Consider the following 56,314-nt stretch of genomic DNA (forward strand, 5'->3'; position numbering starts at 1 on the left):
TGGACGTCAACGATGACGAGGGCTGCCTGAATGCACGCGGCGCCCTCAGGTCCATCGCGAGCAAGCTCGCTCCTACAAGGGATTGTTGTGTCAGTCCTGGGATTATTTCCCGCCACTGCCCGCCACGCTTTCGCCGCCACGCGTCAGGTAATACGCGCCGAGGATCGGCAGCATGGTCACCATCATCACCAGCATCGCGACGACGTTGGTCACCGGCACGTCCCGTGGGCGGCTGAGCTGGTTGAGCAGCCACAGCGGCAAGGTGCGTTCGTGGCCAGCGGTAAAGGTGGTCACGATGATTTCGTCGAACGACAGGGCAAACGCGAGCATGCCGCCAGCCAGCAATGCCGAGCCCAGGTTCGGCAGGACGATGTAGCGGAAGGTTTGCCAGCCATCGGCGCCGAGGTCCATCGAGGCTTCGATCAGGCTGTGGGAGGTACGGCGCAAGCGGGCGATGACGTTGTTGTAGACGATCACCACGCAGAAGGTCGCGTGGCCGACGATGATGGTGAACATCCCCGGCTCGATCCCCAGCGTCTTGAACGTCGCCAGCAAGGCAATCCCGGTGATGATTCCCGGCAATGCGATCGGCAGGATCAGCATCAGCGAGATGCCTTGCTTGCCGAAGAAATCCCGCCGGTACAGCGCTGCGGATGCCAGGGTGCCGAGCACCATCGCAATCAACGTCGCAATTGAGGCAATCTGCAGTGACAGCTTGATCGCTTCCAGCACGTCAGGGCGCGAGAACGCCACGCCGATCCACCTCAGGGTGAAGCCCTTGGGCGGAAAACTGAACGCTGCTTCTTCGGTGTTGAAGGCGTAGAGGAAGATGATCAGGATCGGGAAGTGCAGGAAAACCAACCCGCCCCAGGCTGCGATTCTTAAGCCTAATGAAGCTTTCTCCCCCTGCTTGTCTGAATTAGAGTGCATCGAAGGCCCTCAGGCGTTTGACGATAGACAGGTAAATGGCGATCAGCACGATCGGTACCAGGGTGAAGGCGGCGGCCATCGGCATGTTGCCGATCGCCCCTTGCTGGGCGTACACCATGCTGCCGACGAAGTAACCAGGCGGCCCCACCAGCTGCGGCACGATGAAGTCGCCCAGGGTCAGGGAGAAGGTGAAGATTGAACCGGCGGCAATGCCCGGGATCGACAACGGCAGAATCACCTGCATGAACGTCTGGCGCGGCTTGGCCCCGAGGTCGGCGGAGGCTTGCAGCAGCGAAGGCGGCAGCCTTTCCAGGGACGCCTGGATCGGCAGGATCATGAACGGCAGCCAGATGTAGACGAACACCATGAAGCGGCCCAGGTGCGAGGTCGACAAGGTGCTGCCGCCGACGCCGGGAATACCCAGCACGAACTGCAGCACCGGCTCCAGTCCCAGGTGCTGGACGAACCATTGCGCCACCCCGCCCTTGGCTAGCAACAGCGTCCAGGCGTAGGCCTTGACGATGTAGCTGGCCCACATCGGCATCATCACCGCGATGTAGAAAAACGCCTTGGTCTTGCCCGTGGTATAGCGCGCCATGTAGTAGGCGATCGGGAAGGCCACGACGGCGCTGGCAATCGACACCACGATGGCCATGCCCAGGGTGCGCATGATGATGTCGAAGTTCGACGGCTGGAACAGCGCAGCGAAGTTCGCCAGGGTCAGGTCGGGGGTGACCGCCATGGTGAAGTCGTCGAAGGTGTAGAAGCCTTGCCACAGCAGGGTCAGCAACGAGCCGAGGTAAATCGCGCCGAACCAGATCAGCGGCGGCACCAGCAACATCGACAGATACAGGTTGGGTCGGCGGTACAGCAGGTTGGCAAACTTGCGCAACGGCGAGCCACCCGACGGGGTTTGGGAGATAGCCAAGGTGTTCATCTCACACCCCGCCGACTGCATGGTCTTGCAGCGGGATCATTGCTTCCCTGGCCCAGCGCGCGATGATTCGCTGGCCGGTCTGGTGTTGGGCGCTGGTGTCCAGCCATTGGTTGTTGGCCTGGCTGATATTCAGGGTCTGGCCGTTTTCCAGCTTCAGTTCGTAACGCGTGGCGCTGCCCTGATATTGAATGTCGTGGAGCAGGCCACTGACTTCGATTTCGTGGCTGGCCAGCGGCCCTTCGGCGAAACGCACGTGTTCCGGGCGAATGGAAAATGGTTGTGGATGGCCGCTCAACTGTTGCGCCAGATCGCCGCGAATCACGTTCGAGGTGCCGACAAACTCGGCAACGAAAGTGGTCGCCGGCTTCATGTACAGGTTGCGCGGGGTGTCGACCTGTTCGATGCGTCCTTTATTGAACACCGCAACACGGTCGGACATCGACAGGGCTTCGGTCTGGTCATGGGTGACGAAGATGAACGTAATGCCGAGTTGGCGTTGCAGCTTCTTCAGCTCGCTTTGCATTTGCTCGCGTAACTTCAGATCGAGGGCACCCAGGGGTTCGTCGAGCAGCAACACTCGAGGTCGATTGACCAAGGCGCGCGCCAGGGCCACGCGCTGGCGCTGGCCGCCAGACAGTTGCACCGGCTTGCGTTCGCCATAGCCGCCGAGGGCGACCATGTCGAGGGCTTCTTCAGCACGTTTGAGGCGCTCGGCCTTGCCCACGCCCTTGACCTTGAGGCCGTAGGCGACGTTGTCTCGCACATTCATGTGGGGGAACAGCGCGTAGTCCTGAAATACGGTGTTGACGTCACGTTGATACGGCGGCAGCCCGGCGGCTTCTTCGCCATGAATACGAATGGAGCCTGCGCTCGGTTGTTCGAAACCGGCGATCAGGCGCAGACAGGTGGTTTTGCCCGAGCCGGAAGGGCCCAGCATGGAGAAGAACTCGCCGTCCTGGATGTCGATGGAAACCCGGTCTACGGCTTTCACTTCGCCGAATAGACGGGAAACGTTGGTGAACTGGACTGCAAGCGTCATGGTGCGGTGCTCCGAAAAGGCGCGCTTTCTATAAAAATTGAATCGGTGGTGTTATCGAAAAAACCGTCCGAACGCGGCTCGCGCCTGCGGCAGCTCCTACGGGACTTGCAGAAGACGCCATATTTGTAGTGCCTGCGGTCGGCGTGGGAGCTGCCGCAGGCTCGGGCCGCGTTCGGACGATCTATTGATCGTGAGAGAGTGTTATCTGCCGCCCATGATCGCGATGTAATCCTGGGTCCAGCGGCTGTACGGCACGAACTTGCCGCCTTCAGCCTGCGGGGTTTTCCAGAAAGCGATCTTCTCGAACTGGTCGAAACCGTTGGTCTTGCAACCTTCGGCGCCCAGCAGCTCGCTGCCCTGGCAAGCGGCAGGTACGGCTGGCAACGAACCGAACCAGGCGGCTACATCGCCCTGGACCTTCGGTTGCAGCGACCAGTCCATCCATTTGTAGGCGCAGTTGGGGTGCTTGGCTTCGGCGTGCAACATGGTGGTGTCGGCCCATCCCGTGGCGCCTTCTTGCGGGATGGTGGAGGCGATAGGCTGTTTTTCGTTCATCAAGCCGTTGACCTGATAGGGCCAGGCGCTGGACGCGACCACGCCTTCGTTCTTGAAGTCACTCATCTGCACGGTGGTGTCGTGCCAGTAGCGGTGGATCAATGGCTGCTGGGCGCGGAGCAGATCGAGCACTGCCTTGTACTGGGTTTCGGTGAGTTCGTAGGGGCTCTGGATGCCGAGTTCCGGCTTGGCGGTTTTCAGGTACAGCGCCGCATCGGCGATGTAGATCGGACCGTCATAGGCCTGCACGCGACCCTTGTTGGGCTTGCCGTCCGGCAGGTTTTGCGCGTCGAACACCACGTTCCAGCTGGTAGGCGCGGTCTTGAATACGTTGGTGTTGTACATCAATACGTTCGGGCCCCACTGATACGGGGTGCCGTAGGTCTGCTTGTTGACCACGTACCACGGCGCATCCTTGAGGCGCGGGTCGAGGCTTTTCCAGTTCGGGATCAGGTCGGTGTTGATTGGCTGCACGCGCTTGCCCACGATCAGGCGCAGCGACGCATCACCCGACGCCGTCACCAGGTCGTAACCGCCCTTGGCCATCAGGCTGACCATTTCATCGGAGGTTGCGGCGGTTTTCACGTTGACCTTGCAGCCGGTTTCCTTCTCGAAACCGGTCACCCAGTCATAAGCCTTGTCGCTTTCGCCCCGTTCGATGTAGCCGGGCCAGGCCACGATGTCCAGCTGGCCTTCGCCGGCACCCACGGCTTTCAGCGGTTCGGCGGCCTGGATGGAGGCACTGGCCAGCAACGCGGTGGTGATTGCACTGAGCAGTGCGGTCTTGTGCACGAACATGGGGTTTCCCTCTTCTTTAATTATGGTCGGGGCAGTTTTAACGGGGTCAAGCCAATGCCTTTACGGCTAATTGTTAGCGTAGTGCGCTTTTATAAATGCTGTCCGTGGCGGGCCATGATGTGCCGTACCACGCTGTAGTCCTGAAGCGAATCGCTGGACAGGTCCTTGCCGTAGCCCGAACGCTTCAGGCCGCCATGGGGCATTTCGCTGACCAGCATGAAATGACTGTTGATCCAGGTGCAGCCGTATTGCAGGCGTGCGGCGACCTGCATGGCCTTGTCGAGATTTTGCGTCCACACCGAAGAGGCGAGGCCGTATTCCGAGTCGTTGGCCCAATCCACCGCTTGTTCCAGCTCCTCGAAGCGGGTCACGGTCACGACCGGGCCGAATACCTCGCGCTGGACGATTTCATCGCTCTGTTTGCAGCCGGCCAGCAGGGTTGGCTGGTAATAGAAGCCGGCACCGGAATGCACGGCCGCGCCGGTGACGCGTTCGATATGCGGTTGGCCGAGGGCTCGTTCGACAAAACTGGCCACGCGATCACGCTGGCGGGTGCTGATCAGCGGCCCAATCTCGTTATCGGCATCGCGCTTGCCGGCGAAGCGCAGGCTGCTGACGGCGGCGCCGAGTTCGGCCACCAGGCGGTCGTGAATGCCGGCCTGTGCATAGATGCGGCAAGCTGCGGTGCAATCCTGCCCGGCGTTGTAGTAGCCATAGGTGCGCACACCTTCGACCACGGCCTGGATATCGGCGTCGTTGCAGACGATCACCGGTGCCTTGCCGCCGAGTTCCAGGTGTGTGCGTTTCAGGGTTTTCGAAGCGGCCTGGAGTATTTTCTGCCCGGTGACAATATCGCCGGTCAGCGACACCATGCGCACTTTGGGGTGGCTGACCAGGTGACTGCCAACGCCTTCGCCCCCACCGCATACGATGTTGATCACGCCGCGCGGCAGGATCTCGGCCAGGGCAGGGGCCAGGGCCAGGATCGACAGCGGCGTGTGTTCGGAAGGCTTGAATACCAGGGTGTTGCCGGCGGCTAGGGCAGGGGCGATTTTCCACGCGGCCATCATGATCGGGTAGTTCCAGGGCGCAATCGACGCCACGACGCCGATCGGATCGCGTCGCACCATGCTGGTGTAGCCCGGCAGGTATTCGCCGCTGAGTTGGCCGGTCTGGCAACGCACGGCGCCAGCGAAGAAGCGGAACACATCAACCGTCGCGCTGAGGTCATCCTGGCGGGCCAGGTGCAGTGGCTTGCCGCAGTTCAGCGATTCCAGGCGGGCCAGCAGGTCGGCGTTTTTTTCGATGGCGTTGGCGATATCAAGGAGCAGCACCGAGCGCTGTTGCGGGGTGGTACGCGACCAGGTGCCAAAGGCGCGATGGGCCGCAAGGATGGCGGCTTCGACCTGCTCGGTGCTGGCTTCGGCAATGTGGGTCAGCACTCCGCCGGTAGCCGGGTTGAGAATCGGCTCGACAAAGCCTTCGCCCGCGACCAGTTCGCCGTCGATCAATAACGCGGTGAAGATCGGAGTCTGCGCGCCAGCCATTTTTCGGGTTCTCTTTTCTTGTGTGGCCATGGTGCTCCCAGCGACTGGGGCCCGGCCGTCTTATATAGATGTAACAAGACTAGTCTGAGGCCCCGAGGTCGACAAATACTAAATACTGAAGGTGGCGTTCGATTAAATAGATGGCTTGCGCCCGCCGTGGGGTTGTTCGCGGGCGACAGTCAGAAACGGGTCGACCAATGGAGGGCGGGCCGTACCGCGCCGCCAGGCCAGGCCGACGTCCAGGGTCTGGCTGAGATCGGCGATGGGGCGGGCTTCAATGATGTCGCCCTCCAGCGACCATGGGCGATAAGTCATGTCCGGCTGGATCGAAACCCCCAATCCGGCGGCGACCAGGCTACGCACCGCCTCGGTCGAGGCGGTTTTCAGGGTGATCCGCGGTTGCAGGCCGGCGCTGCACCACAGGCGCTGGGCGTTACGGTCCATTTCGTCAACGTTGAGCTGGATCAGCGGCTCGCGTGCGACGTCGGCCAGGTTGATGCTGTCGTGTTCCAGCAGTGGATGCTGGGCCGGTAACCAAAGGCGGTGGGGCGAATGGGTCAGGACCTCGGTCTGCAAGGCGTGGCGATCCTCCAGGTTGGAGAGAATCAAAACGCCGACATCAATCTCGCCGCTGACCAGCAGATGCTCGATATAGGGCCGTTCGTCTTCCATCACGCGCAGTTCCACGTTGGGGTAGGCGCGCTGGAAGCGAGTGAGCAAATCAGCCAGGTAGTAGCCGGCGACGAGGCTGGTCACGCCAATGATCAACTGCCCGGCGACCTGGTCGGTGCTCTGTTGCAGGCTGCGCTTGGCGTTGTCCACGGTTGCCAGGATCAGGTGCGCCTGGCGCAGGAACTGGTGCCCCTGATGGGTCAGCGTCATGCCCTTGGCATGGCGGTTGAATAGGCCGACGCCAATCTCCTGCTCCAATTGCTGGATGGCCAGGGTCAGCGTTGACTGGGAAATGAACGCAGTTTGCGCGGCGGCCGAGATCGAGCCGGTTTCGGCCACTGCAATGAAATGACGGATCTGACGCAAGGTCATCATGAAGAATTACCCGGTGGGCGTTATTTTTAGATGAGCTGGAGTGTATATCTTTTTTTCTGATGGTCAGCAGGACGCTTTGTGTAAGCACGCAACATTCCGAAGCACTCTCTCTGGCGGTCTTCGGGCACTTTCGCTCTAGGCTGATGGCCTTATTTGTCCATAGACCGAATGTTTGGAGGCACACATGATTACCCGTGGCTTACTCGATCAATTGCTCAAGTCCGGGCAGGACCTGCTGCAAAACAAGGCCGGAGGTTCCCACAACAAGTCATCCAGCGGCGGGCTGGGCGGTTTGCTCGGTGGTTCCGGCAAGTCGTCCGGCCTCGGCGGGCTGCTGTCCGGCGCCGGTGGTGGCGCTCTGGCAGCGGGCGCCATGGGTCTGTTGATGGGTAACAAGAAGGTGCGCAAGGTTGGCGGCAAGGTCGCCATCTACGGCGGCCTCGCGGCGCTCGGTGTTATTGCCTACAAGGCTTATGGCAACTGGCAGGCCCAGCAGGGCACGGCACCGAAGCAGGAACCGCAAACCGTGGACCGGGTGCCGCCCGCCCAGGTTGAGGAACACAGCCAGGCGATCCTCAAGGCGCTGGTGGCGGCGGCCAAGGCGGATGGTCATGTCGATGAGCGCGAACGTGAGCTGATCGAAGGCGAATTCACCAAGCTCGACAACGATCAGGAATTGCAGCACTGGTTGCACGCCGAGCTCAACAAGCCGCTGGACCCTGCAGACGTTGCCCGCGCCGCCAGAACCCCGGAGATGGCGGCCGAGATGTACATCGCCAGCGTGATGCTCGTGGATGAGGAAAGCTATATGGAGAAATCCTACCTGGAAGAACTGGCTCGCCAGCTCAAACTCGAACCGGGTTTGAAGGTTGAACTGGAAAAGCAGGTGCGCCAGGCTGTCGTGTAGGGTCTGGCTCGCTGGCGTGGTCATTTGCAGCCACGCCGCCTTCCTCATTCATCGGGATGAGAATTGGTCTGCATCTGTCTTATAAATGAAACAGCGCCCTCAGCTATACTCGGCAGCATTTGATATGGCTCCGAGGACTGACTGTGAAGAACTGGACGTTGCGCCAACGCATTTTGGCGAGCTTTGCGGTAATCATCGCCATCATGCTGCTGATGGTCATTGTCTCCTATTCCCGTCTGCTCAAGATCGAGGAAAGTGAGGCCAGCGTTCGTGAAGATGCGTTGCCGGGGGTGTATTACAGCTCGATGATTCGCGGCGCCTGGTCCGACAGTTACCTGCATATCCAGCACATGCTCGGACTCAAGGAGGGGCAGGGTGTCAGTGCTGCGGACGAGGCCGAGTTCAATGCCTTCGAGGCCCGTTTGCTGGAGCAGATGAGCAACTACCAGGGCACTTTCACCACGGATGAGGACAAGATCGAGTACGCCACCTTCGAAAAACTGCACCAGGACTACAAGAAAACCCTTGCCGCAGTGCTCGACTTGCACAAGCGCAATCAGGAAGTCGAGGCGATCCGTCTGTTCGACGAGCAATTGACCCCGGCCTGGAAAGCCGGGCGGGTCAAGCTCAATGACATCATTCGCCAGAACAAGGCAGTGGCCGACCAGGACATCATCGCCATCGATAACGCGGTACTCACGGCCAAGATCATCATGGGCATCTCGCTGCTGATCGCAGTACTGGCCGCCGGCCTGTGCGGCCTGCTGTTGATGCGCGCCATCATGGCGCCGATGAACCGCATTGTGAACATCCTCGAAATCATGCGTACCGGTGACCTCAGCGGCCGTCTCAACCTGGATCGCAAGGATGAGTTTGGCGCCGTCGAAACCGGCTTCAACGACATGATGACTGAACTCACTGCGCTGGTGTCGCAAGCCCAGCGCTCGTCGGTACAGGTGACGACTTCGGTGACCGAGATCGCCGCCACGTCCAGGCAGCAGCAGGCCACGGCCACCGAAACGGCGGCCACCACCACCGAGATCGGCGCGACTTCCCGGGAAATCGCCGCGACCTCGCGGGACCTGGTGCGCACCATGACTGAAGTCTCCTCCGCCGCCGACCAGGCCTCGGTGGCGGCGGGTTCTGGCCAGCAAGGCCTGGCGCGCATGGAAGACACCATGCATTCGGTGATGGGGGCTGCCGACCTGGTCAACGCCAAGCTGGCGATCCTCAATGAGAAAGCCGGCAACATCAATCAGGTGGTGGTGACCATCGTCAAGGTGGCCGACCAGACCAACCTGCTGTCGCTCAACGCCGCCATCGAAGCGGAGAAAGCCGGGGAATACGGCCGCGGGTTTGCCGTGGTTGCCACCGAAGTCCGGCGCCTGGCGGACCAGACTGCCGTGGCCACTTACGACATCGAGCAAATGGTGCGCGAGATCCAGTCGGCGGTGTCGGCGGGTGTCATGGGCATGGACAAATTCTCCGAGGAAGTGCGCCGCGGCATGTCCGAGGTCCAGCAGGTAGGCGAACAGCTGTCGCAGATCATCCATCAGGTCCAGGCGCTGGCGCCGCGGGTGCTGATGGTCAACGAAGGCATGCAGGCTCAGGCCACCGGCGCGGAACAGATCAACCATGCGCTGGTACAGCTGGGTGATGCCAGCAGCCAGACAGTCGAGTCTCTGCGCCAGGCCAGTTTCGCCATTGACGAACTTAGCCAGGTGGCTGTGGGCTTGCGTGGCGGCGTGTCGCGATTCAAAGTCTGATGAGCGAACTCGCAGGCAGACGCGCCGCCGTGGCGCCGGCAAAGCAGTCCTTGTTTCTGGTGTTTCGCATCGGCGACGAGCGCTATGCCTTACAAGCGATCGACGTGGCGGAAGTACTGCCGCGCGTGCCGCTAAAGCCAATTGCCAAGGCGCCGGCCTGGGTGGCCGGAGTGTTTGCCTATCGTGGCGCGGTCGTGCCGGTGATCGATCTCAGCGCGCTGACCTTCGGCCGACCGGCACAGCTACGTACCAGCACGCGGCTGGTGCTGGTGCACTACCGTGCTGATGAGACCGCGCCGGCGCAACTGCTCGGGCTGATCCTCGAGCAGGCCACCGACACCCTGCGCTGCCATCCTTCGCAGTTCCAGCCATATGGCCTGGACAATCGCCAGGCGCCGTACCTCGGGCCGGTGCGCGAAGATGCCCAGGGTTTGCTGCAATGGGTACGGATCGCCGACCTGCTGGACGACTCGGTGCGCGCGCTGCTGTTTCCGGCCCAGCCTCTGGACCCGGCGCTGCATGAGGAGCGGTCATGAGCAGCGATCAGCGGTTTTTCGACTTCCTCAAGGAACGCATCGGCCTCGACGTTACATCGGTGGGGCCAGCCATCATCGAGCGCGCCGTGCGCCAACGCAGCACCGCCAATCATGCGCTGACCGCCGACGACTACTGGCACCGCCTGCAGGGCTCGCGGGACGAGCAGCAGGCGCTGATCGAAGCCGTGATCGTGCCCGAGACCTGGTTCTTCCGTTACCCGGAATCCTTCGCCACCCTGGCGAAGCTGGCGGCCACGCGCCTGGCGCAAATCAACAACCTGCGCGCCCTGCGGATTCTCAGCCTGCCTTGCTCAACTGGCGAGGAGCCGTACTCGATTGCCATGGCGCTGCTCGACGCCGGCCTCAAGCCGCATCAGTTCAAGGTCGAGGGCATGGATGTCAGCCCACTGTCGTTGGAAAAAGCCCGGCGCGCGGTGTATGGCAACAATTCGTTTCGCGGCCAGGACATCGAATTTCGCGAGCGCTATTTCACCGCTGAAGACGAGGGCTATCGCCTCGACGAGCGAGTCCTGGACCAGGTGCGGCTGCAGGTCGGCAATCTGCTCGATCCGACCCTGCTGGCCAACGAGCCCGCCTACGATTTCGTGTTCTGCCGCAACCTGCTGATCTATTTCGACCTGCCGACCCAGCAGCAGGTCTTTGAAGTGCTCAAGCGCCTGACCCACGTCGACGGCGTGCTGTTCATTGGCCCCGCCGAAGGCAGTCTGCTGGGACGTTTTGGCATGCGCTCGATCGGCATCCCGCAGTCCTTTGCGTTCAGTCGCCAGGCGGCACCCGAGCCAGTTGCGGCTTTCCTGCCAACCGTCCTGCCAACCCCGCAGGCCCAGCGCCAGCCGGTGAGCTACGTGGCGCCAGCGCGTCCCCGACCCTTTGCAACCGTGGCTCCCGCGCCGCGGGCGGTAAAAACACCGCCGTCGGACGCCGCCGCTTTGTTGGTGAACATCGCCGCGCTGGCCAACGAGGGCAAGAGCGCCGAGGCCCGCGCTGCATGCGAGAGCTACCTGCGCAGCCACGAACCGGTGGCGCAGGTGTTCTACTGGCTGGGTTTGCTCAGTGACATTGCCGGCAGCGCCCTCGAAGCCCAGGGTTTCTATCGCAAGGCGTTGTACCTTGAACCGCAACATCCCGACGCGTTGATGCACCTGGCGGTCTTGCTGCAATCCCAGGGCGATACGGCGGGTGCCAGACGATTGCAGGACCGCGCCGCGCGCAGCGAGCGCGCCGCTGACAGTGAGCGTAAACGATGAACGCCTCCGACACCTTGAGCTTCACTCATGCAGATGCCCAGGCCATCGACGACTGCTGGAACCGCATCGGGGTCCACGGTGACAGGTCCTGCCCGCTGCTGAGCGAGCATATACATTGCCGCAATTGTGCGGTGTATTCCGCTGCCGCTACGCGCTTGCTCGACCGCTACGCGCTGCAGCAGGAAGATCGCGGACAGGTTTCCAGTAGCGTCGAGAGCGACGTCAAAACACGTTCGCTGCTGATGTTTCGCCTCGGCGAAGAATGGCTGGGGCTGGCCACTCGCACGCTGGTGGAGGTGGCTCCGATGCAGGCGATTCACTCATTGCCGCATCAGCGTTCCCGGGCTTTGCTGGGCGTGGCGAATGTACGCGGCGCGCTGGTGGCGTGCCTGTCGCTGGTGGAGTTGCTCGGGCTCGACACTGCCGCTGTTGCGGTCCCCGGCGCGCGCACCATGCCGCGCATGTTGATCATCGCCGCGCACGGTGGGCCGGTGGTGGTGCCGGTGGACGAAGTGGACGGCATCCATGCCATCGACGAACGGGTCCTGGAAGCGGCGTCCCGTTCCGGCACCCAGGCCAGCAGCAAATACACCCATGGTGTCTTGCAGTTCAAGGGTCGCAGCCTGCGTTGGCTGGATGAAGAACAATTGCTGTCTGCGGTGACCCGGAGCCTGACATGACCCCCGAACAGATGCGCGATGCCTCGCTGCTGGAACTGTTCAGCCTGGAGGCCGAAGCCCAGACCCAGGTACTGAGCACCGGCCTGCTGGCACTTGAACGCGACCCGACCCAGGCTGATCACCTGGAGTCGTGCATGCGCGCCGCCCACTCGCTCAAGGGCGCGGCGCGGATCGTCGGCGTCGATGCCGGGGTCAGCGTGGCGCACGTGATGGAAGACTGCCTGGTCAGCGCCCAGGAAGGCCGCCTGTACTTGCGTCCCGAGCACATCGACGCCTTGCTGCAAGGCACTGACCTGTTGATGCGCATCGCCACGCCCGATAACGCACCGGGCATTGCGGACATCCAAGCTTACGTCGCGCTGATGGGGCTGTTGCTCGATCCCATGGCGCTCGCGTCCCCGATCAGCACGCCCATTGCGCCGTTCATGGCCGAGCCGGAACCCGAAGCGCTGGCGCCGGTGATCGAGGTCCCGGTTCCGGTGATCGAGCCACTGCCTGTTGCTCCCGCCGAACCCCCGGTGAAAAACCGCCGCACCACCGATACCGGCGAGCGGGTCCTGCGGGTCACGGCGGAACGCTTGAACAGCCTGCTCGACCTGTCGAGCAAGTCCCTGGTGGAAACCCTGCGCCTGAAGCCGCACCTGGCCACCATGCAGCGCCTCAAGCGCGTGCAGGGCAACGGCTTGCGCGCCCTGGAAAACCTCAATGCGCTTCTCAAGGATCAGGGCTTGAGCCTGGAAGCCCAGGAAGCCCTCGACGATGCTCGTCGGCTCCTGGCCGAATCCCAGCAACTGCTGGTGGAGAAAAACGCCGAACTGGACGAGTTTGCCTGGCAGGCCAGCCAGCGCGCCCAGGTGTTGTACGACACCGCGCTGGCCTGTCGCATGCGCCCGTTCGCCGATGTACTGGCCGGACAGGCGCGGATGGTCCGCGACCTTGGTCGCAGCCTGGGCAAACAGGTGCGTCTGGAGATCGAAGGGGAGAAGACCCAGGTCGACCGTGATGTGCTGGAAAAGCTCGAAGCGCCGCTGACGCACCTGTTGCGCAACGCTGTCGACCATGGCATCGAAACCCCCGAGCAGCGCGTGCTGGCGGGTAAGCCCGCTGAAGGTTTGATCCGCCTGCGCGCCTCGCACCAGGCCGGCCTGCTGGTGCTGGAGCTCGGCGATGACGGTAACGGCGTGGATCTGGAGAAAGTCCGGCGCAGCATCATCGAGCGCCATCTGTCCCCGGCCGAGACCGCCGCGCAGTTGAGCGAAGAGGAGCTGCTGACGTTCCTGTTCCTGCCGGGCTTCAGCCTGCGCGACAAGGTTACCGAAGTCTCCGGTCGCGGTGTCGGCCTGGACGCGGTGCAGCACATGGTCCGCCAGTTACACGGCGCGGTGGTGCTGGAGCAGACGGCGGGCGAGGGCAGTCATTTCCATCTTGAAGTGCCGCTGACGTTGTCCGTGGTGCGTAGCCTGGTGGTGGAAGTCGGTGACGAGGCGTATGCCTTTCCGCTGGCGCACATCGAGCGCATGTGCGACCTCGAGCCCGCGGACATCGTACAGGTCGAGGGTCGCCAGCACTTCTGGTACGAAGGCCGGCACGTCGGCCTGGTGGCGGCCAGCCAACTGTTGCAGCGCCCCGCCAGCCAGGGCGGCCAGGAGACGCTAAAGGTCGTGGTGATCCGTGAGCGCGAGGCCATTTATGGGGTGGCCGTGGAGCGGTTCATCGGCGAGCGGACGCTGGTAGTCTTGCCGCTGGATGAACGCCTGGGAAAAGTGCAGGATATTTCCGCCGGAGCCCTGCTCGATGACGGTTCGGTAGTACTGATCGTCGACGTCGAAGACATGCTTCGATCCGTGGACAAACTGCTCAATACCGGGCGCCTGGAGCGGATCGCGCGCCAGGGTAATCAGGTCGTGGAGGCCGCTCGCAAGCGTATCCTGGTGGTCGACGACTCCCTGACCGTGCGCGAATTGCAGCGCAAGTTGTTGCTCAATCGTGGTTACGATGTCGCCGTCGCGGTCGATGGCATGGATGGCTGGAATGCCCTGCGCTCGGAGGATTTCGATCTGCTGATTACTGACATTGACATGCCGCGCATGGACGGCATCGAGCTGGTGTCTTTGTTGCGGCGCGACAACCGCCTGCAATCGCTGCCGGTGATGGTGGTTTCCTACAAGGATCGCGAAGAGGATCGCCGTCGTGGACTGGACGCTGGCGCCGACTATTATCTAGCCAAAGCCAGTTTTCATGACGATGCCCTGCTTGATGCAGTGGTTGAGCTCATCGGAGGAGCACGGGCATGAAAATCGCAATCGTCAACGACATGCCCATGGCGGTAGAGGCCCTGCGCCGCGCCGTGGCCTTCGATCCGACGCACCAGGTGATCTGGGTCGCCAGCAATGGCGCCGAGGCAGTGCAGCGCTGTGCCGAGCAGACGCCGGACCTGATCATGCCGGTCATGGATGGCGTCGAGGCCACTCGCCGGATCATGGCCGAGACTCCCTGCGCCATCGTGATCGTCACCGTCGACCGCCAGCAGAATGTGCATCGGGTGTTCGAGGCCATGGGACACGGCGCGCTTGACGTCGTCGACACCCCGGCGCTCGGGGCCGGCAACGCCCAGGAGGCCGCTGCGCCGTTGCTGCGCAAGATCATCAACATCGGCTGGCTGATTGGCGACAAGGGCAACCGCGAGCGCCCGGCCCCCAATACGTTACGCACCTCCGGCTCGCGCCAGCGGCTGATCGCCATAGGTTCTTCCGCTGGCGGGCCTGCGGCGCTGGAAGTGCTGCTCAAGGGCCTGCCGCGGGATTTTTCGGCGGCCATCGTGCTGGTCCAGCATGTCGACCAGGTGTTCGCCGCCGGCATGGCCGAGTGGCTCAGCAGTGCCAGCGGCCTCAATGTGCGCCTGGCCCAGGAGGGCGAGCCACCGCAAAGCGGCACGGTGCTGTTGGCCGGCACCAACCATCATATTCGCTTGTTGAAGAACGGCACCCTGGCGTATACCGCCGAACCGGTCAACGAGATCTATCGGCCCTCGATCGATGTGTTTTTCGAAAGCGTGGCCAGTCACTGGAATGGCGATGCGGTCGGGGTTTTGCTTACAGGCATGGGGCGCGATGGCGCACAGGGGCTTAAACTCATGCGTCAGCAGGGCTACCTGACGATCGCGCAGGACCAGCAAAGCAGTGCGGTGTACGGCATGCCCAAGGCGGCTGCAGCCATCGACGCGGCGGTAGAAATTCGTTCGCTGGAAAAGATAGCGCCCCGATTGCTGGAGATTTTCACAAAATGAAGACCTTCATCCGCATTCCGGGCCCAGGTAGTACTCAGGTGATCGCACATGAATGATTTACAGCTCGACGACTTCAAGACCGATGAAAACGCCGCCATGGTGTTGCTGGTGGATGATCAGGCGATGATCGGAGAGGCCGTGCGACGCGGCTTGTCGCACGAAGAAAACATCGACTTCCACTTTTGTGCCGACCCGCACCAGGCCATTGCCCAGGCGATGCGCATCAAACCGACCGTCATCCTGCAGGACCTGGTGATGCCCGGCCTCGATGGCCTGAGCCTGGTGCGTGAGTACCGAAATCACCCGGCGACCAAGGACATTCCGATCATCGTCCTGTCGACCAAGGAAGACCCGTTGATCAAGAGCGCGGCGTTTGCCGCCGGCGCCAATGATTATCTGGTCAAGCTGCCGGACAATATCGAGCTGGTGGCGCGCATTCGTTACCACTCGCGGTCCTACATGACCCTGCTGCAGCGGGACGCGGCTTATCGGGCATTGCGCGTGAGCCAGCAGCAGTTGCTCGACACCAATCTGGTGCTGCAACGCCTGATGAACTCCGATGGCCTGACGGGGCTTTCCAACCGCCGGCATTTCGATGAGTACCTGGAGCTGGAATGGAGAAGGTCGGTGCGTGACCAGACCCAGTTGTCGTTGCTGATGATCGACGTCGACTACTTCAAGTCCTACAACGACAACTTCGGCCACCTCGAAGGCGACGAGGCCCTGCGCAAGGTCGCCCTGGCGATCCGCGATGCAAGCTCCCGGCCGTCCGACCTGCCGGCCCGCTACGGTGGCGAGGAGTTCGCCCTGGTGCTGCCCAACACCTCCCCCGGCGGTGCCCGGCTGGTCGCGGAAAAACTGCGCCAGACCGTTGCGGCGCTGAAAATCCCGCACATCGCACCGGCCGAAGGCTCCAGCCTGACCATCAGCATCGGCTTGTCGACCATCACGCCGGAGCACGGCAGCGACTGCCGGCAACTGATCCTGGCGGCGGACAAGGGGCTGTACCAGGCCAAGCACAATGGGCGCAATCAGGTGGGTATCTCGTAATGTGGGACCAAGCCCCGCTCCTACTGGGACAAGCAGGGCAAATCATTCACCCCTAAAGCCGCCAGGCGGGCTGCCGTGACAGCCTGATTACGGTATACTCGCCGGCTTTCAAAAGTTCGCCAACGAGTGCTGCCCGCCATGGAAATCAACCCGATCCTTAACAGCATCAAGGACCTGTCCGAGCGCTCCGAAACTATTCGGGGGTATCTTTGACTACGATCAAAAGCATGAGCGTCTGACCGAAGTCAATCGCGAGCTTGAAGATCCGAGTGTCTGGAACAACCCTGCCTACGCCCAGGAACTGGGGCGCGAGCGCTCCCTGCTGGCGCAGATCGTAGAAACCCTCGACGAGATGCACTCGGGCCTGGCTGATGCCAAGGACCTGTTGCTGATGTCCGCCGAGGAAGAAGACCAGGCCGCCGTCGATGACGTTGCCGCCGAAGTCGAGCGCCTGCGCGAGTCCCTGGAAAAACTCGAATTCCGCCGCATGTTCAGCGGTGAGATGGATGCCAACAACGCCTACCTGGACATCCAGGCCGGCTCGGGTGGTACCGAGGCCCAGGACTGGGCCAACATCCTGCTGCGCATGTACCTGCGTTGGGCTGACAAACGCGGTTTCGACGCGACCATCATGGAGCTGTCCGCCGGTGAAGTCGCCGGGATCAAGGGCGCAACCGTGCATATCAAGGGCGAATACGCCTTTGGCTGGCTGCGTACTGAAATCGGCGTGCATCGCCTGGTGCGCAAGAGTCCTTTCGACTCCGGCAACCGTCGCCACACCTCGTTCTCGGCCGTTTTCGTTTCGCCGGAAATCGATGACAACATCGAAATCGACATCAACCCGTCGGACCTGCGCATCGATACCTACCGCTCCTCCGGTGCCGGTGGTCAGCACGTAAACACCACCGACTCGGCCGTACGTATTACCCACGTACCGTCCAACACCGTGGTCAGCTGCCAGAACGAGCGTTCCCAGCACGCGAACAAAGACACCGCGATGAAAATGCTGCGGGCGCGCTTATACGAGCAGGAAGTGCAGAAACGCAACGCTGCCTCGCAAGCCCTGGAAGACACCAAGTCGGACATCGGCTGGGGTCACCAGATTCGCTCCTACGTTCTGGATGCGTCGCGAATCAAGGATTTGCGCACTAACATCGAGCGCAGCGACTGCGACAAGGTGCTCGACGGCGACATCGACGAATACCTGGTAGCGAGCCTGAAACAAGGCCTGTAACACGTGCAATACGGGATCGCCTGAAAAAACGCGGCTCCTCCGGGAGCGGCGGTGCGGCGATCCGACTTGCCCGCGATCCCCAGCCGCAGGCTGTGGACAATGAACCTGATGGAATACTTAAAGACATGAGCGACCTAGAACTCGACCCGCAAGCCCTGCAACAGGAAGAAAACTCCCTGATCGCCCTGCGCAAGGAAAAGCTGGCTGCCGAGCGCGCCAAGGGCAATGCCTTCCCGAATGACTTCCGCCGCGACAACTACTGCGAAGACTTGCAGAAACAGTACGCGGACAAGACCAAGGAAGAGCTCGCAGAGGCTGCAATTCCGGTCAAGGTTGCCGGTCGCATCATGCTCAACCGTGGCTCGTTCATGGTGATCCAGGACATGTCCGGGCGCATCCAGGTCTACGTCAACCGCAAAACCTTGTCTGAAGACACCCTGGCCGCGGTCAAGACCTGGGATCTGGGCGACATCATTGCCGCCGAAGGCACCCTGGCGCGTTCCGGCAAGGGCGACCTGTACGTCGAAATGACCAACGTGCGCCTGCTGACCAAGTCCCTGCGCCCGCTGCCGGACAAGCACCACGGCCTGACCGACACCGAGTCGCGCTACCGTCAGCGCTACGTTGACCTGATCGTCAACGAAGACGTGCGCCAGACGTTCCGCATTCGCTCGCAAGTCATCGCCCACATCCGCAGCTTCCTGATGAAGCGCGACTTCCTCGAAGTCGAAACGCCGATGCTGCAGACCATCCCGGGCGGCGCGGCGGCCAAACCGTTCGAAACCCACCACAACGCCCTCGACATGGACATGTACCTGCGCATTGCGCCGGAACTGTACCTCAAGCGGCTGGTGGTTGGCGGTTTCGAGAAGGTCTTCGAGATCAACCGCAACTTCCGTAACGAAGGCGTCTCGACCCGTCACAACCCTGAATTCACCATGTTGGAGTTCTACCAGGCGTACGCCGACTACGAAGACAACATGGACCTGACCGAAGAACTGTTCCGCGAACTGGCACAGCTGGTCCTGGGCAGTACCGACGTGCCTTATGGCGACAAGGTGTTCCACTTCGGCGAGCCGTTCGCGCGCCTGTCCGTGTTCGACTCGATCCTCAAGTACAACCCTGAGCTGACTGCAGACGACCTGAACGACATCGACAAGGCCCGTGCCATCGCCAAGAAAGCCGGCGCCAAGGTGTTGGGCTTCGAAGGCCTGGGCAAACTGCAGGTGATGATTTTCGAAGAGCTGGTCGAGCACAAGCTGGAGCAGCCGCACTTCATTACCCAATACCCGTTCGAAGTGTCGCCGCTGGCCCGTCGCAACGACGACAACCCGAACGTCACTGACCGTTTTGAGCTGTTCATCGGTGGCCGTGAAATCGCCAACGCCTACTCCGAGTTGAACGATGCGGAAGACCAGGCCGAGCGTTTCATGGCGCAGGTGGCCGACAAGGACGCCGGCGACGACGAAGCCATGCACTACGACGCCGACTTCGTTCGTGCGCTGGAGTACGGCATGCCGCCAACGGCGGGTGAAGGTATCGGCATCGACCGCCTGGTGATGCTGCTGACCAACTCCCCGTCCATCCGCGACGTGATCCTGTTCCCGCACATGCGGCCGCAAGCGTAAGTGTTTTAATCAAAAAGCCGCCTACCAGGGCGGCTTTTTATTGCCTGTCTGGTACAAACGTATCAATTTATTGCTTTCATCTGAGAGGAAAGACCTGTCGTGAATCGTGCAATGGCTCAAGAAGGTGCAGCGGGTATCGCCACTGCGGTTGCTGAAAGCGTTCAGTACCAGGGTCGCAAGGCCAGCCGACAGGGCAGCGAACAGCGTCGACAGGACATTCTCGATGCAGCGATGCGCATTGTGGTGCGTGATGGCGTGCGGGCCGTACGTCATCGCGCAGTGGCTGCCGAAGCGGCCGTGCCATTGTCGGCGACGACCTACTATTTCAAGGACATCGATGACCTGCTCACCGATACCTTCGCCCAGTACGTGGAACGCAGCGCGGCTTTCATGGGCAAGCTGTGGGTGAACAACGAGGGGCTGCTGCGCGAGATGGTGGTCAGTGGCGACGGCAGCCCGGAGTCGCGCTCGCAACTGGCCGACGATATTGCGCGCCTGATGGCAGACTATGTGCATCGCCAACTGGTCAATCGTCGCGAGCACCTGATGGCCGAACAGGCGTTCCGCCAAGAGGCACTGCTGAACCCGCGGCTGGCGGAACTGGTGCGCTCGCATCAGCAGATTCTGCTGCAGGGCAGCTGTCAGCTGTTTCAGGTATTGGGGTCCCGCGAGCCACAACAGGACGCCAAGGTGTTGACGGCGATTATCGGACGGATGGAATATCAGGGCCTGCTGAACGATGCCGAGCCTGACGCAGAGGCTGAAATGCTCGGTATCCTCAACCGTTACATGCACCTGGTGTTGGCGTCGGTGTAACGCGCGCCCCCGGGGCTCGGTGGTGTGATTTCATAGGGAGTATTGAATGAAAACCTGGCGTGTCGTTGTGATCGCCTTGTCGTTTCTGTTGCTCAGTGGCTGCCTGGTGTCCTTCAAGGAGCCTTTGCCCCAGAGTGATCCCGCGCCCAAGGGGCTGTTGGGCAAATGGACCAGCACCAATGCCTGGGGCGAACCCATGAACCTGGAGCTGACGCGCATCGGCAACAATCGTTACCAGGCGGTCAGCTACTTCAAGGCCAGGCCCAAGGCGCGCGAGGCCTATCCGTTTACAGTGTCCCGCCATGGCGATCGCTGGTACCTGTCGGCGAAGGTGCCGGCACAATTTGGTGGCCACTTCCTCATCGCCGGCTTTGAACTCAACGAGGAGCGCGAACTGGTGGTCTACAACCTCGACCTGGATCAGATAAACCAGGCCATGGGGCAGAAAACCCTCAACGGCCAGGGCTTCCAGACGGATGATGGTGATGGCGTACTGATCAACAACAGCATGCCCGAGGTGTTTGCCTACCTCGACAACCCGGCCAACTCCGACGTGTTTGTCGAAGCCGTGCGCTACCAGCGCTTGGCCAACGCTAAATAAACCCAGCACTAACGGTTTTACTACAGGAGTTTCGGGTGGACGATTACCAGCAGACGATACGCATTTTGTCCGATCGAATTGTGCTGGCGCAGACACCGATTCGCGTCCTCGACGCGGTGAAGTGGGACGAGGGCATCCGCAAGGGTTTCCTCAAGGCCAAGGGCAAGGAGATGCCGGCGGTAGACCGTGATTACTACCTCAATCGGCCGCTGTCTTTCGACTCCAGCAAAGTGAAACTGGAATTCCAGAACATCGAACGCGACATCACCCGGCAACTGGGCCAGTTCAACCCGGTCGGCCAGATCATGCGGCGCATGTGCAAGGAATACCGCATGGTGGTGCGCATGCTGGAAGCCCGCGGTACCGAGGACTTCGGGTTAATTTCCCAGGAGCTCTATGGCGCTGCCTCCGATGCGTTTCACGCCGGCGACCCGACCTTGTCTGACCTTGGCTTGATGCTGTCGGACTACCTGAACAACATCGACGGTCGTGGCGATCTCAAGGACGAGCCTAAAATCCTAACCGCCAAGGACGCTGTGAACCTGCTGCAAACCCGCCTGAGCAAAGTGTTCGGCGAGGCCGAGGAAACCATCAGGGTGTTCGAGTCCGATGGCATTGTCGCGGACGCGGCGGCCGGCGCGGATTACATTAAGATCCGCACCGATGCGATGTTCAACGAGCGCGACGTGCGCGCGCTGGAAGTCCATGAAGGGCTGGTGCATGTCGGCACCACCCTCAATGGCCTGAACCAGCCGATCTGCACCTTCCTCTCCAAGGGCCCGCCGTCATCGACCGTGACCCAGGAAGGCCTGGCGATTCTGATGGAGATCATCACCTTCGCCTCCTACCCGAGTCGCCTGCGCAAACTGACCAACCGCACTCGTGCCATCCACATGGTGGAGGAGGGTGCCGACTTCCTGCAGGTATTCGAGTTTTTCCGCGAGCAAGGCTTCGAAATGGCCGAAAGCTACGGCAACGCCAGCCGGGTCTTCCGCGGCTCGGTGCCGACCGGCCTGCCATTCACCAAAGACTTGTCCTATCTCAAGGGCTTTATCATGGTTTACAACTACATTCAGTTGGCCGTGCGTAAAGGCAAGCTTGAGCAGGTGCCGCTGCTGTTCTGCGGCAAGACCACCCTGGAAGACATGCGCACGTTGCGTCAGCTGGTGGATGAAGGGCTGGTGGTGCCGCCCAAATATCTGCCGGAGCAGTTCCGTGACATGAACGCGTTGTCTGCCTGGATGTGCTTCTCCAACTTCCTCAATCACTTGAGCCTGGACCGGATTGAAGCGGATTATTCCAACATTCTCTGAGAACACCACCCGCTCCTGTGGGAGCAAGGCTTGCCCGCGATGACCATCTGACATTCAGCGCTGTGGTCTACTGACAAAACGCTATCGCGGGCAAGCCTTGCTCCCACAAGATCGGTGATGAATTCCACACTTCTTTGTTACGCGGGACTTCAACGGATGAGAATCCTCGGCATCCTCTGCCTTCTCCTGACCCTCGGCGGTTGCAGCTCGCTGCTGTTCTACCCTGAGCCCGGTCAACTGTTCACCCCGGCAAAAGCCAAGCTCGACTACCGTGAAGTCACCCTGGTCACTGCCGATGGCCTCAAGCTGAATGCCTGGTGGCTTCCGGCGAAGCAAGGCGTCGAGGTCAAGGGCACGGTGCTCCATCTGCACGGCAATGGCGGCAATTTGCCCATGCACCTCGGAGGCAGCTGGTGGTTACCGCAAGAGGGATACCAGGTATTGCTGCTGGACTATCGCGGCTATGGCCTTTCCGAAGGCGAACCGAGCCTGCCGGCGATCTACCAGGACATCGACGCCGCCTTCAAATGGCTTGACCAGGCGCCTGAGGTCCAGGGTAAGCCGTTGATCCTTTTAGGGCAGAGCCTCGGTGGTTCAATGGCGGTGCATTACCTGGTCCAGCACCCGGAGCGCCAGAAGCAGCTCAAGGCGTTTGTGCTCGACGGTGTGCCGGCCAGCTACCGCAGCGTCGGGCGTTTTGCCCTGAGCAGTTCCTGGCTGACCTGGCCCTTGCAGGTGCCGTTGTCCTGGCTGGTGCCGGACGGCGACAGCGCGATCAACTCCATGGCGCAGCTCGATGGCGTGCCCAAATTGATTTACCACAGCATCGACGATCCGATCGTGCCTCTTTCCAACGGCATCCGTCTGTATCAAGCTGCGCCGCCGCCGCGGGTGCTGCAACTGACCCGGGGTGGGCATGTGCAGACCTTTGCCGACCCGGTCTGGCGCAAGGTCATGCTGCGCTACCTTGACGATCCGCAACATTTCGACGGCCTGCGCCGCTTGGGCGAAATCCCGAATTACCCGGCGCCCCCGAATTCTGAAGATGAACCACCAGAGAGTCCGTAATGAGTGAAGAACGTAACGCCATCCCGCTGATCATCACCGGTATCTGCAGCATCCTCGGCACTGTGGGTGCCCTGTGGTGGTACGGCTACCTGCACTTTGCCAAACCCGAGGATGCACTGCTGCTGAGCGAGTTCACCATGCTCAAGACCGTGCCCGGCGAAGACTACAAGATTTCCCTGCAGCCGGCCGCGCAAGTGGCCCAGTGCATCGATGGCGTGCTGGTCATGTTCGACACCGAGCAGAAAGGCCTGACCGGCGTGCTGGTAGACAACAAGAAGAAGGCAGTGCGTTGTGTGGGCGGGGAAACTCCGCAAAAGCTCGAACCCTGACGCCCTCGCCAGCTGCAACAACCCCGTAGGAGCTGCCGCAGGCTGCGATCTTTTGATCTTTTGATCTTCAACAAAAAGCCCCGCCTGATCAGATCAGGCGGGGCTTTTGTGTCACTGCGTAAAGCTTAGTTAGCGCTGAAGGCCGAGCGCGGCATGACCGGCTGGTTGTCATTGGAAATGGTCACTTCAACACGACGGTTCATGGCACGGCCCGAAGCGTTTCCGTTTTCGGCAACCGGGTATTCCTTGCCATAACCCTGAGCAACGATGCGCGCTGGATCAACGCCCATTTTCACCAGGGCAGTGCGCACGGAAGCCGCACGGCGCTCGGACAGCGACTGGTTATGCGACGCGGTACCGGTGCTGTCGGTGTAGCCTTCGACGATCACTTTACGGTCCGGGTTTTCCTGGAGGAACTGAGCCAGTTTGTTGATGTTGACCAGGCCGCTGGATTTCAGGTCGGCACGGTCGGTGGCGAACAGCACGTCACCGAAGGTCACCAGCGTACCGCGATCGGTCTGCTTGGCGTTCAGGCTGTCCTGCAGCTGCTTGATCTGCGCGTCACGGGCATCCAGACGAGCCTGGGCACGTTGGGCCGAAGCGTTTTTCAAGTTGGCTTCGGCGGTGCGCAGGGCGATGGTCTGCTTCGCCACTTCGACGCGCTGGTTGGTCAGGTAAGCCAGCTGATCGACTTTCGACTCGTCTTCCTTGTTCAGGTAAGCCTTGTCTGCCTTGTCCAGGTAGTCACTGGCTTCCTTGGTTTCCAGCGCCGCTACTTTACTGGCCTGCGGGTTGGTTTGCAGGCCGGTGTAGTTGGTGCGGGCGTTTTCCAGGTTCGCGTTAGGCGGAGTGGAGCAGGCTGCCAGTGCAACGCTTGCGGCCAGGAGAGCGGGGATCATCAATTGTTTACGCATAATAAGTCGTCCTTTCTATCGATTAGAGCTTCAGGTCTGGGGTCTGGATGCGCGCTTACTGCACGGTGCGCTGGCTTTCCTGACGCAATTCCTGAACACCTTTCTGAGAGTCCTTGACTGCCTGTTCGGCCTTCATTGCCTGCGCTTTGCGTTCCGCTACACGGGCGTCCCACTCGGCTTGTTCAGCCAGAACCTTGGCTTCGGCGTACTTCTTGTCATGCATGGCCAGCTCGGCCTGCTTGAGTTTGTCCTGAGCCGATTTCATTTCCACGGCTGCGAATTCGGTACCGCCGGCGCTGACGGCGCTATTGACGGCCGATTCAGTCACGGCGAACTGCTCGGTCGGCGGATTGCCTGCGCAACCGGCCAGAACGAAGCTGGTGCCGATTGCCAGTGCAGCCATTTTCAGACCGCGCAGGTGAGTAGACGAGGATTTGGCGATGCTGGTCTTCATGGTCTTCAACTCCATTGGAAATGCTCCTGAAAAACTTGAAAATCCATCCTGGGCATGGAGCCGTACCGTCGATGTTAAGAGGCGTTTTGAAACGGCCGTCCCAGGCGTGGTTACTGGGTACGACCCGAGCGCTTTTTCAAAAGTTCAGAAGAGATGGCCAATCGCCGGAAAAAATACCTGACCGATTGGTCATGGTTTTGGAGGTGGAACTTTGTGGGGGGCGCAGAGGTATTCTCGGGCTAATGTGGGAGCGAGCAAGCCCGCTTCCACAGGGATCACCTGCATTCTCGGGAACGATGATCAGTGTTTGGGCTCGTCGCCACCGCTCGCCAGATCATGCAAATACCTGCGCGACAGCGCCAGGAAACGTGGGGTCGGGCCGACGTCTTCGTACAATGGATCGCCTTCTTCGTCGGTTGCCACGACGGTCGATCCCTTCACATACGGGAAGCTTTTCTCAAGCTCCTCCAGCGCGGCGCCGATCAGCTCCCCGAGCAGTTCTTCGGGCTGGCGCTTGGGGTACATTTCGGTGATGGCCGCCAGTCTCGCGGCCGCTTCCACGTCCAGGTGAATCTTGTAACCGGTGTCGGTCAGGCGACCTTTGGCATTTTCTTCCCAATGCTGGGCGAGCTCGCGAATTTTCATGACAACCTCATTGCGCGCCTGCTCGTGGCAGGCCGGAGAGTATCCGCCGGTGAGGGGCGGCAAGCCGTTGTACGGCTTACTCTTCAGACTAGCTTCAACCCCAAAGGTTTACAGTCCCTTCGTCGTCTGCTTGTCAGAAACAGTCTGGAGCGGCACTCTTGAGGTTCCTGGCCGCCCGGATTTTTTGCTGGAGAACTGCTGATGACCGATATTGATGCACGCTTGCGCGAGGATGTTCACCTGCTGGGTGAGCTCTTGGGCAACACCATTCGCGAGCAGTATGGCGACGGCTTCCTCGACAAGATCGAGCAGATTCGCAAGGGGGCCAAGGCCGACCGGCGCGGTTCGATGGACGCCGAGCTGAGCGCCAGCCTCAACCAGTTGAGCGAAAATGAATTGCTCCCGGTTGCGCGGGCGTTCAACCAGTTTCTCAACCTGGCCAATATCGCCGAGCAGTACCAACTGATCCACCGACGCGAGGAATCCCAACCGGCACCTTTCGAGGCCCGGGTATTGCCGGAGTTGCTCGCTCGCTTACGGGCCGAAGGTCATGGTGCCGAAGCGCTGGCGCGGCAGTTGGGGCGGCTGGAGATCGAGCTGGTGCTGACCGCGCACCCGACGGAGGTGGCACGCCGTACCCTGATCCAGAAATACGACGCCATCGCCGAGCAGTTGGCGGCTCAGGACCATCGCGACCTGACCAGCGCCGAGCGCGAGCAGATCCAGGTCAAATTGCAACGCCTGATCGCCGAAGCCTGGCACACCGAGGAAATCCGCCGCACCCGCCCGACCCCGGTGGACGAAGCGAAATGGGGTTTTGCGGTCATCGAGCACTCGCTGTGGCAAGCCATTCCCAATTATCTGCGCAAGGCCGACAAGGCCCTGCACGACGCCACCGGCCTGCACCTTGCGCTGGAAGCTGCGCCGATTCGCTTTGCTTCCTGGATGGGCGGCGATCGCGACGGCAACCCGAATGTCACGGCGGCGGTCACCCGCGAAGTGCTGCTGCTGGCGCGCTGGATGGCGGCGGATCTGTACGTTCGTGACATCGATCAACTGGCAGCGGAGCTGTCGATGCAGCAGGCCAGCGATGCGCTCAAGGCAAAGGCCGGCGACAGCGCCGAACCTTACCGCGCGGTGCTCAAGCAACTGCGTGAACGTCTGCGGGCAACGCGTAACTGGGCGCATGCATCCCTGACAGCCAGCACACCGGCAACGGCTGATGTGCTGCAGGATAACCGCGACCTGCTAGGTCCGCTGCAGCTGTGTTATCAGTCGCTGCACGAGTGCGGCATGGGCGTGATTGCCGATGGACCGCTCCTCGATTGTCTACGCCGAGCGGTGACGTTCGGGCTGTTCCTGGTACGCCTGGATGTACGCCAGGACTCCTCGCGGCATTCGTCGGCCATGACCGAAATCACCGATTACCTGGGCCTGGGGCGCTACGAGGACTGGACTGAAGAAGAGCGCATCGACTTCCTGATGCGCGAGCTGGGCAACCGTCGACCATTGTTGCCGGCGTACTTCAAGCCATCGGCCGACACCGCCGAAGTACTGGCCACGTGCCGGGAAATCGCCGCCGCGCCGGGCGCTTCGCTGGGCTCGTATGTGATCTCCATGGCCGGCGCCGCCTCGGACGTGCTGGCCGTGCAGCTGCTGCTCAAGGAGGCCGGGGTATTGCGGCCGATGCGTGTAGTGCCGCTGTTCGAGACGCTCGCCGACCTGGATAACGCCGGCCCGGTGATCGAAAAACTGTTGCTCCTGCCAGGCTATCGTTCACGCCTGCACGGCCCGCAGGAAGTCATGATTGGCTACTCCGACTCGGCCAAGGATGCCGGCACCACGGCGGCAGCCTGGGCGCAGTATCGCGCGCAGGAACGCCTGGTCGATATTTGCCGCGAGCAGCAGGTGGAGCTGCTGTTGTTCCACGGCCGCGGTGGCACCGTTGGACGTGGCGGCGGTCCTGCTCACGCAGCCATTCTGTCGCAGCCGCCGGGTTCGGTCGCGGGGCGGTTCCGCACCACCGAGCAGGGGGAAATGATCCGCTTCAAATTCGGCCTGCCGGATATCGCCGAACAGAACCTCAACCTCTACCTGGCGGCCGTGCTGGAGGCAACGTTGTTGCCACCGCCACCGCCGGAGCCGGCCTGGCGCGATCTGATGGACGAACTGGCCGCTGATGGCGTGAAAGCCTATCGCGCAGTGGTGCGGGAAAATCCGCAGTTCGTCGAGTATTTCCGCCAGTCCACCCCGGAGCAGGAGCTCGGTCGCCTGCCGTTGGGCAGTCGCCCGGCCAAGCGACGCGCGGGTGGTATTGAAAGCTTGCGGGCCATTCCCTGGATCTTCGGCTGGACCCAGACCCGACTGATGTTGCCAGCCTGGCTTGGCTGGGAAGCGGCACTGAGCAAGGCGCTGGAGCGCGGCGAAGGTGAGTTGCTGGGGCAGATGCGCGAGCAGTGGCCGTTCTTCCGCACGCGCATCGATATGCTGGAGATGGTCCTGGCCAAGGCCGATGCGGACATCGCCCGGTCTTACGACGAGCGTCTGGTGGAGCCGGATCTGCTGCCACTAGGTGCGCATTTACGCGACCTATTGTCGCAGGCCTGCGCGGTGGTCCTGGGGCTGACCGGTCAGTCCCAACTGCTGGCGCATAGCCCGGCCACCCTCGAATTCATCCGCTTGCGCAACACCTACCTCGACCCGCTTCATCTATTACAGGCGGAGTTGCTGGCGCGCTCCCGGCAGCAGGAAGTCACTCAAGGCAGCCCGGTAGAACAGGCGCTGCTGGTGTCTGTGGCGGGGATTGCCGCTGGTTTGCGTAACACCGGCTAACATTTTGCGGTGGCGTCCGGCACCTGCAGCGGGTGGCGGATGCCTGCCGCCGAGTCGCGCGAAAGTGCGGTCAGGCGACAGTTAGTGATGGGGTTGCGACTTGGGGTACCCCGTCGCAAAGTCACGCAAGGCGTGGGTTTCTCCGACTTTCGGCGGCTTGTGTGGGCAGGAACTGCTGTGTATCTTGAGCAGCCTTTGGCCGTTTGGGCGGTCACGACCCTATTTTTGAGATTGGCCCCATGAGGCGAATCTGACGTTATCCATATAAAAAATTGAGGAGCACATCGATGCGCGTCATTCTGCTGGGAGCTCCCGGGGCCGGTAAAGGTACTCAGGCGAAGTTCATCACCGAGAAATTCGGCATTCCGCAAATCTCCACTGGCGACATGCTGCGTGCAGCGGTCAAGGCTGGCACCGAGCTGGGCCTGATCGCCAAGAGCGTCATGGACAGCGGCGGTCTGGTCTCCGACGACCTGATCATCAACCTGGTCAAGGAACGCATCAGCCAGGCTGACTGCACCAACGGATTCCTGTTCGACGGTTTCCCGCGCACCATTCCTCAGGCTGAAGCGCTGGTCAAAGCCGGCGTGGAGCTGGATCACGTGGTCGAGATCGCCGTTGACGACGAAGAAATCGTTCAGCGCATCGCCGGTCGCCGTGTTCACGAGGCCAGCGGCCGCGTCTACCACACCGTCTACAATCCGCCGAAAGTTGCCGGTAAAGACGACATCACCGGTGAAGACCTGGTGCAGCGCAAGGACGACACTGAAGAAACCGTTCGTCATCGCCTGTCGGTCTACCATTCCCAGACCAAACCGCTGGTGGCTTTCTACCAGAAGCTGTCGGCTGAAACCGATGGCAAGCCGAAGTACAGCCACATTGCTGGCGTCGGCTCCGTCGAAGCGATCACCGGCAAGGTGCTTGAAGCCCTGAGCTGATCTGCGTTTGATCTTCTACGGCCCGCTTGCGGGCCGTAGTTGTTTATACTGGCGCACTTTTTCTGACTCTCTTACGGAAACATCGATGAGCACCTTGCTGGCCCTGGACACCGCGACTGAAGCCTGCTCTGTTGCCTTGCTGCATGACGGCAAGGTCACGAGCCATTACGAGGTGATCCCGCGCCTGCACGCGCAAAAGCTGTTGCCGATGATTCAGCAGTTGCTGGCAGACGCCGGGACCACGCTGCAGGCGGTCGACGCCATCGCATTTGGCCGGGGGCCGGGAGCATTTACCGGCGTGCGGATCGCCATCGGCGTGGTCCAGGGCCTGGCCTTTGCCCTGGATCGCCCGGTACTGCCGGTATCCAACCTGGCAGTGCTGGCGCAGCGGGCCTTGCGCGAGCATGGCGTGAGCCAGGTGGCCGCGGCTATCGACGCGCGCATGGATGAAGTGTATTGGGGTTGCTACCGCGAGACAGCGGGGGAGATGCGCCTGGTCGGTGCCGAAGCGGTGCTGGCGCCGGAAGCGGCAGCGTTGCCTGCCGATGCCAGCGGCGAGTGGTTCGGTGCGGGTACCGGTTGGGGCTATGCCGAGCGCATAGCCGTCAATCCGAGCGGGCAGGATGCGGGCATGTTGCCCCACGCTGAAGACCTGCTGACGCTGGCCAGATTTGCCTGGGCGCGCGGTGAAGCCATCGTGGCGGATGAGGCGCAGCCGGTTTATTTGCGCGATAAAGTGGCGACGCCTAAAGCAAGATAAGCTTGAATCGCGGTGGTTTCTCCGCGAGCAAGCCCGCTCCCACAGATTGCGAGTTGTCACTGAACTTGTGTGCGACATGCCTCCTGTGGGAGCGGGCTTGCCCGCGAAGACGGCCTCACAGACACAGCCAATCGTCAGTTTCCATCTTCCATGTTTAAACCTTTTGCCTTTTTTGTGTTCTAGTTATCATTCGGCAGTTTGCGAAGAGCCCTGCGCGCCACTAAACTGCCATCATCGATACCGAGCATGACTTTATGCGTATAGACGGCTTTTCCTCTCAGTCCTACCCCATCAAGCGCCAACAGCGTAAGAGCACTGTGGTGCAGGACGAGCCGGTCGATATCGACGGTGAGCTGGAATATCCATCCGAAGAGCAAATGGCCGCCCGCGCCGCCAAAGCTGGCGCGCAACGCCTGGGTAATCTTCCGGCGCGTCAGCAGGACATGATCTACCATCGCGCCATGAGCAAGAGCGTCGCAATGGCCCTTGCCAGCTACCTCAGCACTGCCGGTTTCGTCGATTGGGATGCAGACGTGCTGGGCCTCGACCTGTACATCTGATGCGGCTGCCGTATTACCTCGGTTGCCCGTCCTGGAGTGAAAACGCCTGGCGCGATTACTTCTATCCGCAAGATGCCCGGCCTGCCGAGTTCCTGTCGCTTTATTCCCAGGTGTTCAATGCGGTTGAAGGCAATACAACCTTCTACGCCAGCCCGGCTGCCAGTACTGTGCAGCGCTGGGCCGACACCATGCCCGAGCACTTTCGCTTTACTGCCAAATTCCCCGGCGACATCAGCCACAGCGGCGACCTGCGTGAACAGCTGACTGCGGCCGAGACTTTCCTGCAACTGCTCAGCCCCTTGGGTGAACGAGTCTCGCCACTGTGGCTGCAACTGCCGAAAAGCTTCACACCGCAGCGCCTGCCCGAACTGGCGGGTTTCATTGATGCGTTGGAGCGGCCACTGGCGGTGGAGGTGCGCCATCGGGAGTTCTTCGCCAAGGGCGACAGCGAACGCATTCTCAATCGATTGTTGCGCGATCGTGGCATCGAACGTATCTGCCTCGATCCACGGGCACTGTTCAGTTGCACCTCGACCGATCCTGCCGTGCTCGACGCCCAGGCTAAGAAGCCCAACGTGGCGACTCGCCCGGCGGCGTTCACACAGTGCCCACAGGTGCGCTTCATTGGTCATCCACAGCTGGAAGCGAATGATCCGTTCCTGGTGCCCTGGGTGGAAAAAATTGCGCAGTGGATCGAGGAGGGCCGCACGCCTTATATCTTCCTGCACACCGCCGACAACCTGCTGGCTGCGAAACTCGCGCAACGTTTCCACACTCAACTGATGCTGCGTTTACCTGGTCTGCCGGCGCTGCCTGAGCTATACAGAGAGCCCGCCGCCGAACAACTTGGTTTGCTCTGAGGCGTGAGTCGTCTTTTCCAGGAGCCTGCCAATGGATGCGCAAACCCTTCGAGCCCAGGCGTTCAAAGCGCTGCATGAACGCGACAAGGCTTTCGTGATTCCCAATCCGTGGGACGCCGGTTCGGCGAAAATGCTCGCCAGCCTGGGGTTCCAGGCCCTGGCCACCACCAGCGCCGGTTATGCCTTCTCCAATGCTCGCCCGGACGGCGGACTGAGCCTGGATGACACCCTGGCCAATGTCCGGGCGATCGTCGCGGCCTCGGACCTGCCAGTGGCGGTCGATCTGGAGAACGGCTTTGCCGATGATCCCGCCGCCTGTGCGCAAAGTATTCTGCGTGCGGCAGAGGCCGGGGCTGTTGGCGGCTCGATCGAAGACGCGACGGGCCGCGATGACGCGCCGATCTATTGTTTCGAACATGCCGTGGCGCGGATCGAAGCGGCAGTATCAGCCGCTCGCAGCTTGCCCTTTGCCTTCACGCTGACGGCCCGGGCGGAAAACTTCCTGCACGGCAATCCGGACCTGGCGGACACGATCCACCGTCTGCAGGCGTTTTCTGAAGCGGGCGCCGACGTGCTGTATGCACCCGGGCTGCGCAGTGCCGAGGAGGTCTTGGCGGTGGTTCGTGCGGTCGCGCCCAAGCCGGTCAATGTGCTGATGTCCGGTGGCCTCAAATTGACGGTCGCGCAATTGAACGATATGGGCGTCAGGCGCATCAGCGTCGGTTCGGCGCTGGCTCTGGCGGCCTATGGCGAGTTTTTCCGTGCGGCGCGGGAGATAAAGGAGGCCGGCACGTTTGACTTCACCTCAAGGTCCATGCCGTACGCCCAGGCCAATCAATTGTTCAAGGGCTGACGATGCGGTTGCGCTGGTGGCTGTTGTTCCTGCTGCTGATCATCGGCTCAACCGCTGCGGGCGTGTGGCGTGGCTGGATCGCGGTACCGCCGCAGTGGAACCCCTGGGCGCCGCTGGACGTTGCCGCTGCGCCGAATGTCCTCACGCGCTACAAACTCATGCGCTTGCGCGCCGATGCCCAGCTGTGTGACCAGGCCCTGGCCACTTCCGGCTTGCGCGTGAACCGCCAGGCCGATAGCCCCGACGCGACCTGCCCGCTGCTTAATACCTTGCGCATACAGGGCGGCGAGGTCGCGTTGAGCAGCAGTTTCCTCGCCAGTTGCCCATTGGCCGTGACCTTCGCACTGTTCGAGCGCCATGCCCTTCAGCCTGCAGCTCAGGCGATCTATGGGCAGGCGGTGGCGCGGGTCGATCATCTGGGCAGCTTCGCCTGTCGCAACGTCTACGGGCGCGAGAATGCGAGGCGCAGCCAGCATGCGTCCGCCGATGCGCTGGACATCGCCGGTTTTCGCCTGGCAGATGGGCGAACGATCAGTGTGCTCAAGGACTGGCCAGGGGATAATCGCGACGCGCAGTTTTTACGGCAGGTTCGCAATGGCGGCTGTGGGCTGTTCAGTGTGGTCTTGAGTCCGGATTACAATGCCGCCCATCACAATCACTTTCATGTGGATGTCGGGCCGTGGTCGGTGTGCCGCTGACGGTCAGGCGGCGATGCGCAGGTTGTGCAGGACGATCGGGCGAGCCCAGCCGATGTCGAAGTCGAAGTTTTTCTGCTGATCCACCAGTTCTTCGGGCGAGAAAGGCGGGAACGGCTTGTCCAGCAGATCAAGTTCGAATTCGGCGATGGGCAGGTGCAGCAGGCGCGGTTGTGGCGCCGGGCCAACGTCTGCCAACGGTTGGCCAGCATTGAGCACGATCGGGCGAACCCAGGCGCTTTCGAAATCCTGCTGTTTCTGTTGGGCGACGATTTCTTCTTCCGGGAACGGTGGGAAGGGCTTGTCGACCAGGTCCAGCTCGAACTCGGCAATTGGCAGGAACAGTGGTTCGGGCGGGCGTACTACGTGGTCCTGCACGTTACATTCGCGCTGCGAAACGATATGCGCGAGCAGGTCGCTACCCACGGTGGGTTCGACCGGGCTGTCGAGGTCGACCGCCGGGAAATCCAGCGAAGCGGGGAGCACCTCTTCCTTCGACTGATCAGCCAGGGCCCGGGCAAAAAAATCCTGCCACAGATGACTGACGCCGCTCAGTGCTTGGGAGTTTCGCAGGCTGTAATCGCCGTAGGGCGAGATAAAGCCTGTGATGATGGGTTGAATGTCTGACATTTTTCTCGGTCGACGCTCAGCTCTGGCAAAATGCTCGATAGTTTTGTTATCGGCCGTTTTTGCCGATCATTAATTTTTTGAGTGTGTTTTCCATGATTGAGCAACCGTCGGCCTGCCGCATCCATGTCGAAGCCCTGGGCACGACCTTCCAGCCAGAGGCCGAACAATGGGCAGAGCGCCTGGGTTTGCCGTTGCAGGTGGCCGATGCCGAGTTCGCGCTGCAGGTAGGCGAGCAGGGTTTGCAACTGCAACAGCTCGGGGCCGATGCGCCGGGGCCGGTGCGGGTGGATTTTGTCGAAGGCGGTGCGGCCCACAGGCGCCTGTTTGGCGGTGGCACCGGGCAGATGATCGCCAAGGCGGTGGGTATCGGCCAAGGCGTGCGGCCGCGGGTGCTGGATGCCACGGCGGGGCTGGGCAAGGATGCGTTTGTCCTGGCGAGTCTGGGTTGCGAGATGAGCCTGATCGAACGCCAGCCTTTGATTGGCGCCTTGCTCGAAGATGGCCTGCTGCGTGCGGCGGAGGATTTCGACGTGGCGCCGATCGTGGCGCGCATGCGTTTGCTCAAGGGCAACTCGATCGAGGTGATGCGCAACTGGGAGGGGGAGCCACCGCAGGTGATCTACCTGGACCCGATGTTCCCGCATCGTGAGAAAACCGCCCTGGTGAAGAAGGAGATGCGCCTGTTCCGGCCACTGGTGGGCGATGACCTGGATGCGCCGGCCTTGCTCGCAGCGGCGTTAGCTCTTGCCAGCCATCGCGTGGTGGTCAAGCGCCCGCGCAAGGCACCGTGCATTGAGGGGCCCAAGCCCAGCCATGCTCTGGACGGGAAATCGAGTCGGTATGATATTTATCCGAAGAAGGCGCTCAAGTCCTGAGACCGGGTTGCGCCTTTCGCGGGCAAGCCCGCTCCCGCAGGGATTCGTGTTAAATCACAGACCTCCTGTGGGAGCGGGCTTGCCTGCGATGGGGCCGGTCCTTGCTGCACATAACTCAGACTGAATCCGGCCGATAAGCCCGCATAAACAACCCCACCACCTCCCGCACATGGCTTTCCGCGGCCTCCCCGGCCAGCGGCGCGCCGCAGCCATACAGCAGGCGAAAATTCCCTGCGCCCTTGAGCAGGCAAAAGAAATGCTCGGCCGCGTTGCGCGGTTTATCGATGCTCAGCGCGCCGCTTTGGTCGATCCTTACCAGCAACCTTTCCATGCCATGCAGCATGCGCTCGGGGCCGGCTTCGAAGAAGATCAGCGAGAGCTTCGGATCCTGGCTGCCCAGGGTCATCATCAGGCGGTGCAGGTTCACCGATTCATCGCTGTTGATCAGTTGGTGAAAACCATGGGCAATGTTCAGCAGCACGGTCTCCACTGCGATGCCGTCGGGCAACTCGAAAAACAGCGGCGGCAGTTGTTCTTCACATTTGGCCACGACGGCCGCGGAAAACAGCGTTTCCTTGTCGTTGAAGTGGCTGTACACCGTGAGCTTTGACACGCCGGCCTCGGTCGCCACTGCGTCCATGCTGGTGTTCGCGTAGCCGTTGCTCAGGAACAGGCTTTTCGCCGCGTCGAGGATCGCCTGGCGCTTGGCCAGATCCTTGGGACGGCCAGGGCCGTTGGGGGCTGAAAGATTGTTGGGCATTCTTCGCTTTAATACTGGACTGGTGAGTTTGCTATTAATAACATACTGGCCAGTATAATTATTCCAAGCACCATTAGCGAAAGGTCCTTCACCATGTTCCGCTATGCCTTGCCCCTCGCGTTGCCAGTCGTTCTGGCTTTTTTATTGTCCGCGTGCGGTCATGAGGAGGCGCCTCAGGTCACGGTGCGACCGGCCATGATGGTGCAGCCAGAGCCTTCGGCGCAGGCCATGGAAAGTTTCCCCGGTGAAGTGCGGGCGCGTTTCGAGCCGGACCTGGCTTTCCGGATTGGCGGCAAGGTGATTCGACGACTGGTCGAGGAGGGGCAGCGGGTCAAGGCTGATCAGCCGCTGGCGGAGCTTGATCCCCAGGACGTACGCCTGCAACTGGAGGCCACCCGCGCCCAGGTCGCGGCGGCCGAAGCCAATCTCAATCTGGTGCGTGCCGAGCGTGATCGCTACAAGACCTTGATGGACCGTCAGATGGTCAGCCGTTCGGCGTACGACAATTCCGAAAATCTTTACCGATCCGGTGAAGCGCGCCTCAAGCAAATCAAAGCCGAATTCAACGTATCGACCAACCAGGCCAGCTATGCCGTTCTGCGGGCGCCCCAGGACGGTGTGGTGGCCAAGCGGGCGGTGGAAGTCGGGCAGGTGGTAGCCGCCGGGCAAACCGTGTTTACCCTGGCCACTGATGGTGAGCGGGAAGTGCTGATCAGCCTTCCGGAGCAGAGTTTTGGCCGGTTCAAGGTGGGCCAGCCGGTGTCCGTGGAGCTCTGGACCCAACCTGACCAGCGCTTTGCCGGGCGGATCCGCGAACTCTCGCCGGCGGCCGATCCGAAGTCGCGCACGTTCGCCGCGCGTATTGCCTTCACCGCCGGCAAAGTACCGGCCGAACTCGGTCAGAGCGCCCGGGTGTTTATCCAGGCCGCTGACGTCGTATCGCTGTCAGTGCCGCTCTCGGCAGTCACCGCAGAAAACGGCGCCACCTACGTCTGGGTACTCGGCGCCAACAACACCCTGAAAAAAGCCCCGGTGCGTGTCGGCGCCTTCGGCGAGAAGACCGTGCCGGTGCTGGAAGGCCTGAACGCCACTGATTGGGTAGTCGCCGCCGGTGTTCATGTGCTGCATGACGGGCAGCAGGTGCGCCCGGTGGACCGCTCCAACCGCGTGATCAATCTGGCGGACAAGGAGTAATCCCCGATGGGCTTCAATCTTTCCGAGTGGGCGTTGCGTAACCGCCAGATCGTACTGTTCCTGATGCTGCTGCTGGCCGTGGTTGGAGCGCTTTCCTACACCAAGCTCGGCCAGAGCGAAGACCCGCCGTTCACTTTCAAGGCCATGGTAATTCGCACCAATTGGCCGGGCGCAACGGCCGAGGAAGTCTCGCGGCAGGTTACCGAACGCATCGAAAAGAAGCTGATGGAAACCGGGGAGTACGAACGCATCGTGTCGTTCTCTCGTCCAGGAGAATCCCAGGTGACGTTTATCGCCCGGGATTCCATGCACTCGGTGCAGATTCCCGAGCTGTGGTATCAGGTGCGCAAGAAGATCAGCGACATTCGCCACACCTTGCCCCCGGGCATCCAGGGGCCGTTTTTCAACGATGAATTCGGCACCACCTTCGGCAATATCTACGCCCTGACCGGCGATGGGTTCGATTACGCGGTGCTCAAGGACTACGCCGATCGCATCCAGATCCAGCTGCAACGGGTCAAGGATGTCGGCAAGGTCGAGCTGCTTGGGCTGCAGGACGAGAAGATCTGGATCGAGCTGTCCAACGTCAAGCTCGCCACCCTGGGTTTGCCCCTGGCCGCAGTCCAGCAAGCGTTGGAAGAGCAGAATGCGGTGTCTACGGCGGGGTTCTTCGAAACCAGCAGTGAACGTTTGCAGCTGCGGGTGTCGGGGAATTTTCAGACAGTCGATGAGATAAAGAACTTTCCGATCCGGGTGGGCGAACGTACGTTCCGCATTTCCGATGTGGCTGACGTACGGCGTGGTTTTAACGACCCGCCGGCGCCGCGTATGCGCTTCATGGCGCAGGACGCCATCGGCCTGGCGGTTGCGATGAAGGACGGTGGCGACATCCTGGTGCTGGGCAAGGCGCTGGAAGTCGAATTCGACCGCATCCAGAAGAATCTTCCGGCCGGGATGCAGTTGCGCAAGGTCTCGGACCAGCCCGCTGCAGTAAAAACCGGCGTTGGCGAATTCATCCAGGTGCTGGTGGAGGCCCTGGCGATCGTATTGCTGGTGAGTTTCTTCTCCCTTGGCGTGCGCACCGGCATGGTCGTGGCGTTGGCGATTCCCCTGGTGCTGGCGATGACATTCGCCTGCATGTATTACCTGGGCATCGGCCTGCACAAAATCTCCCTCGGAGCCCTGGTGCTGGCGCTGGGCTTGCTGGTGGACGATGCGATCATCGCCGTGGAAATGATGGCGATCAAAATGGAGCAGGGCTTCGACCGGGTCAAGGCGGCCAGCTACGCCTGGACCAGCACCGCGTTCCCGATGCTCACCGGCACGCTGATCACCGCCGCCGGCTTTCTGCCGATTGCCACGGCGCAATCGGGCACTGGCGAGTACACCCGCTCGATCTTCCAGGTAGTGACCATCGCACTGCTGGCGTCCTGGGTCGCCGCCGTGGTCTTCGTGCCGTATCTGGGGGAAAAACTCCTGCCTGATCTGGCGAAAATTCACGCAGCCAAACACGGCAGTGGTCAGCCTGATCCTTACGGCACTCCGTTCTATCAGCGCGTGCGGCGCCTGGTGGAGTGGTGCGTACGGTGGCGCAAGACCGTGATCGTGTTAACCGTGGTGTTGTTCATTGCCTCTATTGCGCTGTTCCGGTTTGTGCCGCAGCAATTTTTCCCGGCGTCCGGCCGCCTTGAACTGATGGTCGACCTGAAGCTGGCCGAGGGCGCGTCCCTGAGCAACACCGCCGAAGAGGTCAAACGTCTCGAAGTGCTGCTTAAGGATCACGCCGGTATCGATAGTTACGTGGCTTACGTGGGCACTGGGTCACCGCGCTTTTACCTGCCGCTGGATCAGCAACTGCCAGCCGCCAGCTTTGCCCAGTTTGTGGTGCTGGCCAAGACCATCGAAGACCGCGAACCCCTGCGCACCTGGCTGATCGAGACCCTCAACGAGCAGTTTCCGGCCTTGCGCTCGCGGGTGACGCGCCTGGAAAACGGCCCGCCCGTGGGATATCCGGTGCAGTTCCGGGTGACCGGTGAACACATCGAGGAGGTGCGTGCCCTGGCGCGCAAGGTCGCGGCGAAAGTGCGCGAGAACCCGCATGTGGTCAACGTGCACCTGGACTGGGAAGAGCCGAGCAAGGTGGTGTACCTCAACGTCGATCAGGACCGTGCCCGGGCGCTTGGGGTGAGCACCGCGAGCCTGGCAAAATTCCTCCAGAGTTCCCTGACCGGTTCCAGCGTCAGCCAGTACCGCGAAGACAACGAATTGATCGAGATCCTGCTGCGCGGCACCCTGCACGAGCGTACCGAGCTGTCTTTGCTGCCGAGCCTCGCCGTGCCGACCGACAACGGGCGCAGCGTGGCGCTGTCACAGATCGCGACGCTGGAATACGGCTTTGAAGAGGGCATCATCTGGCACCGTAATCGCCTGCCCAACGTCACCGTTCGGGCCGATATCTACGGCAAGGAACAACCGGCGACCCTGGTGGCGCAGATCATGCCGACCCTCGATCCGATTCGCGCCGAGCTGCCGGACGGCTACCTGCTGGATGTCGGCGGCACCGTCGAAGATTCGGCCCGTGGGCAGAACTCGGTGAAGGCTGGCGTACCCTTGTTTATCGTGGTGGTGCTGACCTTGCTGATGCTGCAACTGCGCAGCTTCTCGCGCACGGTGATGGTGTTCCTGACCGCGCCGCTGGGGCTCATCGGCGTGACGCTGTTCCTGTTGGTATTCCGGCAGCCGTTCGGCTTCGTCGCGATGCTGGGGACCATCGCCCTGTCGGGGATGATCATGCGCAACTCGGTGATCCTGGTGGACCAGATCGAGCAGGACATCGCCGCCGGGCTCACGCCTTGGCAAGCGATCATCGAAGCCACGGTCCGACGCTTCCGGCCAATCGTGCTGACGGCGCTGGCGGCAGTGCTGGCGATGATCCCGCTGTCACGCAGCGTGTTCTTCGGGCCGATGGCGGTTGCCATCATGGGCGGGCTGATTGTGGCCACAGCGTTGACGCTGTTGTTTCTGCCGGCGTTGTATGCGGCATGGTTCCGCATCAGGAAGGACCCGGCCTGATCCTCCCCTGTGGGAGCAAAGCTTGCTCGCGATCGATGCTACGCGATTTCACTCGCAGATCGCCTCAGGGCTATCGTCGCAACGCTTCCCGCAGCAAGCTTTGCTCCCACTGTTTACAGGCTGCCAAACACCTTCTTCGCCAAACTGGTCGCCGCAGCGGCCGGGTTGTTGCGGATGGTTTCTTCCTGTTTGCCGATCATCTCGAACAGGCCGTTCAGCGCTTGCTCGGTCACATAGCCTTCGATGTTGGCGTTCTTGGCATCCAATACACCCAAGGTAGCCGCCTGACCGGCGAAGGCGTTGTATTGCTTGGCCAGGCCGACCTGGTCGGTGGCTTGCTTGACGATGGGCAGGAACTTGACGCGGATCTGTTCGCGACTGGTTTTGCTCAGGTACTGCGTGGCCGAGTCATTGCCGCCGCCCAGGATGCCCTTGGCATCGTCGACCGTCATCTTCTTCACCGCATCCACAAGAATCGGCTGGGCCTGGACCACGGCCGTTTCAGCGGCCTTGTTCATGCTGGTCTCCAGTTGATCGACCTGGGCCCCCATGCCGAACTGTTTCATCTTGCTGGCGACCTTGCCCAGTTTGCCCGGCAGCTCGATTTTCACTTCAGGGTTGTTACTGAAGCCGCCTGGAGCGCCCAGTTGTTTGACGGCGAGCTGTGCGCCTTGGGTCAGGGCGTCCTTGAGACCCCCGGTAGCGTCTTTTTGTGACAGGTCATTGAGCGACAGCGCCATGGCGTTGGCGCACATCAGCAAGCCTGCACAGAGGCCGGTGAAGCGGAGGATCATGGGGGGCATGGCGGCTTCCTTAGGGTAAAAGGGCGTTAGCGAGCGGCGTTCACGCGAATCTTCAGTGGCTGCGGATCACTGCCATCCAGCTGCACGGCGTGATTTTCGGTGGTGATGAACAGCAACTGGCCATCCGCTTCGATGCGTGCGCTGACCGAGTAACGGTGGCCGGGCTTGACCTGCGCCGGGTCGTAGCTCAGGTGAAAGGGCAGGGGCACCTGGCCTTTGACCGGGCCTTTGTGTTCGTCGAGGACGACCGCTGGTGCGTCGGCCAGGGAGACGTCCTGCAAGCTGACGCTCAGGGTGGCGGTCGGCGGCAAGGCGATGCGTTGCAGGTAGAACACTTCGCCGTCGAGGCTGGTTTTTGCTGCAGGTTGCATGGATTGGCAGGCGCTGAGCAGGGTGGCTGCGGCCAGTAGAGAGAGTTTTTTCATAGGGGTGTCTCCGTTCTGAATGTGGGCGCGAGGCTGCTCCGGGCGGCATTCGACATTTTTGCTGTCTGATACACCGCCATCGCGAGCAAGCATTGCTCCTGCAGGGGAATTCATTGCCACAAGGACTTCATGAAATTTCGGTTGGTGCGGGTGGCTGATCCGCTGCATCTTCGCTGCGGTGCAAGGCCACCTGGCGGATCGACAGGCGAATCTCCGCTGGCAACACACGCTTCGCCGCGCCTTCAGCCAGTTCGCCCAGCAGCTCGTGATAGCTCAGCTTGCCGGCTTCGTCACGGCGCAACACGTCAAGGTCGAGCATGGTCTGGATGAAGTGCCGGAACAGGCTCTTGTCAAAGAACTCAGGAGCGTTCAAACCGTGCAGGATCGACAGGCGCTGGGCCATGACGGTACACAGGTCTTCCAGTTCTTCGGCGCTGACGCTGTGCTGGCCGCTGTTGAGCAGCAAGGACACGGTCATGTAGAAGCGCTGCAAGGTCTGGGCGATGCTCTTGGACAACAGGGTCAGCAGCACGAAGTGTCGCGAGCTCGGCGCCGGGCGCAGGTACACATTGTTTTCGAATCGCAACAGGCCTTGCTCGACGAATGCCTCCAGCCATTGATCGACCACCGCATCGAGTTCATCCAGGGACCAGCGAATGAACAGCTCCGACTGCAGGTACGGGTACAGCGCGCGGGTGTAGCGCAGGATCTGCTCCCGGCTCATGCGCGAGGCGCTCTGGAAGAAACTGGCCAGCAGCGCGGGCAGCGCGAAGATATGCAGCACGTTGTTGCGGTAGTAGGTCATCAGGACGGCGTTCTGCTCGTCCAGGTACAGGATCTTGCCCAGGGCATCGCTCTGCTCGGAGAGCAGGTCCATGTCCTTCACGTGCTCGATCAGCGCCCGACCATCGCCTTCCGGCAGGGTGGTGTGCGGCGAGTACGGTACTTTGCGCAGCAGCGCCAGGTACAGGTCGAGCACCCGCGCCATCGCGCGATCGTCCAGGGCCAGGCGGCTGGTGGAGAGCAGGGCGAGTGCGACCAGGTTGACCGGGTTGATGGCTGCCGCTTCGTTCAGGTGCTGCGCGACTTTTTCGCCCAGGCGATGGGTGGTTTCGTTGAGCCACGCCGGCTTGAACTGCGGGCCGAGTTCCTGCTGGCGCCAGTCGGGCTGCTCGCTGTCGAGGAACTCCGCCAGTTTGATCGGCTCGCCGAAGTTGACGGCCACCTGGCCGAAGCGTTGCTTGAGGGCGCCGATGACTTTGAAGATGTCGAAGATCGACTCCTTCTTCTTCGTGGCCCCTCGTAGCTCGCCCAGATAGGTACGACCTTCCAGCACTCGCTCGTAACCGATGTACACCGGCACGAAGACGATAGGCATCCGCGAGGACCGCAGGAAGCTGCGCAACGTGATCGCCAGCATCCCGGTTTTTGGTTGCAGCATGCGCCCGGTGCGCGAGCGGCCACCTTCGACGAAGTATTCGACCGGAAAGCCTTTGGTGAACAGGGTGTGCAGGTATTCATTGAACACTGAGGTGTACAACGGGTTGCCCTTGAACGTGCGGCGCATGAAAAACGCGCCGCCGCGGCGCAGCAGGCTGCCGATCACCGGCATGTTGAGGTTGATCCCGGCGGCGATGTGCGGCGGAGTCAGGCCGTTGCGGAACAGCAGGTAGGACAGCAGCAGGTAATCGATATGGCTGCGATGGCACGGCACGTAGATGACTTCGTGACCCTGGGCGACCTTTTGCACGCCTTCGATGTGGTTGACCTTGATCCCGTCGTAGATCTTGTTCCAGAACCAGCTCAGCACGACTTCGAGGAAACGGATCGCGGTATAGGTGTAGTCCGACGCGATCTCGTTGCCATAGCGCAGGGCCTGGGCCTTGGCTTTTTCCGGGGAGATGTTCTCGCGCTCGGCCTCCTCGAGGATCGCCTGCTTGACCAGCGGCTGGTTGAGCAAGCCCTTGACCAAGTTGCGCCGGTGGGAAATGTCCGGCCCGATCACGGCGGCTTTCAGGTTGCGAAAGTGCACCCGCAGGATGCGCTGGGCCATGCGCACTGTGCGCTCATGGCCCTTGTTGTGATCGATGAGCTCACGCAGGTGAATCGGCGCGGAAAACTGTACCCGGGTCTTGCGGCCCAGCACGATGATGCTCAGCAACCTGCGCAGGCGGCCGGTGACTGCCCAGCTGTCGGCGAACAGCAGTTTCCACGGGCTCGATTCGCTGTCTGGCGACTGGCCCCAGAACACGCTGACGGGAATGATCTGCGCGTCTTCGGCGGCATTCTGGCTCAGGGCACTGACCAGCCGGGTCAGGGTCGGCGGCGCGCCACGCTTGTCCTGGCGGCCGAGCCAGTCGGGGTCGGGCGTCAGGTAGAAAAACGCCGCCGGCTCCAGCAGGTTGCCCACCGACACCGGCAGGACCGGGCGCGGCAGACCGGCCTTGGTGCATTCGGTATCGACCACGGCAAGGTCGGTCAGCGAAGGATTTTGCAGGACGTAGAACACCGGCCGGCTGCGGTCGAGGTTGAGGGTGAACGACGACTGGTTGATCGTCTCCGAGCGAACCCAGAGGTACAGCAGTCGGCGCAAGGTGCCAAACACTAGACGGCGGAACGGGGAGCGGGTCATACGGCTTCTGCGTGAGTGAATGAGACCGAGCATTTGCTCGGGCGGTCGATAGTGTGCCGGATTCATCGAAAATCGGCAAAAAAGCGGCTAAGTAAAGTTCAGTTGAGAGTTTTTCGGGCTGTCCTATACTCGCGCCTCAACAATAAAAAGAAGAGGTGCGATTCATGGCAACGCGCGAGACTGGCAATGTGAAGTGGTTCAACGACGCCAAGGGTTATGGCTTCATTCAGCGCGAGGACGGGGTGGACGTTTTCGTGCACTACCGCGCGATCCGCGGCGAGGGGCATCGTTCGTTGGCGGAAGGTCAGCAGGTCGAATACGCCGTAGTGACGGGAGAGAAGGGATTGCAGGCTGAGGATGTGGTTGGGTTGTAAATTTTAAGATCAAAAGATCGTCCGAACGCGGCGCGAGCCTTCGGCAGCTCCTACAGGTGTTCACATGACCCTGTAGGAGCTGCCGAAGGTTCGGGCCGCGTTCGGACGATCTATTCGCTTTTATGCGGTCTTCCAGGTGATCTCTTCTTCACCATCAGCGCTGATGCGCATCCAGCGATCCGCGGTCTCTTCACCTTCTTCCTCGACCCAAGTACCTGGCGCGCAGCGTACTTCGACGTTCAGTGCGGCAAATGCAGCGCGGGCGCAGGCGATGTCGTCTTCCCACGGGGTCTGGTCACTTTCCAGGTACAGGCTGTTCCATTTTCCTACAGCCTTCGGCAACCAGGTCACCGGGACATTGCCGGCCTTGCACTTGTAGGTCTGGCCCTTCTGGACCCAGTCGGTGCACGGCCCCAAGGCTTCGCCGAGCCAGGTGGCGACCGCCTTGTAGTCAACGTCAGCGTCTTTCAGGTAAATCTCGATATCGGGTTGGCGCATGGATGTCCTCACTGCGGGTCTGAAAAATCCATTCGCGGATTTAGCCGGCCTCAAGTTGTTAACTCAAGACCAAAATTATTGAAGTACGAAGTAATCGTAACGCATTGAAACGGTGACCTCGAACGGTTCAACCTGCTCGATCACCGCAGCCCGGCGTTCGGCACCGGCGCGCCAGCCATGGGGCGTCATGGCCAACAGGTTGGCACGGTCCAGGCCGCTTGCCAGGCTCAGGCGAAACTCCAGGGTTTCACTGTGCGCCAGCACCATGCCCTGCGGTACCAGGGCCAGATGCTTGTCGTCGGTGTATTCACGGACTTCATCGTACAGGCGCTCGCGTAATTCCATCAGGTGGCCGCTGGTCGGTCCGACCTTCATCAGGCCGCCACCGGAGCTGAGCAGGCGCTTGGCTTCTTCCCAGTCCAGGGGACTGAACACGCTGGCCAAAAACTGGCAACTGCCGGAAGCCAGCGGCACCCGCGCCATACTGGCGATCAGCCAGGTTAGTTGCGGGTTGCGCTTGCAGGCGCGTTTGACCGCTTCCCGGGAAATATCCAGCGCGTAGCCGTCGGCATTGGGCAGTGCCTGGGCGATTTGCGCGGTGTAATAGCCTTCGCCACAACCGATGTCCAGCCAGCGTTGCGGCGCGTACTGCGCCGCCAGTTCGGCCAGGCGCCGGGCCACCGGGGCATAATGACCGGCGTTGAGGAAGTCACGGCGAGCCTCGACCATCGCCAGGTTATCCCCAGGGTCGCGACTGTTCTTGTGCTGTACCGGCAGCAGGTTGAGGTAACCCTGGCGTGCGCGGTCGAACCGGTGTCCCGCGGGGCAGGCCACGCCGTTGTCCACGTCGTTCAGCGGTTCGCTGCAGATCGGGCAGGCGAGCATCAGGCGAGCAACTTGATCAGGGTCTGGTAGTAGATTTCGGTCAGCACGTCGAGATCGGCGGCCAGCACTCGCTCGTTGACCTGGTGGATGGTCGCGTTGACCGGCCCCAGTTCGACGACCTGGGTGCCCATGGTGGCGATGAAACGTCCGTCAGAGGTGCCACCGCTGGTGGACGCCTTGGTGTCGCGACCGGTGATGTCCTTGATGCTCGATGCAACCGCATCCAGCAAAGCGCCTGGCTCGGTCAGGAACGGCAGGCCGGACAGCGCCCAGTCGATATGCCAGTCCAGGCCATGCCGGTCGAGGATGTCGGCAACGCGTTTCTGCAGGCCTTCAACCGTGGACTCAGTGGAGAAACGGAAGTTGAACACCGCCACCAGGTCGCCCGGAATCACGTTGGTTGCGCCGGTGCCGGAATTCACGTTGGAAATCTGGAAGCTGGTAGGCGGGAAGAAGTCGTTGCCGTTGTCCCAGTGCTCGACGGCCAGTTCGGCCAGCGCCGGGGCAGCCAGGTGGATCGGGTTCTTGGCAAGGTGCGGGTAAGCAACGTGACCTTGCACGCCGCGCACGGTCAATTTGGCACCCAGGGAGCCACGGCGACCGTTCTTCACCACATCGCCCACCAGTGTGGTGCTCGACGGTTCGCCGACGATGCACCAGTCCAGGCGCTCCTTGCGTGCAGCCAGACGCTCGACCACGGCCTTGGTCCCGTGATGGGCGGGGCCTTCTTCGTCGCTGGTGATCAGGAATGCGACCTTGCCCTTGTGGTTCGGGTAGTCGGTGACGAAGCGCTCGGCGGCCACGGTCATCGACGCCAGGCTGCCTTTCATGTCCGCCGCGCCACGGCCGCAGAGCATGCCGTGTTCATCGATCAGCGCGTTGAACGGGTCGATTTGCCAGGCGGCCACCGGGCCGGTTGGCACGACGTCGGTGTGGCCGGCAAAACACAGTACCGGGCCCGCGTCCTGGCCGTGGGTGGCCCAGAAGTTATCCACATCCTCGATGCGCATCGGTTCCAGCGTGAAACCGGCATCGCCCAGGCGCTGCATCATCTGCTTCTGGCAATCGGCGTCGAGCGGCGTCACGGATGGACGGCGGATGAGGTCGATGGCGAGTTGAAGGGTCGGCGAAAGGTCGGCGTGGGCCGTCATGTAGAAGCTCCGAGGTGCGCACGGTAAACCTGTGCAAAAGGGCGATCATTCTAAAGCAAAACGGCGACCCGAAGGCCGCCGTTTGACGTTATCCCATAACGGATTATGCCGTTGCCGGTTCGGCTTCCAACGAAGGTTTGGGCAACGAGGACAGGAACGCCATGATCAATGCCGCCAGGTACGGCAGCGATTGCACCAGCAACATGGTGACCCAGAAGCGCATGTCATTACTTGGCAAGCCGTTCACCAGGAAGATCCCCAATGCCGCGCCCCACAACAGCAACATGATGAACACTTCTTCGCGCGCCTCCGAAATCGCCACCCAGAAGCCGTGGTTGTCGGCATTTTTCGGCGTGCGGAAGAACGGAATGCTGCTGGTGAAGAACCCGTACAGCACCGCTTTGGCGATGGTGTGCGACAACGCCAGCCCTGCCAGCGCCGCACAGAAGGCATCCTTGAGGTTCACCCCGACCGCGCGGCGGTACAGGAAGATGATCTTGCCGACCTTGAACACGAACAGTGCCAGGGGCGGAATCGCGAAAATCAGCAACGGTGGATCGACCCGCTGCGGCACGATGATCATCGCCGCCGACCACAGCAGGGCGCCGACCGTGAAGAAGATATTCATGCCGTCCGCCACCCACGGCAGCCAGCCCGCGAGGAAGTGGTAACGCTGGCCGCGGGTCAGTTCAGTGTCCTTGCCGCGCAACAGGCTCGCGGTGTGCCGCTTGATAATCTGAATCGCCCCATAGGCCCAGCGGAACCGCTGCTTCTTGAAGTCGATGAAGGTATCGGGCATCAGGCCCTTGCCGTAGCTGGTGTGGTAGTACGCTGCCGACAGGCCTTTTTCGAACACCCGCAGGCCCAGCTCGGCGTCTTCGCAGATGCACCAGTCAGCCCAGCCCAACTCCTCGAGCACCGAGCGACGGGTCATGGTCATGGTGCCGTGCTGGATGATCGCGTCACGGTCGTTGCGGGTGACCATGCCGATGTGGAAGAAACCTTTGTATTCCGCATAGCAGAGCTTCTTGAAGGTGCTTTCGTTCTGGTCGCGATAATCCTGCGGCGACTGCACCACGGCGATTTTCGGGTCGGCGAAGTGCGGCACCATGTGTTTGAGCCAGTTCGGGTCGACGCAGTAGTCGGAGTCGATCACTGCAATGACTTCGGCATCCTTGGCGGTGTGTGGGATCAGGTAGTTCAGCGCACCGCCCTTGAAGCCGGCCAGGGGGGCGACGTGGAAGAACTTGAAACGCGGCCCCAGGGTTTCGCAGTACGCCTGCACCGGTTCCCAGACGGCCGGGTCTTTGGTGTTGTTGTCGATGATCAGGACTTCGAAGTCCGGATAGTCGAGGTTGGCGAGGGCGTTGAGGGTTTGTTTGACCATCTCCGGTGGCTCGTTATAGCAAGGCACGTGGATCGAGACTTTTGGCCGATAGTTCGAGTCGCCCACCACCGGCAGGAATTCGCGCCGACGTTTGTGGGTCCATACCGCTTCGGCCAGTTCATGGGCCTCGGTCAGCAGCACGATGAACACGCCGAACGCACCGAGGGCGAGCAGGATGCCTACTGTCAGGCTGAACCAGGTGCTGTATTGCAGGCTGTAGTCATAACCGATCCACACCAGCACCGAACCGCAAAGGAATGCGATGAAGGTCAGGAACGTGCGACCACGCTGGCGCAGCGCCGAGCCGTCGATCATCAGCAGCGTCAGGGACAGCAGGGCCAGTACCACCGAGCCGACCGCCAGCACGCGCCATTGCGGGATTGCGACTACCGGGCCTTCAAAGTTGAATTTCTGCTGGCGTGCGGCATTGAATACACCCCAGTAGGCGCCCACCGAACCTTCGTCACTGGCCTTCCACGGTTGGTCGAAGGCTTCGATCACGAAGTAGTTGAAGCCCTGGCGGTTGAGCTTGTTGACCAGCGTGCGCAAATAGATCGCCTGGTCTGCCGGCGACGCATCGGCGCCACCGCGCATGCGCCCGTTGCTCGGCCAGCCAACCTCCGAGAGCAGCAGGGGTTTTTTGGGGAACATTTTCTTCAGGTCACGGGCGCGGTCCAGTACAAATTGCCCGGCCTTGTCCACCGGGATGAACTCCCAGTAGGGCAATACGTGAGCGGCGATCAGGTCGACGTGCTTGGCCAGCTCCGGGTGTTCTTCCCAGACGTGCCATTGTTCGGACGTGGTCACGGGCACTTTCACCGCCGCGCGTACGCGATCGAGAATCATGCCCAGTTCCGCAGCGGTAATTTCCTTACGGAAGATTGCCTCGTTTCCTACAACCACCCGCACCACGCTGCGCGAAGTGTTGGCGATTTCAATGGCGCGCAGGATTTCCCGCTCATTGCGCTCCTCGTCCGGGCTGATCCAGATGCCCAGGGTGACACGCAAGCCGAACTCTTCCGCGAGCTTGGGAATATTCCCCAGCGTGCCATCGACCGAATAAGTGCGGATGTTGTCCGTCAGCTTGCTCATGATCTCCAGGTCACGGCGCATTTCATCGTCGTTTGGATATTGATCTTTTTGCGGGTACTGGCCTTGCTGGAACGGCGAATAGGAGAAGCCGGAGATCTGTTCAGGCCAGTTGGGAGCGGTGACCGGGCGATTGATCAGCGCCCAGAAGCCGGTAAACAAGGCTGCGATGGCGAGCACCACGACCAGGTTGAGTCCAAATTTACGCGATGACATAGCTTTTTCGGGTTCCAAAGGCTGTGGAACGAAGGGGCGGTTGGCGACTGACTGACAAGGGCAAGGGTGCACATCCTACACTGTAGGTTCTCTGATCCTACAGCTAGCAGGGAAATGTCCTACATTGGGCACTCTGATTTCACATAAGTTCTTACACTTGTCGCCGACGCTTAAACTTGTCTCGCGATGGCCCTATACTGCGCGCCGGTTTTTGGGGTAATGGTCATGAGTACAGAAGATCCACGGTTTGCCGGCATCGCCCGCTTGTATGGCATCGAGGGCCTTGAGCGCCTGCGCGCGGCGCATGTGGCAATCGTCGGCGTCGGTGGCGTCGGTTCCTGGGCAGCGGAAGCGATCGCGCGCTGCGGTGTGGGAGAGATTTCGCTGTTCGACCTGGATGACGTCTGCGTCAGCAACGCCAACCGCCAGTTGCATGCGCTGGACAGCACCGTGGGCAAGCCCAAGGTCGAGGTGATGGCCGAGCGCTTGCGTGGGATCAACCCGGCTTGCACCGTGCACGCGGTGGCGGATTTCGTTACCCGCGAGACCATGGCCGAATACATCACGCCGAATATCGACTGCGTGATCGATTGCATCGACAGCGTCAACGCGAAGGCGGCACTGATTGCCTGGTGCAAGCGCCGCAAGATCCAGATCATCACCACCGGGGGCGCGGGCGGGCAGATTGATCCGACGCTGATTCAGGTCTGTGACCTGAACCGTACGTTCAACGACCCGCTGGCTTCGAAAGTGCGTTCCACGCTACGCCGCGATTACAACTTCTCGCGCACCGTGACCCGGCATTACAGCGTGCCTTGCGTGTTTTCCACCGAACAACTGCGCTACCCGAAACCCGATGGCAGCATTTGCCTGCAGAAGAGTTTCGTGGGCGATGGGGTGAAGCTGGACTGCGCCGGCGGGTTTGGCGCGGTGATGATGGTGACGGCGACGTTCGGCATGGTCGCGGCGACCAAGGCTGTGGACAAGATCGTGGCGGGAGTGCGGCGCCCGGCGGATCGCATCAAACCCGAGGCATAGACACTTGTAGGAGCTGCCGAAGGCTGCGATCTTTTGATCTTTAGCGTCGAAGTGGGCGCCGAAGATCAAAAGATCGCAGCCTTCGGCAGCTCCTACGGGTACAACAGAGCGCGTCGACCGCATTGCCAGCAAGTCGGCTCCTACGGGGCGAGTTCTTGCATGCGCTGCAGTACTGCATTGAGGCCATTGCTGCGCGAGGGGGAGAGCTGCCGGCCCAGTCCCAGTTGATTGAACCATTGCGGCAAATCGACCTGCTTCAATTCGCTCGCCGGCAGGCCATTGATCCGCGCCAGCAGCAACGCCACCAACCCGCGAATCAACCGCGCATCACTGCTCGCGGCAAACTGCCAGTGGCCGTCCTGCAGCGAGCCCACCAACCACACCTGGCTTTCACAGCCATGCACGCGGTTGGCGTCGACTTTGTCCTCATCGCCGAGTGCAGGCAGGCGGTCGCCCCACTGCATCAACAGGCGCGCGCGTTGTTCCCAGCCTGCGGCTTCCTGGAAGGTGGCCAGCGCCGTGACGGCGTCCGCTGGCAGGCTCATCGCAGCAACTCCAGGGCCTGGTCCAGGGCTTCAAAGAACCGCTCAAGATCATCGGAGTCGTTGTACAGCGCCAACGACACCCGGATCGCGCCGGCCAGTTCAAGACTCTTCAGCAACGGCATGGCGCAGTGATGACCAGCGCGCACGGCAATCCCCTGTTCGGTCAGCAGGTGCGCCAGATCCGAGTTATGCACACCCTCGACCACAAAGCTGGCCAGGGCCAGTTGCGGTTTGCCCAGCAGGCGAATGCCGTTGCGGGCTTGCAGGCCCTTGAGCAAATAGTCGTGCAGGGCGGCTTCATGGGCCGACACGGCTTCCTGATCCAGACCTGCCAGATAATCCAGGGTGGCGCCGAGCCCGATGACGCTGGCGATCGGCGGTGTTCCTGCTTCGAAACCCAGGGGCGCGGGACGAAAACGAGCGTCGTGATAATTGGCATCGAGCACCATCTCGCCGCCGTATTGCCAGTGGCGCAGGTGTGCCAGTGCTTCATGCCGGCCAAACAGCACACCGAGGCCATCCGGTCCGTACAGCTTGTGGCTGGAAAACACATAGAAGTCGCAACCCAGGGCCTGCACGTCGTGGCGACCGTGAACGATCCCTTGGGCGCCATCGACTACGGTGATGGCGCCGTGGCTCCGTGCCAGGGCCAACAGGGCGGGTAACGGTTGCCAGGCTCCCAGCACGTTGGAGAGCTGGCTGACAGCCAGCAGGCGAGTGCTCGGGCCGATGAGCAGGGCGGCGGCGTCCAGGTCGATGAGGCCGTCGGTGTCCAGTGGCAGGATCACCAGCTTCAGCTTGTGGCGATGGGCCAATTGCTGCCATGGCAGCAGGTTGGCGTGATGCTCCAGGGCGCTGATAACGATCTCGTCGCCCGGCTGGAATGAGTGCTCCAGGCCATAGGCCAGGAGATTCAACGCGGAGGTGGCGCCGTGGGTGAAGATGATCTGCCCGCTATCGCCGGCATTCAGCCATTGTCCGGCTTTGCGGCGGCTGTCCTCGAATGCCTGGGTCGCGTGGGCGCCGGGCAGGTGTTGTGCCCGATGCACGTTGGCGGCGCCGTTGGCGTAGTAGTGCGCCAGAGCATCCAGCAGGGCTTGGGGTTTTTGCGTGGTGGCGGCGTTGTCCAGATAAGTCTGGTCTTGCCGTTGCAGTGCGGCGATGGCCGGGAAGTCGGCGCGCCACGGGGAGGGGATCATCATGCAAATGGGCCCTGCAAAACATGGGCGGGAAAATGCCAAACCCGTTGTAGGAGCGAGCTTGCTCGCGATGGGACGTCAACGATAACTCGGGCTACTTTAATAACCGCGTTGTCGGAGCGATTTTCGCGAGCGAGCTCGCTCCTACAGAATTGACTGTGCACCTGTAGGAGCGAGCTTGCTCGCGATGGACGTCAACGATAACTCTGGCTACTTGAATAACCGCGTTGTCGTAGCGATTTTCGCGAGCGAGCTCGCTCCTACAGGTTAATGGCGCAGTTTAGTTGTGAGCGTGCAGCGCTTCGTTCAGTTCGATGGCCGATTTGTGGGTCTTGCATTCCACGGCACCGGTTTCCGAGTTGCGACGGAACAGCAGGTCGGATTGACCGGCCAGTTCACGGGCCTTGACCACTTTCACCAGCTGGTTTTTCTCGTCCAGCAGCGCAACCTTGGTGCCAGCGGTCACGTACAGGCCAGACTCAACGGTGTTGCGATCGCCCAGTGGAATGCCGATACCGGCATTGGCGCCGATCAGGCAGCCTTCGCCTACCTTGATCACGATGTTGCCGCCGCCCGACAGGGTGCCCATGGTGGAGCAACCGCCGCCCAGGTCCGAGCCCTTGCCAACGAATACGCCTGCCGAGACACGACCTTCGATCATGCCTGGGCCTTCGGTGCCGGCGTTGAAGTTGACAAAACCTTCGTGCATCACAGTGGTGCCTTCACCGACATAAGCGCCCAGGCGCAGGCGGGCCGCATCGGCGATACGCACGCCAGCCGGTACGACGTAGTCGGTCATCTTCGGGAATTTGTCTACCGAGAACACTTCCAGCAGCTCGCCGCGCAGACGGGCTTCGAGTTGCAGTTCGGCCAGTTCACTCAGGTCGATTGCGCCCTGGCTGGTCCAGGCTACGTTCGGCAGCAGCGGGAAGATCCCGGCCAGGTTCAGGCCATGGGGCTTGACCAAACGATGGGACAACAGGTGCAGCTTGAGGTACGCCTCTGGGGTAGAAGTCAGTTGCGCGTCTTCGGCCAGCAGGGTGGCGACCAGCGGCTTGTGGCTTTCGGCCAGTCGGGTCAGCAACTTGCCTTGTACCGCGTCGATGCCCTTCACGGCTTCAGCCAGTTGCGCAGCCTGCGCGGTGGTGAAGGTGATGGCCTGGTTGCCTTCGCTGTAAGCGAGAATTGGCGCGACGGCAGCCACCAGTTCGGCCGACGGATTCAACAGCGGCTGAGGGTAAAACACTTCCAGCCATGCGCCTTGACGATTCTGGGTGCCGACGCCGAAAGCGATGCTGAACAGGGAATTTGACATGTAAATACCTCTAACAAAATTGAACGGGCTGGCTTACTTGAGCGCTGCCGCGTAAATATCTGGCTTGAAGCCAATCAGGGTTCGGTCACCGAGATCGAGCACAGGGCGCTTGATCATCGAGGGTTGCGCGAGCATCAATTCGATGGCTTTCGATTGGTCGAGATCGGCTTTGCGTTCGTCTTCGAGTTTGCGAAAGGTCGTGCCTGCGCGGTTCAACACCACTTGCCAGCCGTGCTCGTTACACCACTGGGTCAGGTGTTCACGGTCAATTCCGGCCGTTTTGTAATCGTGGAAGTCGTAGCTGACAGCGTGTTCATCAAGCCAGGTGCGCGCCTTTTTCATGGTGTCGCAAGCTTTGATGCCGAAAAGGTGCAAGGTTTTACTTGAAACGGTCAAGGAATTGCCCCCTTTACAGGTGCTGGAAAAAAAGGTGAAGGATTATGCCATGACCTTGCGGTTAGCGCGTAAACCTGTGGGAGTGAGGCAGTTTGATACCCGCGATGCGACATAGGTGTAACGGCCAGCCCGCAGTCTAAACCGCTAATATGGCACTTCAATGCTGTCGATTGCCTGGGAAAACGCTTTATGCAAACCGCCTACACCGTCCTGATCCTGCTGATGCTGGTCAGTGTATCCCGTCTGGTAGGGCGGGTTATCCCGCTGCCCTTGCCGCTGGTGCAGATTTGCGCCGGAGCCCTGCTGGCCTGGCCGACGCTGGGGTTGCATGTGGCACTGGACCCTGAATTGTTTCTATTTCTGTTTTTGCCGCCTTTGTTGTTTTCCGATGGCTGGCGGATGCCCAAGCGCGAGCTTTGGCGCCTGCGGGGGCCGATCCTGACGCTGGCAGTGGGCCTGGTGTTGTTCACTGTGGTGGGCGCCGGTTATTTCATTCATTGGTTACTGCCAAGCATTCCCTTGCCGGTGGCGTTCGCGCTGGCGGCAGTCTTGTCGCCTACGGATGCCGTGGCGGTGTCGGCGATTTCGCAGAACAGGCTGCCGACGCCATTGATGCACATGTTGCAGGGCGAGGCACTGATGAACGACGCCTCAGGCCTGGTGACGTTCAAATTTGCCTTGGCTGCCGCTGTCACCGGTGTGTTCTCCCTGGCCAATGCGAGCCTGACATTCGTCCTGGTAGCGGTCGGCGGGCTGGCGGTCGGGGTTGCGCTGAGCTGGCTGGTCGGGCGCCTGCGCTCCTGGATGATCGCGCGCGGCTGGGATGACCCCGCGACCCACGTGGTGTTTATGCTGTTGCTGCCCTTCGCCGCCTACGTACTGGCCGAGCGCCTGGGAGCATCGGGCATCCTGTCGGCGGTGGCGGCAGGGATGATGCAGAGTTGGCTCGACCTGCTGCCGCGCCAGACCAGTACCCGACTGCTCAATCGCAGCGTCTGGTCGCTGCTGGAGTTCGCTTTCAACGGTTTGATTTTCCTGCTGCTGGGCTTGCAGCTGCCGGACATCATCAAGGCAGTTGCCAGTCATGAAACCTCGTTGTGGCCGACCTTGCTCTACCGCTGCCTGGATGTGCTGGCAATCTTTCTGGTGCTGTTGGTGTTGAGGTTTGTGTGGGTGCAAAGTATCTGGCGCTTGTCAGGCCTGCTGCGCCGCTGGCGCGGCAAGGGTGAAATGACGCAGGTTCCGACTGCGCGCTCGTGCTGGTTACTGACCGTTGGCGGCGTACGCGGGGCGGTGACGCTGGCGGGTGTGTTGTCGGTGCCGATGTTGATGGGTGGCGTGGCATTCCCCGAGCGTGACTTGCTGATATTCATCGCGGCCGGGGTGATCCTGCTGTCACTGATTGCGGCGTGTATTGCGCTGCCGTTGCTCCTGCGTGGCATCGAAAAAAGCCCCGACGACAAGCGGCGCAATGAAGTGCGTGAGGCCTGGCGCAAGACCGCCGAGGCGGCAATTCATGCGCTCGAAGCCGAAGAAGCCAAGCCGCAGGACGCGGCGCAGGCAGCACTCGCCGCCGAGCTCAAGGCGCGGATCATGTCCGAATACCGGCATCAGCTGGAGGTGTTCAACGATTCGGCGGAAGCCCAGGCACTGGCGTTTCAGATGGACCTGCTGGAGCGGCGCATGCGCTTGAAAGCATTGCGGGCGCAGCGACTGGAACTGTATAGCCTCAGCCGTCATCACCAGATTGGCGATGACGTACTGCGTGAGGTGTTGGCGGAGCTGGATTTGAGCGAGGCCAATTTGGGGCAGGTGAAGTAATGGTGACCCGCCCGGTAGGAGCTGCCGAAGGCTGCGATCTTTTGACTTTCAGCGCCTTTGAATACGCCAAAAGATCGCAGCCTTCGGCAGCTCCTACCGGGGGGGGCGGCGCTTAGCTGCGGCGTTGGATGAACGCGCGGATACGTTCAGCGGCCTCGACGCACTCGGCCAGCGGCGCAACCAGTGCCAGGCGCACGCGCCCAGCCCCGGGGTTGAACCCGTCGACTTCGCGGGACAGGTAGGAGCCCGGCACCACCGTCACATGTTCTTCCGCGTACAGGTCGCGGCAAAACGCCTCGTCATCACCTTCAACGTTCGGCCACAGGTAGAAACCGCCGTCCGGACGCTGCACGTCCAGCACCGGGCTGAGGATTGCCAGCACGGCGTCGTATTTCTCGCGGTACAGGTCGCGGTTGGCGCGCACGTGCACTTCGTCATTCCATGCGGCTACGCTGGCCAGCTGAGTCTGCACAGGCATCGCACAGCCGTGGTAGGTGCGATACAGCAAAAAGCCCTTGAGGATGTCGGCGTCACCGGCCACGAAGCCCGAGCGCAGGCCTGGCAGGTTGGAACGCTTGGACAGGCTGTGAAACACCACGCAGCGCTTGAAGTCCTGGCGACCCAGTTCCACGCAGGCGCTGAGCAGGCCGGCGGGTGGGGTCTGTTCGTCGAAGTACAACTCGCTGTAGCACTCGTCGGCGGCGATAACGAAGTCGTATTCGTCGGCCAGGGCGATCAGCTTTTTCAGGGTTTCGACTGGAATCAGTGCGCCAGTGGGGTTGCCCGGCGAGCACAGAAACAGGATCTGGCAGCGTTTCCAGATATCCGGCGAAACTGCGTCGAAGTCCGGATTGAAGCCATTGGCATCAAGGCACGGCAGATAGTGCGGCTTGGCGCCTGCCAGGAACGCCGCACCTTCATAGATCTGGTAGAACGGGTTCGGGCTGACCACCAGCGCGTCATCGGCACGATTGACCACCGTCTGGGTGAAAGCGAACAGCGCTTCTCGAGTGCCGTTGACCGGCAGCACGTTGCGCGCCGGGTCGAGCCAGCCGTTAGGAACGCTGAAGCGTCGTTCGCACCAGGCAGCGATGGCTTCGCGCAATGCGGCAATGCCGAGGGTGGTCGGGTACACGGCCATCTGATCCAGATTGCTTGCCAGT

Annotated in this window: 51 protein-coding genes (1 of these 51 cut by a window edge); 28 read left to right on the forward strand and 23 right to left on the reverse strand. The window is 61.4% G+C overall.

Features of this window, described 5'->3' with window-relative positions; genetic code table 11:
* Positions 1–102: 102 nt before the first annotated feature.
* From AAEZ09_RS21110 to AAEZ09_RS21135, 6 genes are all read right to left on the reverse strand, one after another.
* Positions 103–930 carry an ABC transporter permease gene (locus AAEZ09_RS21110; RefSeq protein ID WP_045060782.1) on the reverse strand — a complete coding sequence of 276 codons (828 nt, stop codon included), beginning with the start codon at positions 928–930 and terminating at the stop codon, positions 103–105.
* Entirely contained in the window at positions 920–1,867 is a 948-nt protein-coding gene (locus AAEZ09_RS21115; protein WP_350600674.1) for an ABC transporter permease, read from the reverse strand. The genes AAEZ09_RS21110 and AAEZ09_RS21115 overlap by 11 nt, the downstream gene beginning before the upstream one ends.
* Before the next feature lies 1 nt (position 1,868).
* Positions 1,869–2,906, reverse strand: a complete 1,038-nt coding sequence (locus AAEZ09_RS21120; protein ID WP_045060780.1) for an ABC transporter ATP-binding protein — start codon at positions 2,904–2,906, stop codon at positions 1,869–1,871.
* 201 nt (positions 2,907–3,107) lie between these two features.
* Positions 3,108–4,259 (reverse strand): putative ABC transporter substrate-binding protein YdcS, encoded by a 1,152-nt coding sequence (gene ydcS, locus AAEZ09_RS21125; RefSeq protein WP_045060779.1) that lies wholly within the window; start codon positions 4,257–4,259, stop codon positions 3,108–3,110.
* Between the two features lie 89 nt (positions 4,260–4,348).
* A complete protein-coding gene (locus AAEZ09_RS21130; protein WP_350600715.1) occupies positions 4,349–5,806 on the reverse strand; it encodes a gamma-aminobutyraldehyde dehydrogenase in 1,458 nt (485 codons plus the stop codon).
* A 132-nt stretch (positions 5,807–5,938) separates the two neighbouring features.
* On the reverse strand, positions 5,939–6,853 hold the full coding sequence (locus AAEZ09_RS21135; protein ID WP_045060777.1) for a LysR family transcriptional regulator: 915 nt from the start codon (positions 6,851–6,853) through the stop codon (positions 5,939–5,941).
* A gap of 184 nt (positions 6,854–7,037) precedes the next feature.
* On the opposite strand from AAEZ09_RS21135, the gene AAEZ09_RS21140 reads away from it, so the two are divergent.
* The 15 genes from AAEZ09_RS21140 to AAEZ09_RS21210 all read left to right on the forward strand — a co-directional run bounded on the left by AAEZ09_RS21140 (position 7,038) and on the right by AAEZ09_RS21210 (position 23,335).
* On the forward strand, positions 7,038–7,760 hold the full coding sequence (locus AAEZ09_RS21140) for a tellurite resistance TerB family protein (RefSeq protein WP_045060776.1): 723 nt from the start codon (positions 7,038–7,040) through the stop codon (positions 7,758–7,760).
* A 143-nt stretch (positions 7,761–7,903) separates the two neighbouring features.
* Complete coding sequence (locus AAEZ09_RS21145) at positions 7,904–9,526, forward strand: methyl-accepting chemotaxis protein (RefSeq protein ID WP_045060775.1); 1,623 nt, start codon at positions 7,904–7,906, stop codon at positions 9,524–9,526.
* On the forward strand, positions 9,526–10,062 hold the full coding sequence (locus AAEZ09_RS21150) for a chemotaxis protein CheW (RefSeq protein ID WP_350600676.1): 537 nt from the start codon (positions 9,526–9,528) through the stop codon (positions 10,060–10,062). Before AAEZ09_RS21145 ends, AAEZ09_RS21150 begins: the two co-directional genes overlap by 1 nt.
* Positions 10,059–11,330 (forward strand): CheR family methyltransferase, encoded by a 1,272-nt coding sequence (locus tag AAEZ09_RS21155; RefSeq protein WP_350600677.1) that lies wholly within the window; start codon positions 10,059–10,061, stop codon positions 11,328–11,330. The genes AAEZ09_RS21150 and AAEZ09_RS21155 overlap by 4 nt, the downstream gene beginning before the upstream one ends.
* Positions 11,327–12,010, forward strand: a complete 684-nt coding sequence (locus AAEZ09_RS21160; RefSeq protein WP_045060772.1) for a chemotaxis protein CheW — start codon at positions 11,327–11,329, stop codon at positions 12,008–12,010. Before AAEZ09_RS21155 ends, AAEZ09_RS21160 begins: the two co-directional genes overlap by 4 nt.
* Entirely contained in the window at positions 12,007–14,304 is a 2,298-nt protein-coding gene (locus AAEZ09_RS21165) for a hybrid sensor histidine kinase/response regulator (protein WP_350600679.1), read from the forward strand. Before AAEZ09_RS21160 ends, AAEZ09_RS21165 begins: the two co-directional genes overlap by 4 nt.
* Positions 14,301–15,296 (forward strand): chemotaxis response regulator protein-glutamate methylesterase, encoded by a 996-nt coding sequence (locus AAEZ09_RS21170; protein ID WP_350600680.1) that lies wholly within the window; start codon positions 14,301–14,303, stop codon positions 15,294–15,296. Before AAEZ09_RS21165 ends, AAEZ09_RS21170 begins: the two co-directional genes overlap by 4 nt.
* Before the next feature lie 48 nt (positions 15,297–15,344).
* Positions 15,345–16,346 (forward strand): response regulator, encoded by a 1,002-nt coding sequence (locus AAEZ09_RS21175; protein ID WP_122837661.1) that lies wholly within the window; start codon positions 15,345–15,347, stop codon positions 16,344–16,346.
* Between the two features lie 138 nt (positions 16,347–16,484).
* Positions 16,485–17,580, forward strand: a protein-coding gene (gene prfB / locus AAEZ09_RS21180) for a peptide chain release factor 2 (protein ID WP_122837662.1) whose coding sequence is annotated in 2 segments (ribosomal slippage) — positions 16,485–16,556 and positions 16,558–17,580 — 1,095 coding nt in all. Because the reading frame shifts where the segments join, the coding sequence is not laid out codon by codon here.
* Between the two features lie 125 nt (positions 17,581–17,705).
* Entirely contained in the window at positions 17,706–19,208 is a 1,503-nt protein-coding gene (gene lysS, locus AAEZ09_RS21185; protein WP_045060768.1) for a lysine--tRNA ligase, read from the forward strand.
* Between the two features lie 99 nt (positions 19,209–19,307).
* Positions 19,308–20,024 carry a TetR/AcrR family transcriptional regulator gene (locus AAEZ09_RS21190; RefSeq protein ID WP_205893153.1) on the forward strand — a complete coding sequence of 239 codons (717 nt, stop codon included), beginning with the start codon at positions 19,308–19,310 and terminating at the stop codon, positions 20,022–20,024.
* A 46-nt stretch (positions 20,025–20,070) separates the two neighbouring features.
* A complete protein-coding gene (locus AAEZ09_RS21195) occupies positions 20,071–20,625 on the forward strand; it encodes a hypothetical protein (RefSeq protein WP_122837664.1) in 555 nt (184 codons plus the stop codon).
* A 35-nt stretch (positions 20,626–20,660) separates the two neighbouring features.
* Entirely contained in the window at positions 20,661–21,938 is a 1,278-nt protein-coding gene (locus tag AAEZ09_RS21200) for a flavohemoglobin expression-modulating QEGLA motif protein (protein WP_045060765.1), read from the forward strand.
* 156 nt (positions 21,939–22,094) lie between these two features.
* Complete coding sequence (locus AAEZ09_RS21205; RefSeq protein WP_045060764.1) at positions 22,095–23,006, forward strand: alpha/beta hydrolase; 912 nt, start codon at positions 22,095–22,097, stop codon at positions 23,004–23,006.
* Entirely contained in the window at positions 23,006–23,335 is a 330-nt protein-coding gene (locus AAEZ09_RS21210; RefSeq protein ID WP_045060763.1) for a PA3694 family proteiin, read from the forward strand. Before AAEZ09_RS21205 ends, AAEZ09_RS21210 begins: the two co-directional genes overlap by 1 nt.
* Positions 23,336–23,460: 125 nt before the next feature.
* Here the strand turns inward: AAEZ09_RS21210 and lptF are convergent, their stop codons facing one another.
* From lptF to AAEZ09_RS21225, 3 genes are all read right to left on the reverse strand, one after another.
* On the reverse strand, positions 23,461–24,249 hold the full coding sequence (lptF, locus tag AAEZ09_RS21215; RefSeq protein WP_350600682.1) for a lipotoxin F family OmpA-related lipoprotein LptF: 789 nt from the start codon (positions 24,247–24,249) through the stop codon (positions 23,461–23,463).
* 55 nt (positions 24,250–24,304) lie between these two features.
* Positions 24,305–24,718, reverse strand: coding sequence for a DUF4398 domain-containing protein (locus AAEZ09_RS21220; protein ID WP_045060761.1), 414 nt, complete (start codon positions 24,716–24,718; stop codon positions 24,305–24,307).
* A gap of 285 nt (positions 24,719–25,003) precedes the next feature.
* Positions 25,004–25,348, reverse strand: a complete 345-nt coding sequence (locus AAEZ09_RS21225; protein WP_350600684.1) for a pilin assembly protein — start codon at positions 25,346–25,348, stop codon at positions 25,004–25,006.
* A gap of 201 nt (positions 25,349–25,549) precedes the next feature.
* Between AAEZ09_RS21225 and ppc the strand changes: the two genes are divergently transcribed.
* From ppc to AAEZ09_RS21260, 7 genes are all read left to right on the forward strand, one after another.
* Complete coding sequence (gene ppc, locus AAEZ09_RS21230) at positions 25,550–28,180, forward strand: phosphoenolpyruvate carboxylase (protein WP_205893156.1); 2,631 nt, start codon at positions 25,550–25,552, stop codon at positions 28,178–28,180.
* Positions 28,181–28,467: 287 nt separating this feature from the next.
* Positions 28,468–29,118 (forward strand): adenylate kinase, encoded by a 651-nt coding sequence (gene adk / locus AAEZ09_RS21235; RefSeq protein WP_045060103.1) that lies wholly within the window; start codon positions 28,468–28,470, stop codon positions 29,116–29,118.
* 85 nt (positions 29,119–29,203) lie between these two features.
* Positions 29,204–29,878, forward strand: a complete 675-nt coding sequence (tsaB, locus tag AAEZ09_RS21240) for a tRNA (adenosine(37)-N6)-threonylcarbamoyltransferase complex dimerization subunit type 1 TsaB (RefSeq protein ID WP_045060104.1) — start codon at positions 29,204–29,206, stop codon at positions 29,876–29,878.
* Between the two features lie 254 nt (positions 29,879–30,132).
* A complete protein-coding gene (locus tag AAEZ09_RS21245; protein ID WP_045060105.1) occupies positions 30,133–30,438 on the forward strand; it encodes a hypothetical protein in 306 nt (101 codons plus the stop codon).
* Positions 30,438–31,298 (forward strand): DUF72 domain-containing protein, encoded by an 861-nt coding sequence (locus AAEZ09_RS21250; RefSeq protein ID WP_045060106.1) that lies wholly within the window; start codon positions 30,438–30,440, stop codon positions 31,296–31,298. Before AAEZ09_RS21245 ends, AAEZ09_RS21250 begins: the two co-directional genes overlap by 1 nt.
* 31 nt (positions 31,299–31,329) lie before the next feature.
* Positions 31,330–32,151 (forward strand): isocitrate lyase/PEP mutase family protein, encoded by an 822-nt coding sequence (locus AAEZ09_RS21255; RefSeq protein WP_045060107.1) that lies wholly within the window; start codon positions 31,330–31,332, stop codon positions 32,149–32,151.
* Between the two features lie 2 nt (positions 32,152–32,153).
* Positions 32,154–32,849, forward strand: a complete 696-nt coding sequence (locus AAEZ09_RS21260) for an extensin-like domain-containing protein (protein ID WP_045060108.1) — start codon at positions 32,154–32,156, stop codon at positions 32,847–32,849.
* A gap of 3 nt (positions 32,850–32,852) precedes the next feature.
* On the opposite strand, the gene AAEZ09_RS21265 is transcribed toward AAEZ09_RS21260, so the two are convergent.
* Positions 32,853–33,476 carry a hypothetical protein gene (locus AAEZ09_RS21265; RefSeq protein ID WP_045060109.1) on the reverse strand — a complete coding sequence of 208 codons (624 nt, stop codon included), beginning with the start codon at positions 33,474–33,476 and terminating at the stop codon, positions 32,853–32,855.
* Positions 33,477–33,568: 92 nt separating this feature from the next.
* Between AAEZ09_RS21265 and AAEZ09_RS21270 the strand changes: the two genes are divergently transcribed.
* On the forward strand, positions 33,569–34,351 hold the full coding sequence (locus AAEZ09_RS21270; protein ID WP_209012834.1) for a class I SAM-dependent methyltransferase: 783 nt from the start codon (positions 33,569–33,571) through the stop codon (positions 34,349–34,351).
* A gap of 115 nt (positions 34,352–34,466) precedes the next feature.
* Here AAEZ09_RS21270 and AAEZ09_RS21275 read toward each other — a convergent pair whose 3' ends face one another.
* A complete protein-coding gene (locus AAEZ09_RS21275) occupies positions 34,467–35,111 on the reverse strand; it encodes a TetR/AcrR family transcriptional regulator (RefSeq protein ID WP_205893158.1) in 645 nt (214 codons plus the stop codon).
* A gap of 93 nt (positions 35,112–35,204) precedes the next feature.
* Here AAEZ09_RS21275 and AAEZ09_RS21280 point away from each other — a divergent pair, with 93 nt between their 5' ends.
* Positions 35,205–36,305 (forward strand): efflux RND transporter periplasmic adaptor subunit, encoded by a 1,101-nt coding sequence (locus AAEZ09_RS21280; RefSeq protein ID WP_350600685.1) that lies wholly within the window; start codon positions 35,205–35,207, stop codon positions 36,303–36,305.
* Positions 36,306–36,311: 6 nt separating this feature from the next.
* Positions 36,312–39,377 carry an efflux RND transporter permease subunit gene (locus AAEZ09_RS21285; protein ID WP_045060113.1) on the forward strand — a complete coding sequence of 1,022 codons (3,066 nt, stop codon included), beginning with the start codon at positions 36,312–36,314 and terminating at the stop codon, positions 39,375–39,377.
* Between the two features lie 113 nt (positions 39,378–39,490).
* On the opposite strand, the gene AAEZ09_RS21290 is transcribed toward AAEZ09_RS21285, so the two are convergent.
* The 3 genes from AAEZ09_RS21290 to plsB all read right to left on the reverse strand — a co-directional run bounded on the left by AAEZ09_RS21290 (position 39,491) and on the right by plsB (position 43,237).
* Complete coding sequence (locus tag AAEZ09_RS21290; RefSeq protein WP_350600716.1) at positions 39,491–40,168, reverse strand: DUF4197 domain-containing protein; 678 nt, start codon at positions 40,166–40,168, stop codon at positions 39,491–39,493.
* Between the two features lie 38 nt (positions 40,169–40,206).
* A complete protein-coding gene (locus AAEZ09_RS21295) occupies positions 40,207–40,605 on the reverse strand; it encodes a YbaY family lipoprotein (protein WP_045060115.1) in 399 nt (132 codons plus the stop codon).
* A gap of 127 nt (positions 40,606–40,732) precedes the next feature.
* Complete coding sequence (gene plsB / locus AAEZ09_RS21300; RefSeq protein WP_205893160.1) at positions 40,733–43,237, reverse strand: glycerol-3-phosphate 1-O-acyltransferase PlsB; 2,505 nt, start codon at positions 43,235–43,237, stop codon at positions 40,733–40,735.
* Between the two features lie 164 nt (positions 43,238–43,401).
* On the opposite strand from plsB, the gene AAEZ09_RS21305 reads away from it, so the two are divergent.
* Entirely contained in the window at positions 43,402–43,611 is a 210-nt protein-coding gene (locus tag AAEZ09_RS21305) for a cold-shock protein (RefSeq protein ID WP_010462862.1), read from the forward strand.
* Between the two features lie 120 nt (positions 43,612–43,731).
* Here the strand turns inward: AAEZ09_RS21305 and AAEZ09_RS21310 are convergent, their stop codons facing one another.
* The 4 genes from AAEZ09_RS21310 to AAEZ09_RS21325 form a co-directional block, all read right to left on the reverse strand.
* A complete protein-coding gene (locus AAEZ09_RS21310) occupies positions 43,732–44,109 on the reverse strand; it encodes a hypothetical protein (protein ID WP_045060117.1) in 378 nt (125 codons plus the stop codon).
* A 75-nt stretch (positions 44,110–44,184) separates the two neighbouring features.
* Positions 44,185–44,994 (reverse strand): putative RNA methyltransferase, encoded by an 810-nt coding sequence (locus AAEZ09_RS21315; RefSeq protein WP_350600687.1) that lies wholly within the window; start codon positions 44,992–44,994, stop codon positions 44,185–44,187.
* Positions 44,994–46,145, reverse strand: coding sequence for a succinyl-diaminopimelate desuccinylase (gene dapE / locus AAEZ09_RS21320; protein ID WP_045060119.1), 1,152 nt, complete (start codon positions 46,143–46,145; stop codon positions 44,994–44,996). Before dapE ends, AAEZ09_RS21315 begins: the two co-directional genes overlap by 1 nt.
* Before the next feature lie 103 nt (positions 46,146–46,248).
* The gene (locus tag AAEZ09_RS21325; protein WP_045060120.1) at positions 46,249–48,837 is read right to left on the reverse strand and encodes a glycosyltransferase; all 2,589 of its coding nucleotides are present in this window, start codon (positions 48,835–48,837) and stop codon (positions 46,249–46,251) included.
* A gap of 225 nt (positions 48,838–49,062) precedes the next feature.
* Between AAEZ09_RS21325 and tcdA the strand changes: the two genes are divergently transcribed.
* Positions 49,063–49,875 (forward strand): tRNA cyclic N6-threonylcarbamoyladenosine(37) synthase TcdA, encoded by an 813-nt coding sequence (gene tcdA, locus AAEZ09_RS21330; protein ID WP_177328560.1) that lies wholly within the window; start codon positions 49,063–49,065, stop codon positions 49,873–49,875.
* 140 nt (positions 49,876–50,015) lie between these two features.
* Here tcdA and AAEZ09_RS21335 read toward each other — a convergent pair whose 3' ends face one another.
* The 4 genes from AAEZ09_RS21335 to AAEZ09_RS21350 form a co-directional block, all read right to left on the reverse strand.
* Positions 50,016–50,420 (reverse strand): SufE family protein, encoded by a 405-nt coding sequence (locus AAEZ09_RS21335; protein WP_350600688.1) that lies wholly within the window; start codon positions 50,418–50,420, stop codon positions 50,016–50,018.
* Positions 50,417–51,622, reverse strand: coding sequence for an aminotransferase class V-fold PLP-dependent enzyme (locus AAEZ09_RS21340; protein ID WP_045060123.1), 1,206 nt, complete (start codon positions 51,620–51,622; stop codon positions 50,417–50,419). The genes AAEZ09_RS21335 and AAEZ09_RS21340 overlap by 4 nt, the downstream gene beginning before the upstream one ends.
* A 277-nt stretch (positions 51,623–51,899) precedes the next feature.
* The gene (gene dapD, locus AAEZ09_RS21345; RefSeq protein ID WP_045060124.1) at positions 51,900–52,934 is read right to left on the reverse strand and encodes a 2,3,4,5-tetrahydropyridine-2,6-dicarboxylate N-succinyltransferase; all 1,035 of its coding nucleotides are present in this window, start codon (positions 52,932–52,934) and stop codon (positions 51,900–51,902) included.
* Positions 52,935–52,967: 33 nt separating this feature from the next.
* Positions 52,968–53,276 carry an arsenate reductase gene (locus tag AAEZ09_RS21350; protein WP_236695863.1) on the reverse strand — a complete coding sequence of 103 codons (309 nt, stop codon included), beginning with the start codon at positions 53,274–53,276 and terminating at the stop codon, positions 52,968–52,970.
* 243 nt (positions 53,277–53,519) lie between these two features.
* On the opposite strand from AAEZ09_RS21350, the gene AAEZ09_RS21355 reads away from it, so the two are divergent.
* Positions 53,520–55,151, forward strand: coding sequence for a Na+/H+ antiporter (locus tag AAEZ09_RS21355; protein WP_350600690.1), 1,632 nt, complete (start codon positions 53,520–53,522; stop codon positions 55,149–55,151).
* Between the two features lie 112 nt (positions 55,152–55,263).
* Here AAEZ09_RS21355 and dapC read toward each other — a convergent pair whose 3' ends face one another.
* On the reverse strand, positions 55,264–56,314 hold the 3' portion of the coding sequence (dapC, locus tag AAEZ09_RS21360; protein WP_350600691.1) for a succinyldiaminopimelate transaminase. 149 nt of this gene lie beyond the right edge of the window; the window shows 1,051 of its 1,200 coding nt (coding positions 150–1,200); the start codon falls outside the window, past its right edge — the gene reads right to left on this strand; its stop codon occupies positions 55,264–55,266.

Origin of the sequence: Pseudomonas sp. 65/3-MNA-CIBAN-0223 (genome assembly GCF_040310425.1) — a bacterium.
Taxonomy (GTDB): Bacteria; Pseudomonadota; Gammaproteobacteria; order Pseudomonadales; family Pseudomonadaceae; genus Aquipseudomonas; species Aquipseudomonas gregormendelii.

Excerpts from the sequence above, each read along its gene's own strand:
- AAEZ09_RS21110 (WP_045060782.1), bottom strand. The coding sequence starts at position 930 with ATGCACTCTAATTCAGACAAGCAGGGGGAGAAAGCTTCATTAGGCTTA.
- AAEZ09_RS21115 (WP_350600674.1), bottom strand. The coding sequence starts at position 1,867 with ATGAACACCTTGGCTATCTCCCAAACCCCGTCGGGTGGCTCGCCGTTG.
- AAEZ09_RS21120 (WP_045060780.1), bottom strand. The coding sequence starts at position 2,906 with ATGACGCTTGCAGTCCAGTTCACCAACGTTTCCCGTCTATTCGGCGAA.
- ydcS (WP_045060779.1), bottom strand. The coding sequence starts at position 4,259 with ATGTTCGTGCACAAGACCGCACTGCTCAGTGCAATCACCACCGCGTTG.
- AAEZ09_RS21130 (WP_350600715.1), bottom strand. The coding sequence starts at position 5,806 with ATGGCTGGCGCGCAGACTCCGATCTTCACCGCGTTATTGATCGACGGC.
- AAEZ09_RS21135 (WP_045060777.1), bottom strand. The coding sequence starts at position 6,853 with ATGATGACCTTGCGTCAGATCCGTCATTTCATTGCAGTGGCCGAAACC.
- AAEZ09_RS21140 (WP_045060776.1), top strand. The coding sequence starts at position 7,038 with ATGATTACCCGTGGCTTACTCGATCAATTGCTCAAGTCCGGGCAGGAC.
- AAEZ09_RS21150 (WP_350600676.1), top strand. The coding sequence starts at position 9,526 with ATGAGCGAACTCGCAGGCAGACGCGCCGCCGTGGCGCCGGCAAAGCAG.
- AAEZ09_RS21155 (WP_350600677.1), top strand. The coding sequence starts at position 10,059 with ATGAGCAGCGATCAGCGGTTTTTCGACTTCCTCAAGGAACGCATCGGC.
- AAEZ09_RS21160 (WP_045060772.1), top strand. The coding sequence starts at position 11,327 with ATGAACGCCTCCGACACCTTGAGCTTCACTCATGCAGATGCCCAGGCC.
- AAEZ09_RS21165 (WP_350600679.1), top strand. The coding sequence starts at position 12,007 with ATGACCCCCGAACAGATGCGCGATGCCTCGCTGCTGGAACTGTTCAGC.
- AAEZ09_RS21170 (WP_350600680.1), top strand. The coding sequence starts at position 14,301 with ATGAAAATCGCAATCGTCAACGACATGCCCATGGCGGTAGAGGCCCTG.
- AAEZ09_RS21175 (WP_122837661.1), top strand. The coding sequence starts at position 15,345 with ATGAATGATTTACAGCTCGACGACTTCAAGACCGATGAAAACGCCGCC.
- lysS (WP_045060768.1), top strand. The coding sequence starts at position 17,706 with ATGAGCGACCTAGAACTCGACCCGCAAGCCCTGCAACAGGAAGAAAAC.
- AAEZ09_RS21195 (WP_122837664.1), top strand. The coding sequence starts at position 20,071 with ATGAAAACCTGGCGTGTCGTTGTGATCGCCTTGTCGTTTCTGTTGCTC.
- AAEZ09_RS21205 (WP_045060764.1), top strand. The coding sequence starts at position 22,095 with ATGAGAATCCTCGGCATCCTCTGCCTTCTCCTGACCCTCGGCGGTTGC.
- AAEZ09_RS21210 (WP_045060763.1), top strand. The coding sequence starts at position 23,006 with ATGAGTGAAGAACGTAACGCCATCCCGCTGATCATCACCGGTATCTGC.
- lptF (WP_350600682.1), bottom strand. The coding sequence starts at position 24,249 with ATGCGTAAACAATTGATGATCCCCGCTCTCCTGGCCGCAAGCGTTGCA.
- AAEZ09_RS21220 (WP_045060761.1), bottom strand. The coding sequence starts at position 24,718 with ATGGAGTTGAAGACCATGAAGACCAGCATCGCCAAATCCTCGTCTACT.
- AAEZ09_RS21225 (WP_350600684.1), bottom strand. The coding sequence starts at position 25,348 with ATGAAAATTCGCGAGCTCGCCCAGCATTGGGAAGAAAATGCCAAAGGT.
- ppc (WP_205893156.1), top strand. The coding sequence starts at position 25,550 with ATGACCGATATTGATGCACGCTTGCGCGAGGATGTTCACCTGCTGGGT.
- adk (WP_045060103.1), top strand. The coding sequence starts at position 28,468 with ATGCGCGTCATTCTGCTGGGAGCTCCCGGGGCCGGTAAAGGTACTCAG.
- tsaB (WP_045060104.1), top strand. The coding sequence starts at position 29,204 with ATGAGCACCTTGCTGGCCCTGGACACCGCGACTGAAGCCTGCTCTGTT.
- AAEZ09_RS21245 (WP_045060105.1), top strand. The coding sequence starts at position 30,133 with ATGCGTATAGACGGCTTTTCCTCTCAGTCCTACCCCATCAAGCGCCAA.
- AAEZ09_RS21250 (WP_045060106.1), top strand. The coding sequence starts at position 30,438 with ATGCGGCTGCCGTATTACCTCGGTTGCCCGTCCTGGAGTGAAAACGCC.
- AAEZ09_RS21255 (WP_045060107.1), top strand. The coding sequence starts at position 31,330 with ATGGATGCGCAAACCCTTCGAGCCCAGGCGTTCAAAGCGCTGCATGAA.
- AAEZ09_RS21260 (WP_045060108.1), top strand. The coding sequence starts at position 32,154 with ATGCGGTTGCGCTGGTGGCTGTTGTTCCTGCTGCTGATCATCGGCTCA.
- AAEZ09_RS21265 (WP_045060109.1), bottom strand. The coding sequence starts at position 33,476 with ATGTCAGACATTCAACCCATCATCACAGGCTTTATCTCGCCCTACGGC.
- AAEZ09_RS21270 (WP_209012834.1), top strand. The coding sequence starts at position 33,569 with ATGATTGAGCAACCGTCGGCCTGCCGCATCCATGTCGAAGCCCTGGGC.
- AAEZ09_RS21275 (WP_205893158.1), bottom strand. The coding sequence starts at position 35,111 with ATGCCCAACAATCTTTCAGCCCCCAACGGCCCTGGCCGTCCCAAGGAT.
- AAEZ09_RS21280 (WP_350600685.1), top strand. The coding sequence starts at position 35,205 with ATGTTCCGCTATGCCTTGCCCCTCGCGTTGCCAGTCGTTCTGGCTTTT.
- AAEZ09_RS21285 (WP_045060113.1), top strand. The coding sequence starts at position 36,312 with ATGGGCTTCAATCTTTCCGAGTGGGCGTTGCGTAACCGCCAGATCGTA.
- AAEZ09_RS21295 (WP_045060115.1), bottom strand. The coding sequence starts at position 40,605 with ATGAAAAAACTCTCTCTACTGGCCGCAGCCACCCTGCTCAGCGCCTGC.
- plsB (WP_205893160.1), bottom strand. The coding sequence starts at position 43,237 with ATGACCCGCTCCCCGTTCCGCCGTCTAGTGTTTGGCACCTTGCGCCGA.
- AAEZ09_RS21305 (WP_010462862.1), top strand. The coding sequence starts at position 43,402 with ATGGCAACGCGCGAGACTGGCAATGTGAAGTGGTTCAACGACGCCAAG.
- AAEZ09_RS21310 (WP_045060117.1), bottom strand. The coding sequence starts at position 44,109 with ATGCGCCAACCCGATATCGAGATTTACCTGAAAGACGCTGACGTTGAC.
- AAEZ09_RS21315 (WP_350600687.1), bottom strand. The coding sequence starts at position 44,994 with ATGCTCGCCTGCCCGATCTGCAGCGAACCGCTGAACGACGTGGACAAC.
- dapE (WP_045060119.1), bottom strand. The coding sequence starts at position 46,145 with ATGACGGCCCACGCCGACCTTTCGCCGACCCTTCAACTCGCCATCGAC.
- AAEZ09_RS21325 (WP_045060120.1), bottom strand. The coding sequence starts at position 48,837 with ATGTCATCGCGTAAATTTGGACTCAACCTGGTCGTGGTGCTCGCCATC.
- tcdA (WP_177328560.1), top strand. The coding sequence starts at position 49,063 with ATGAGTACAGAAGATCCACGGTTTGCCGGCATCGCCCGCTTGTATGGC.
- AAEZ09_RS21335 (WP_350600688.1), bottom strand. The coding sequence starts at position 50,420 with ATGAGCCTGCCAGCGGACGCCGTCACGGCGCTGGCCACCTTCCAGGAA.
- AAEZ09_RS21340 (WP_045060123.1), bottom strand. The coding sequence starts at position 51,622 with ATGATGATCCCCTCCCCGTGGCGCGCCGACTTCCCGGCCATCGCCGCA.
- dapD (WP_045060124.1), bottom strand. The coding sequence starts at position 52,934 with ATGTCAAATTCCCTGTTCAGCATCGCTTTCGGCGTCGGCACCCAGAAT.
- AAEZ09_RS21350 (WP_236695863.1), bottom strand. The coding sequence starts at position 53,276 with ATGAAAAAGGCGCGCACCTGGCTTGATGAACACGCTGTCAGCTACGAC.
- AAEZ09_RS21355 (WP_350600690.1), top strand. The coding sequence starts at position 53,520 with ATGCAAACCGCCTACACCGTCCTGATCCTGCTGATGCTGGTCAGTGTA.